The organism is Pseudomonas sp. HMSC066A08, assembly GCF_001813025.1.
GTDB lineage: Bacteria > Pseudomonadota > Gammaproteobacteria > Pseudomonadales > Pseudomonadaceae > Pseudomonas > Pseudomonas aeruginosa.
In genome coordinates this window covers 1-54,167 of the sequence record NZ_KV811298.1, presented here as the reverse complement: position 1 = coordinate 54,167, position 54,167 = coordinate 1, and the positions used below count along the sequence as shown (strand labels likewise).

General features: G+C 67.0%; 56 protein-coding genes and 1 pseudogene (1 of these 57 running past the window's edge). 15 read left to right on the top strand and 42 right to left on the bottom strand.

Annotated features, from left to right (window positions below):
- The 6 genes from HMPREF2886_RS13460 to HMPREF2886_RS13435 all read right to left on the bottom strand — a co-directional run.
- Positions 1 to 41: the 5' end (the start) of a TonB-dependent siderophore receptor gene (locus tag HMPREF2886_RS13460; RefSeq protein ID WP_070747577.1), read on the bottom strand. The gene continues 2,347 nt to the left of window position 1, outside the view; the window shows 41 of its 2,388 coding nt (coding positions 1–41); its start codon is at positions 39 to 41; its stop codon lies off the left edge, out of view.
- 147 nt (positions 42 to 188) lie between these two features.
- On the bottom strand, positions 189 to 1,184 hold the full coding sequence (locus HMPREF2886_RS13455) for a FecR family protein (protein ID WP_070747574.1): 996 nt from the start codon (positions 1,182 to 1,184) through the stop codon (positions 189 to 191).
- Entirely contained in the window at positions 1,181 to 1,726 is a 546-nt protein-coding gene (locus tag HMPREF2886_RS13450) for an RNA polymerase sigma factor (protein ID WP_003112642.1), read from the bottom strand. The genes HMPREF2886_RS13455 and HMPREF2886_RS13450 overlap by 4 nt, the downstream gene beginning before the upstream one ends.
- Before the next feature lie 197 nt (positions 1,727 to 1,923).
- Positions 1,924 to 2,874 (bottom strand): adenosine deaminase, encoded by a 951-nt coding sequence (locus HMPREF2886_RS13445; protein ID WP_003112641.1) that lies wholly within the window; start codon positions 2,872 to 2,874, stop codon positions 1,924 to 1,926.
- Positions 2,875 to 2,978: 104 nt separating this feature from the next.
- Positions 2,979 to 3,941: an isopenicillin N synthase family dioxygenase gene (locus HMPREF2886_RS13440; RefSeq protein ID WP_016561480.1), complete on the bottom strand. Its 963-nt coding sequence runs from the start codon at positions 3,939 to 3,941 to the stop codon at positions 2,979 to 2,981.
- A 72-nt stretch (positions 3,942 to 4,013) separates the two neighbouring features.
- Positions 4,014 to 5,111, bottom strand: coding sequence for a BMP family ABC transporter substrate-binding protein (locus HMPREF2886_RS13435; protein ID WP_070747571.1), 1,098 nt, complete (start codon positions 5,109 to 5,111; stop codon positions 4,014 to 4,016).
- Between the two features lie 238 nt (positions 5,112 to 5,349).
- Here HMPREF2886_RS13435 and HMPREF2886_RS13430 point away from each other — a divergent pair, with 238 nt between their 5' ends.
- Positions 5,350 to 5,865, top strand: coding sequence for a nucleoside 2-deoxyribosyltransferase (locus HMPREF2886_RS13430; RefSeq protein ID WP_033968697.1), 516 nt, complete (start codon positions 5,350 to 5,352; stop codon positions 5,863 to 5,865).
- 121 nt (positions 5,866 to 5,986) lie between these two features.
- Positions 5,987 to 6,613 (top strand): nucleoside 2-deoxyribosyltransferase, encoded by a 627-nt coding sequence (locus HMPREF2886_RS13425; protein ID WP_073649083.1) that lies wholly within the window; start codon positions 5,987 to 5,989, stop codon positions 6,611 to 6,613.
- A gap of 27 nt (positions 6,614 to 6,640) precedes the next feature.
- On the opposite strand, the gene HMPREF2886_RS13420 is transcribed toward HMPREF2886_RS13425, so the two are convergent.
- Positions 6,641 to 7,693: a nucleoside hydrolase gene (locus HMPREF2886_RS13420; protein WP_033968699.1), complete on the bottom strand. Its 1,053-nt coding sequence runs from the start codon at positions 7,691 to 7,693 to the stop codon at positions 6,641 to 6,643.
- A 107-nt stretch (positions 7,694 to 7,800) separates the two neighbouring features.
- Positions 7,801 to 9,150, bottom strand: coding sequence for an 8-oxoguanine deaminase (locus HMPREF2886_RS13415; protein WP_033968700.1), 1,350 nt, complete (start codon positions 9,148 to 9,150; stop codon positions 7,801 to 7,803).
- 280 nt (positions 9,151 to 9,430) lie between these two features.
- On the opposite strand from HMPREF2886_RS13415, the gene ppk2 reads away from it, so the two are divergent.
- On the top strand, positions 9,431 to 10,504 hold the full coding sequence (ppk2, locus tag HMPREF2886_RS13410) for a polyphosphate kinase 2 (RefSeq protein ID WP_033977363.1): 1,074 nt from the start codon (positions 9,431 to 9,433) through the stop codon (positions 10,502 to 10,504).
- 78 nt (positions 10,505 to 10,582) lie between these two features.
- Here the strand turns inward: ppk2 and ahpF are convergent, their stop codons facing one another.
- From ahpF to HMPREF2886_RS34730, 6 genes are all read right to left on the bottom strand, one after another.
- Complete coding sequence (gene ahpF, locus HMPREF2886_RS13405) at positions 10,583 to 12,148, bottom strand: alkyl hydroperoxide reductase subunit F (RefSeq protein ID WP_022580844.1); 1,566 nt, start codon at positions 12,146 to 12,148, stop codon at positions 10,583 to 10,585.
- 144 nt (positions 12,149 to 12,292) lie between these two features.
- Positions 12,293 to 12,856 (bottom strand): alkyl hydroperoxide reductase subunit C, encoded by a 564-nt coding sequence (ahpC, locus tag HMPREF2886_RS13400; protein WP_003083828.1) that lies wholly within the window; start codon positions 12,854 to 12,856, stop codon positions 12,293 to 12,295.
- A 164-nt stretch (positions 12,857 to 13,020) separates the two neighbouring features.
- The gene (locus tag HMPREF2886_RS13395) at positions 13,021 to 13,947 is read right to left on the bottom strand and encodes an ABC transporter permease (protein ID WP_070747568.1); all 927 of its coding nucleotides are present in this window, start codon (positions 13,945 to 13,947) and stop codon (positions 13,021 to 13,023) included.
- 21 nt (positions 13,948 to 13,968) lie between these two features.
- Positions 13,969 to 15,066, bottom strand: coding sequence for an ABC transporter permease (locus tag HMPREF2886_RS13390; RefSeq protein ID WP_003112631.1), 1,098 nt, complete (start codon positions 15,064 to 15,066; stop codon positions 13,969 to 13,971).
- The gene (locus tag HMPREF2886_RS13385) at positions 15,066 to 16,637 is read right to left on the bottom strand and encodes an ABC transporter ATP-binding protein (protein WP_070747567.1); all 1,572 of its coding nucleotides are present in this window, start codon (positions 16,635 to 16,637) and stop codon (positions 15,066 to 15,068) included. Before HMPREF2886_RS13385 ends, HMPREF2886_RS13390 begins: the two co-directional genes overlap by 1 nt.
- A 393-nt stretch (positions 16,638 to 17,030) precedes the next feature.
- Positions 17,031 to 17,474, bottom strand: a complete 444-nt coding sequence (locus HMPREF2886_RS34730; RefSeq protein WP_177344454.1) for a hypothetical protein — start codon at positions 17,472 to 17,474, stop codon at positions 17,031 to 17,033.
- Positions 17,475 to 17,747: 273 nt separating this feature from the next.
- Here HMPREF2886_RS34730 and guaD point away from each other — a divergent pair, with 273 nt between their 5' ends.
- Complete coding sequence (guaD, locus tag HMPREF2886_RS13375) at positions 17,748 to 19,118, top strand: guanine deaminase (protein ID WP_073648654.1); 1,371 nt, start codon at positions 17,748 to 17,750, stop codon at positions 19,116 to 19,118.
- Positions 19,119 to 19,231: 113 nt separating this feature from the next.
- On the opposite strand, the gene bauR is transcribed toward guaD, so the two are convergent.
- On the bottom strand, positions 19,232 to 20,149 hold the full coding sequence (gene bauR, locus HMPREF2886_RS13370; protein WP_003083805.1) for an HTH-type transcriptional activator BauR: 918 nt from the start codon (positions 20,147 to 20,149) through the stop codon (positions 19,232 to 19,234).
- Between the two features lie 134 nt (positions 20,150 to 20,283).
- On the opposite strand from bauR, the gene bauA reads away from it, so the two are divergent.
- From bauA to gabP, 4 genes are all read left to right on the top strand, one after another.
- On the top strand, positions 20,284 to 21,630 hold the full coding sequence (gene bauA, locus HMPREF2886_RS13365; protein ID WP_003083801.1) for a beta-alanine--pyruvate aminotransferase: 1,347 nt from the start codon (positions 20,284 to 20,286) through the stop codon (positions 21,628 to 21,630).
- Complete coding sequence (bauB, locus tag HMPREF2886_RS13360; protein WP_003083790.1) at positions 21,630 to 21,917, top strand: beta-alanine degradation protein BauB; 288 nt, start codon at positions 21,630 to 21,632, stop codon at positions 21,915 to 21,917. The genes bauA and bauB overlap by 1 nt, the downstream gene beginning before the upstream one ends.
- Before the next feature lie 83 nt (positions 21,918 to 22,000).
- Positions 22,001 to 23,494 carry a CoA-acylating methylmalonate-semialdehyde dehydrogenase gene (locus HMPREF2886_RS13355; RefSeq protein WP_023115963.1) on the top strand — a complete coding sequence of 498 codons (1,494 nt, stop codon included), beginning with the start codon at positions 22,001 to 22,003 and terminating at the stop codon, positions 23,492 to 23,494.
- 168 nt (positions 23,495 to 23,662) lie between these two features.
- Entirely contained in the window at positions 23,663 to 25,090 is a 1,428-nt protein-coding gene (gene gabP, locus HMPREF2886_RS13350) for a GABA permease (RefSeq protein ID WP_003083784.1), read from the top strand.
- A gap of 83 nt (positions 25,091 to 25,173) precedes the next feature.
- Here the strand turns inward: gabP and HMPREF2886_RS13345 are convergent, their stop codons facing one another.
- Both HMPREF2886_RS13345 and HMPREF2886_RS13340 read right to left on the bottom strand, forming a co-directional pair.
- On the bottom strand, positions 25,174 to 25,515 hold the full coding sequence (locus tag HMPREF2886_RS13345) for a zinc ribbon domain-containing protein YjdM (RefSeq protein ID WP_003101229.1): 342 nt from the start codon (positions 25,513 to 25,515) through the stop codon (positions 25,174 to 25,176).
- Positions 25,516 to 25,587: 72 nt separating this feature from the next.
- The gene (locus HMPREF2886_RS13340) at positions 25,588 to 26,088 is read right to left on the bottom strand and encodes an LEA/WHy family protein (protein WP_003101228.1); all 501 of its coding nucleotides are present in this window, start codon (positions 26,086 to 26,088) and stop codon (positions 25,588 to 25,590) included.
- Between the two features lie 100 nt (positions 26,089 to 26,188).
- Here HMPREF2886_RS13340 and HMPREF2886_RS13335 point away from each other — a divergent pair, with 100 nt between their 5' ends.
- From HMPREF2886_RS13335 to HMPREF2886_RS13320, 4 genes are all read left to right on the top strand, one after another.
- A complete protein-coding gene (locus tag HMPREF2886_RS13335; protein ID WP_033968139.1) occupies positions 26,189 to 26,809 on the top strand; it encodes a hypothetical protein in 621 nt (206 codons plus the stop codon).
- A gap of 175 nt (positions 26,810 to 26,984) precedes the next feature.
- Complete coding sequence (locus HMPREF2886_RS13330; protein ID WP_003083775.1) at positions 26,985 to 27,212, top strand: CopG family ribbon-helix-helix protein; 228 nt, start codon at positions 26,985 to 26,987, stop codon at positions 27,210 to 27,212.
- Positions 27,209 to 27,490, top strand: a complete 282-nt coding sequence (parE, locus tag HMPREF2886_RS13325; protein WP_033977365.1) for a type II toxin-antitoxin system toxin ParE — start codon at positions 27,209 to 27,211, stop codon at positions 27,488 to 27,490. The genes HMPREF2886_RS13330 and parE overlap by 4 nt, the downstream gene beginning before the upstream one ends.
- A 299-nt stretch (positions 27,491 to 27,789) precedes the next feature.
- Complete coding sequence (locus tag HMPREF2886_RS13320; RefSeq protein WP_057389394.1) at positions 27,790 to 28,698, top strand: LysR family transcriptional regulator; 909 nt, start codon at positions 27,790 to 27,792, stop codon at positions 28,696 to 28,698.
- A gap of 31 nt (positions 28,699 to 28,729) precedes the next feature.
- Here the strand turns inward: HMPREF2886_RS13320 and HMPREF2886_RS13315 are convergent, their stop codons facing one another.
- The 7 genes from HMPREF2886_RS13315 to HMPREF2886_RS13285 all read right to left on the bottom strand — a co-directional run bounded on the left by HMPREF2886_RS13315 (position 28,730) and on the right by HMPREF2886_RS13285 (position 34,538).
- A complete protein-coding gene (locus HMPREF2886_RS13315; protein ID WP_003110659.1) occupies positions 28,730 to 29,140 on the bottom strand; it encodes an aegerolysin family protein in 411 nt (136 codons plus the stop codon).
- 179 nt (positions 29,141 to 29,319) lie between these two features.
- The gene (locus tag HMPREF2886_RS13310) at positions 29,320 to 30,054 is read right to left on the bottom strand and encodes a GntR family transcriptional regulator (protein WP_003117208.1); all 735 of its coding nucleotides are present in this window, start codon (positions 30,052 to 30,054) and stop codon (positions 29,320 to 29,322) included.
- 100 nt (positions 30,055 to 30,154) lie between these two features.
- Positions 30,155 to 30,841: a FadR/GntR family transcriptional regulator gene (locus HMPREF2886_RS13305; RefSeq protein WP_033977367.1), complete on the bottom strand. Its 687-nt coding sequence runs from the start codon at positions 30,839 to 30,841 to the stop codon at positions 30,155 to 30,157.
- Positions 30,842 to 30,889: 48 nt separating this feature from the next.
- Positions 30,890 to 32,239, bottom strand: coding sequence for a C4-dicarboxylate transporter DctA (locus HMPREF2886_RS13300; protein ID WP_073648652.1), 1,350 nt, complete (start codon positions 32,237 to 32,239; stop codon positions 30,890 to 30,892).
- A gap of 229 nt (positions 32,240 to 32,468) precedes the next feature.
- Positions 32,469 to 33,056: a 2-hydroxychromene-2-carboxylate isomerase gene (locus HMPREF2886_RS13295; RefSeq protein WP_039027106.1), complete on the bottom strand. Its 588-nt coding sequence runs from the start codon at positions 33,054 to 33,056 to the stop codon at positions 32,469 to 32,471.
- A 24-nt stretch (positions 33,057 to 33,080) separates the two neighbouring features.
- On the bottom strand, positions 33,081 to 33,809 hold the full coding sequence (locus HMPREF2886_RS13290; protein ID WP_033968144.1) for an SDR family oxidoreductase: 729 nt from the start codon (positions 33,807 to 33,809) through the stop codon (positions 33,081 to 33,083).
- Between the two features lie 255 nt (positions 33,810 to 34,064).
- On the bottom strand, positions 34,065 to 34,538 hold the full coding sequence (locus HMPREF2886_RS13285) for a winged helix-turn-helix transcriptional regulator (protein ID WP_033968145.1): 474 nt from the start codon (positions 34,536 to 34,538) through the stop codon (positions 34,065 to 34,067).
- A 132-nt stretch (positions 34,539 to 34,670) separates the two neighbouring features.
- Between HMPREF2886_RS13285 and HMPREF2886_RS13280 the strand changes: the two genes are divergently transcribed.
- Positions 34,671 to 35,123, top strand: a complete 453-nt coding sequence (locus tag HMPREF2886_RS13280; protein ID WP_033968146.1) for a GNAT family N-acetyltransferase — start codon at positions 34,671 to 34,673, stop codon at positions 35,121 to 35,123.
- A gap of 39 nt (positions 35,124 to 35,162) precedes the next feature.
- Here HMPREF2886_RS13280 and senC read toward each other — a convergent pair whose 3' ends face one another.
- The 5 genes from senC to HMPREF2886_RS13255 form a co-directional block, all read right to left on the bottom strand.
- The gene (gene senC / locus HMPREF2886_RS13275; protein ID WP_003083748.1) at positions 35,163 to 35,798 is read right to left on the bottom strand and encodes a cytochrome c oxidase copper chaperone SenC; all 636 of its coding nucleotides are present in this window, start codon (positions 35,796 to 35,798) and stop codon (positions 35,163 to 35,165) included.
- 25 nt (positions 35,799 to 35,823) lie between these two features.
- Positions 35,824 to 36,738, bottom strand: coding sequence for a heme o synthase (cyoE, locus tag HMPREF2886_RS13270; RefSeq protein WP_003083746.1), 915 nt, complete (start codon positions 36,736 to 36,738; stop codon positions 35,824 to 35,826).
- A gap of 25 nt (positions 36,739 to 36,763) precedes the next feature.
- The gene (locus tag HMPREF2886_RS13265; protein WP_039027107.1) at positions 36,764 to 37,837 is read right to left on the bottom strand and encodes a COX15/CtaA family protein; all 1,074 of its coding nucleotides are present in this window, start codon (positions 37,835 to 37,837) and stop codon (positions 36,764 to 36,766) included.
- Between the two features lie 64 nt (positions 37,838 to 37,901).
- Complete coding sequence (locus HMPREF2886_RS13260) at positions 37,902 to 38,477, bottom strand: hypothetical protein (protein ID WP_070747566.1); 576 nt, start codon at positions 38,475 to 38,477, stop codon at positions 37,902 to 37,904.
- Positions 38,452 to 39,264: an SURF1 family protein gene (locus HMPREF2886_RS13255; RefSeq protein ID WP_079386394.1), complete on the bottom strand. Its 813-nt coding sequence runs from the start codon at positions 39,262 to 39,264 to the stop codon at positions 38,452 to 38,454. Before HMPREF2886_RS13255 ends, HMPREF2886_RS13260 begins: the two co-directional genes overlap by 26 nt.
- Between HMPREF2886_RS13255 and HMPREF2886_RS13250 the strand changes: the two genes are divergently transcribed.
- On the top strand, positions 39,263 to 39,472 hold the full coding sequence (locus HMPREF2886_RS13250) for a twin transmembrane helix small protein (protein WP_003110653.1): 210 nt from the start codon (positions 39,263 to 39,265) through the stop codon (positions 39,470 to 39,472). The genes HMPREF2886_RS13255 and HMPREF2886_RS13250 overlap by 2 nt on opposite strands.
- Before the next feature lie 15 nt (positions 39,473 to 39,487).
- Here the strand turns inward: HMPREF2886_RS13250 and HMPREF2886_RS13245 are convergent, their stop codons facing one another.
- Genes HMPREF2886_RS13245 through coxB form a run of 4 tightly spaced genes read right to left on the bottom strand, consistent with a single transcriptional unit; the run spans position 39,488 to position 43,677 of the window.
- Positions 39,488 to 40,375, bottom strand: coding sequence for a cytochrome c oxidase subunit 3 (locus tag HMPREF2886_RS13245; protein ID WP_003083728.1), 888 nt, complete (start codon positions 40,373 to 40,375; stop codon positions 39,488 to 39,490).
- 10 nt (positions 40,376 to 40,385) lie between these two features.
- Complete coding sequence (locus HMPREF2886_RS13240; protein WP_003083725.1) at positions 40,386 to 40,940, bottom strand: cytochrome c oxidase assembly protein; 555 nt, start codon at positions 40,938 to 40,940, stop codon at positions 40,386 to 40,388.
- A gap of 10 nt (positions 40,941 to 40,950) precedes the next feature.
- Positions 40,951 to 42,543: a cytochrome c oxidase subunit I gene (ctaD, locus tag HMPREF2886_RS13235; RefSeq protein WP_003083723.1), complete on the bottom strand. Its 1,593-nt coding sequence runs from the start codon at positions 42,541 to 42,543 to the stop codon at positions 40,951 to 40,953.
- A gap of 9 nt (positions 42,544 to 42,552) precedes the next feature.
- Positions 42,553 to 43,677, bottom strand: coding sequence for a cytochrome c oxidase subunit II (coxB, locus tag HMPREF2886_RS13230; protein WP_003101203.1), 1,125 nt, complete (start codon positions 43,675 to 43,677; stop codon positions 42,553 to 42,555).
- Between the two features lie 371 nt (positions 43,678 to 44,048).
- Here coxB and HMPREF2886_RS13225 point away from each other — a divergent pair, with 371 nt between their 5' ends.
- Entirely contained in the window at positions 44,049 to 44,687 is a 639-nt protein-coding gene (locus tag HMPREF2886_RS13225; protein WP_003083705.1) for a hypothetical protein, read from the top strand.
- On the opposite strand, the gene HMPREF2886_RS13220 is transcribed toward HMPREF2886_RS13225, so the two are convergent.
- The 9 genes and pseudogenes from HMPREF2886_RS13220 to vgrG1b all read right to left on the bottom strand — a co-directional run.
- Complete coding sequence (locus HMPREF2886_RS13220; RefSeq protein WP_003118132.1) at positions 44,674 to 46,245, bottom strand: SulP family inorganic anion transporter; 1,572 nt, start codon at positions 46,243 to 46,245, stop codon at positions 44,674 to 44,676. The two genes, HMPREF2886_RS13225 and HMPREF2886_RS13220, sit on opposite strands and share 14 nt — an antisense overlap.
- Positions 46,246 to 46,455: 210 nt before the next feature.
- On the bottom strand, positions 46,456 to 47,184 hold the full coding sequence (locus tag HMPREF2886_RS13215; RefSeq protein WP_003083701.1) for a carbonic anhydrase: 729 nt from the start codon (positions 47,182 to 47,184) through the stop codon (positions 46,456 to 46,458).
- Positions 47,185 to 47,541: 357 nt separating this feature from the next.
- Positions 47,542 to 48,792 (bottom strand): TIGR02270 family protein, encoded by a 1,251-nt coding sequence (locus HMPREF2886_RS13210; RefSeq protein WP_070747639.1) that lies wholly within the window; start codon positions 48,790 to 48,792, stop codon positions 47,542 to 47,544.
- An 11-nt stretch (positions 48,793 to 48,803) separates the two neighbouring features.
- On the bottom strand, positions 48,804 to 49,727 hold the full coding sequence (locus HMPREF2886_RS35010) for a hypothetical protein (RefSeq protein ID WP_070747565.1): 924 nt from the start codon (positions 49,725 to 49,727) through the stop codon (positions 48,804 to 48,806).
- A 13-nt stretch (positions 49,728 to 49,740) separates the two neighbouring features.
- Positions 49,741 to 50,904, bottom strand: a complete 1,164-nt coding sequence (locus HMPREF2886_RS13200; protein WP_070747564.1) for a PAAR-like domain-containing protein — start codon at positions 50,902 to 50,904, stop codon at positions 49,741 to 49,743.
- Positions 50,904 to 51,941: a 3-oxoacyl-ACP synthase gene (locus HMPREF2886_RS13195; RefSeq protein ID WP_033968152.1), complete on the bottom strand. Its 1,038-nt coding sequence runs from the start codon at positions 51,939 to 51,941 to the stop codon at positions 50,904 to 50,906. The genes HMPREF2886_RS13200 and HMPREF2886_RS13195 overlap by 1 nt, the downstream gene beginning before the upstream one ends.
- Positions 51,938 to 53,050: a DUF2169 family type VI secretion system accessory protein gene (locus HMPREF2886_RS13190; RefSeq protein ID WP_070747562.1), complete on the bottom strand. Its 1,113-nt coding sequence runs from the start codon at positions 53,048 to 53,050 to the stop codon at positions 51,938 to 51,940. Before HMPREF2886_RS13190 ends, HMPREF2886_RS13195 begins: the two co-directional genes overlap by 4 nt.
- Positions 53,051 to 53,066: 16 nt before the next feature.
- A complete protein-coding gene (locus tag HMPREF2886_RS13185; protein ID WP_042170502.1) occupies positions 53,067 to 53,528 on the bottom strand; it encodes a DUF6484 domain-containing protein in 462 nt (153 codons plus the stop codon).
- A gap of 27 nt (positions 53,529 to 53,555) precedes the next feature.
- A pseudogene (vgrG1b, locus tag HMPREF2886_RS13180) lies at positions 53,556 to 54,167 on the bottom strand (type VI secretion system spike protein VgrG1b); the annotation flags it as partial.

The window sequence follows — 54,167 nt, the reverse complement described above, 5'->3', positions numbered from 1 at the left end:
GCGGGGAGAGTACGCAGGGCGAAGCGCGGGAACGGGGTCATGGGTTGCTCGTGTCGGTCGCTTTTCTAATGCGAATCAATCGCGGTCATGAGCACTACACGAAGCGGCGCCGGATTTACCTCACCCCCCAGCGCAAAAAAATTCTTCGCCGGGAAAAATTCCTGCGCCCAAACGGACCGGGGCCACCATCAGCGGATCACCACCAGGCGTCCGAACAGGATCTGCTGGCGATAGCCGAGCACCGCCTGCAGCGACTTCAGCGCGGCTTCGGGATCGTCGCTGCGGAAGCTGCCGCTGACCGGCTGGCGACCGAGCGCGTCGTCGAGCAGGAGAATGCGTCCGGGGTAGTAGCGAGCGAGTTCGTCGAGCACTTCCGCCAGCGGCCGCCGGTAGAAGCTCAGCCAACCCTGGCGCCAGGCCAGCGCGGCGGCGGCGTCGATGGCCACGGGCCGGCCCAGCTTGCCGTCGGCGAAGCCGACCTGCTGGCCGGCGCCCAGCACTTCCTCGGCGGCGCCCGCACCCGTGCCGGCGCTGACCGCGACCCGCCCTTGCAGCACGGTGACGCGGGTCTCCCCGGCGCCGCGACGGACCTCGAACTCGGTGCCCAGCACCCGCGCCCGGCCTTCGCCGGCCTCGACCACGAATGGCAGCGCGTCGCGCTTCACCCGCAACGCCGCGGCGCCGCGCAGCAGTTCGACCCGCCGCTGGCCGCCGTCGATACGCACGCGCACCGCGCTGCCGGCGTCCAGGCTCAGGTAGGAGCCATCGGCCAGCTTCCATTCGGCGACCTGTCCCGGCGCGGCGACATAGTCGGCACGCCAGTCCTGCAGCCAGTCGCCGGGCTGCCACCAGCCGCCCAGCCAGAGCATCGCCAGCAGGCAGGCGACGCTGGCCAGCGGGTAGGCCCAGCGCTGCGGGTTGCGCGACGCTCGGCGCGGCCGTAGGTAGGCCTCCAGGGCATCGGCCTCTTCGATGGCCAGGCGGCTCGCCGGTATTTCCGTCAGGCGCCAGAGCGCCTCGGCGCGGGCAAAGGCCTCGGCATGTGCCGGCCGCTGCGCCAGCCAGTCCTCGAAGGCCCGCCGGATAGCCGCATCCGGCGTACCGCGCAGGCGCACCAGCCAGGCCTGGGCGGTCTGCTCGAGGACGGGATCGTAGGGCGCGGCGTCGCTATCGGTTCGGGTCATGGCTGGGCGCTCCTTGCCTGCTCGCCGGCCGGGCCGGCCAGGCTCGCCTTGCAGGCGTCGAGGGCGCGCATCATATGTTTTTCCACGGCGCTTTGGGAAAGCTGCATGGCCTGGGCGATCTCCGCGTAGGTGCGGCCGTGGATGCGATTGAGCAGGAAAATCCGCCGGGTCCGCTCGGGCAGGCCGCGCAAGGCGGCCTCGACCCGGCGCCACTGGTCGCCGGCCTCGAGCGCCTGCTCGGGACCGACCGGCTCGCCCTGGCGCTGCTCCGGCAGCCAATCGTCCAGTTGCCGCTGCCGCGATCCTTCGCCACGCAAGTGGTCGATGGCCAGGTTGCGCGCGCTGCGCAGGAGGTAGCTGCCAAGCTCCTCCACCGGGGCGGCCGGGCGCCGCCAGAAGCGCAGGAACAGTTCCTGGACCAGGTCGGCGGCGGTCGCCCGACAGCCGACCCAGCGGCTGACCAGGCTTTCCATGCGCTGGCGCTGGGCCAGGAAGGCCTTGAGCAGATCCGCGCGGCGCGCCGCCTCGCCGTCTGCCGGCAAGGCATCCGGGCGCGGGCCGGGAGGTAGGTCGCGGTCGGGCATCGGTGAAGGACGGCTGCACGAAAGCCGGCGCCGGGGCGGCGCCATGGGAATGCTGAGCAGGCCCGCAAATGATAATGCTTATCATCAATACCGAGAAGCCGGCGACGACGAAACGCCTTGCGGGTCGCGCGCCGGGCTGCCCGGCACGCCGCCCCTCACTTCACCAGGCGCGCATCCAGGCTGTTCTGCGCCAGGCGCCTGGCCTGCTCCTCGGTCATTCCCAGGCTCTGCTGCAAGGCATGGAAGTTCTCGGTGACATAGCCGCCGAAGTAGGCCGGGTCATCGGAGTTCACCGTCACCTTCACGCCGCGTTCGAGCATGTCGAGGATGGTGTGCTGGCTCATGTCGTCGAACACGCAGAGCTTGGTGTTGGACAGCGGGCAGACGGTCAGCGGGATCTGTTCGTCGATCAGTCGCCGCATCAGCCGCTCGTCCTCGAAGGCACGCACGCCGTGGTCGATGCGCTCGACCTTGAGCAGGTCGAGGGCTTCCCAGATGTACTCGGGCGGCCCCTCTTCGCCGGCATGGGCGACGGTGAGGAAGCCTTCGCTGCGGGCCCGGTCGAAGACCCGCTGGAACTTGCTCGGCGGATGCCCGACTTCCGAACTGTCGAGGCCGACGGCGATGAAGGCGTCGCGGAACGGCAGCGCCTGGTCGAGGGTTTTCTGCGCCTGCTCCTCGCTGAGGTGACGTAGGAAGCTGAGGATCAGCCCATGGCGGATGCCCAGCAGCTTCTCGCCGTCCCGTAGCGCGGCGCGGATGCCGGCGAGCACCACCTCGAAGGGAATGCCGCGATCGGTGTGGGTCTGCGGGTCGAAGAACGGCTCGACGTGGACGACGTTCTGCGCCTTGCACTTCTGCAGGTAGGCCCAGGTCAGGTCGTAGAAGTCCTGCTCGGTGCGCAGCACGTCGGCGCCGGCGTAGTAGAGGTCGAGGAATTCCTGCAGGTTGTTGAAGGCGTAGGCCTTGCGCAGGGTCTCGACGTCGTTCCAGGGCAGGGCGATGCGGTTGCGCTCGGCGAGGGCGAACAGCAGCTCCGGCTCCAGGGTACCTTCCAGGTGCAGGTGCAGTTCGGCCTTGGGCAAGGCGTTGAGCCATTCGTACATGGGGTGGGTTCTCGATCAGGCTGGTCTTGGCCGGCAAGTTTAACCTGTCCCGGGAGTCAGGCCCGCGGCAAACCCGCGAGCCGCTCCCGCGCGCGACGGGCGGCTCAGGCCGTTTCGCCGCGCCGATAGGCATAGGTCTGCGCGAAGCGCGAGGTCAGCCAATCGCCACAGGTGGTCGGCGGATACTTCGGCGGGTTGTCCGCGTCGAAGCAGCCCGGCAGGCAGCGGATCTCGGTGTCCATGTGCGGTTCGGCGAAGAACGGCATGGAGTAGCGGTGCACCCCGCGCGGGCTGATCACCCGGTGCGGGGTCGAGCGGTAACGGTCGTTGCTCCAGCGCGCCATCATGTCGCCGATGTTGACCACGAAGGTGCCGTCGATGGGCGGCGCGTCGATCCATTCGCCCTGGCGGTTCTGCACTTGCAGGCCACCGGCGGCGTCCTGGTAGAGCAGGGTCACGCAGCCATAGTCGGTGTGCGCGCCGGCGCCCGGCTGGTCGGCGCTCTGCCGGGCCGCGGCCGGCGGATAGTGGATCAGGCGGAACACGCTGACCGGCTGCTCGAAGCGGCGATCGAAGAAGTCCTCCTCGATCCCCAGGGCGATGGCCAGGGCGCGCAGCACGGTACGGGCCAGCGCCAGCATGTCGGCATAGTGCCCTTCCAGCAGGGCCTCCCAGCCGGGCAGGTCGGGGTGTCGGTTGGGCCCGTAGAAGGACTTGCCGGCGCGCACGTCGGGATGCTCCGCCGGCAGGTGCAGGGCCATGTCGAAGGTCTCCTTGAAGTCGCTGGGCAACGCCGGGTCGAGCTGCTCGGTGGCGATCGCGCCATAGCCGCGATGGTTGCGGCTACGGGTGATATCGATCTTCAGCTTCTCTTCGACGGGCAGCGCGAAGAACTCCCGCGCCGCCGCCAGCAGGGCTTCGAAGCGCGCGGCCGGCAACGGGTGTCCGGCGATGTAGAAGAAGCCCCACTCGCGGCAGGCCTGGTCGATCCGCCGCGCCACGTCGTTCCAGGCGCCACGGTCGGCGCCGTAGAGCGGGGCGATGTCGATGATGGGTAGACGGTCCAATCGCGCTCTCCTCGATGGGCCCTGTACGGAAAGTGCCTGCGCTCGGCGACTTTTTCCATACAAGGCCAGGGCTCACTTCGGCAGGTCGGCCTTGATGCCTTCCACGTAATAGTTCATCGACGCCAGGTCGGCATTGGTCGCGCTGACGCCGGCGGCGAAACGCTCCTTGCCGGACTGGTCGCGGATCGGCCCGGTGAAGGGGTGGAAGGCTCCGCTGCGGATCGACTCGATCAGCCTGCCCGCCTCTTCCCGCACCGGCGCCGGCAGCACCTCCCGGTTCAGCGGCAGGACCACCGTACTCTCGGCCAGGCCACCCCAGAAGTCCTCGGATTTCCAGGTGCCGTCCATCACCGCCTGGGCCGAGCGGATATAGTGCGGGCCCCAGTCGTTGACGATCGAGGTGAGCACGGTCTTCGGACCGAAGTGCTGCATGTCCGAGGCGTAGCCCACGGCGTACACCCCGCGACGCTCGGCGGCCTGGATCGGCGCCGGGCTATCGGTGTGCTGGAACACCACGTCGACGCCCTGGTCGATCAGCGCGTTGGCCGCGTCGGCCTCCTTGCCCGGATCGAACCAGGTGCTCACCCACATCACCTTGAGTTCGGCCTGCGGGTCGTATTTGTCCAGCGCCAGCTGGATCGCGTTGATGTCGCGGATCACCTCGGGAATCGGAAACGAGGCGATGTAGCCGATCTTGTGGCTGCGGGTCATCTTCGCCGCGAGGAAGCCGCCGACGTAGCGTCCCTCGTAGGAGCGCGACAGGTAGGTGCCGAGGTTCCTGTCGCGCTTGTAGCCGGTGGCGTGCTCGAAGGTCACCTTGGGAAACTGCCGGGCCACCTTGGCGGTGGGGTTCATGTAGCCGAAGGATGTGGTGAAGACCAGGCCGTAGCCGTCTTTCGCCAGGTTGCGGATGACCCGCTCGGCGTCGGCGCCCTCGGCGACGTTCTCGACGAAGCTGGTCTTCACCTTGTCGCCGAAGTGCTCCACCAGTTCGCGGCGGCCCAGTTCGTGCTGGTAGGTCCAGCCGTGGTCGCCGACCGGGCCGACATAGACGAAGCCGATCTTCAGTGGTTCGGCGGCCTCGGCGGCGAGAGCGCAGGCGCCGAGGCCGAGGACGGCGGCAAGGCGGCGCAGGACGGAGATGCGGGATTGCGTGCGACGGTGTTTCATGGATGGGCGTGCTCCGGTGAGTGCAGGGTTGGCCATCGGGCGTGGCTTCGCGTTCAGCCCGCCCGCCGATGCAATTACCTGACCACCCGGACAACTCCGCTCAAGCTCGCGCTTCTGCGTGCCGCGCCATGCCGGCGCGGCTGCAGGACGGTGCAGCGCGCCATCGCTTGGTGCATGCCGGCGCCGCCACGATGGCGCTACCATGGGCGCTGGCTTTCCGTAACAAGGCACGCACGCGATGACCGCGATCTACCTGGCCGGGCCGGACGTCTTCCGCCCCGACGCCGAGGCCCATGGCGAAACCCTCAAGGCGCTCTGCGCCGAGTTCGGCTTCGTCGGCCTCTACCCGCTCGACCACGCCCTGCCCGCCGACATCCGCGAGCCGGCCGCACAGGCCGCCTGGATCTACCGCGCCAATGTCGGCCTGATCGAGCGCGCCGACTGCGTGCTGGCCAACCTCGAACCGTTCCGCGGCAGCGAGCCGGACAGCGGAACCGCCTTCGAAGTGGGCTACGCCCTGGCCCTGGGCAAGCCGGTATATGCCTACCTCAGCGATGCCGGCGCCTACGCCGAGCGCCTCGCCCGGCTGGCCCCGGAATGGCTCGGCGAGCGCCCCGGCGAGGACCGCGACGGTTGGCAACTGGAGGGTTTCGGCCTGCCATTGAACCTGATGCTGGCGGTGCCTTCGCGGCTGGTCGCCGGCGGCCCGCGCGAGGCCCTGCGACGCCTCGCCGAGGAACTCGAGCGCGCCTGACATCGCGGGAAGGCCGTCGCCTAGCTGCTGGCAGATAGCCGCCGCCCGGCCCGTCGCTTGCCGGCCATAATCCTGGACAACCACGGCCCCATCCGGGAGGCCGGCCTGCAAGAGGCATCCGATGAACCGATCCAAGGGTTCCAGCAGCCGTCGTACCTTCCTGCGCCTGGCAGCCCTGCTGCTGCCCGCCGGCGCCCTGCTCGGCAGCCTGCCGGGCGTACGCGCCGCGGCCAGGCCGCGGAAACTCTATCTGGCCGGTCCCGATGTGTTCCGCGCCGACGCCGTCGCCCACGGCGAAGCGCTCAAGGCACTGTGCGCACGCTACGGTTTCGAGGGCCTCTACCCGCTGGACAACGCGCTGCCGAAACAGCTCGCCGAGCCGCGCGAACAGGCGGCCTGGATCTACCGCGCCAACATCGGCCTGATCGAACGCGCCGACGCGGTGCTGGCCAACCTGAACTTCTTCCGCGGCGCCGAGCCGGACAGCGGCACCGCCTTCGAGGTCGGCTATGCCACCGCCCTCGGCAAGCCGGTCTATGGCTACGTCGACGACGCCGGCAGCTACGCCGAGCGGATCCGCCGGCACGCCCCGGAGCTGGTCGGCGAGGATCCGACCCGCGACCGCGACGGCATGGCCCTGGAAGAGTTCGGCCTGCCGCTCAACCTGATGCTGGCGGTGCCCGGCAGGATCGTCGTCGGCGACGCCGAGCAGGCCCTGCGCCAACTCGCCGGGCGGCGCCACGGCTGACCCGGCGCCGGCCGTACGGCGAGAGACTCAGGGCAGGCGGGCGATACGCTCGGTGAGCAGGTCGAAGAACCCCTGGGCGTCGCCCTCGTTGATCCACTCGACGTTGGCCGGCTGCTTGAGGCCGCCGTACCAGTCGGCCACGGTCTGGCCGAAGGTGATGCCCTCGCGGCTGTCGACCTGCACGTTGATCCGCTTGCCCTTGAACAGCGAGGGCTTGAGCAGGTAGGCGACCACCGTGGCGTCGTGCACCGGGCCGCCCTCCAGGCCGTAGTACTTGATGTCGTACTGGACGTAGGCGTCGAGGATGTCGGCGACGGTCTTGCCGGCCCGGTTGCCGAGGTTGCGCAGCTTGGCGATACGCTCGGGGCTGGTGAGGATCTTGTGGGTCACGTCGAGCGGCAGCATGGTGATCGGCGCCCCGCTCTTGAGCACGATTTCCGCCGCGTGGGGGTCGGCGAAGATATTGAATTCGGCGGCCGGGGTGATGTTGCCGCCGTTGAAGTGGGCGCCGCCCATGATCACGATCTCGCGGATGCCCTTGACGATGTCCGGGGCCTGGGTCAGGGCCAGCGCGAGGTTGGTCTCCGGGCCGAGCATGGCCAGGGTCACGCTCTTCTCCGGCGCCGCGCGCAAGGTGCGGATCAGGTAGTCCACGGCGTTACCTTCGGCCAGCGGCTGCTTCGGCTCATGCACCTCGACGCCGCTGATGCCTTCGCTGCCGTGCACGTCGGCGGCGTAGATCGGCGTGCGCAGCAGCGGCCGCGGGGCGCCGGCGTAGACCGGGATATCCGGGCGCTTGCCCCACTCGCGGGCCAGCCGGGCGTTACGCGCGGTCTTTTCCAGCGGCACGTTGCCGGCGACGGTGGTCAGCGCCTGGATCTTCAGCTCCTTCGGCGAGGCCATGGCGAACAGCAGGGCGATCACATCGTCGGCGCCCGGATCGGTGTCGATGATCAGCGTCCGCGGCGATGGCGGCGCCACCGTTTCGGCAGCGGACAGAGGAAGGCTGGCGGGCATCAGCAGGGCGAGTCCTAGCAGAAGGCTGCAAAAGCGATTGCATGGGCGGGCGGCGCGTGACATGGGGCGGCTCCTGGTGGGGAATGCCACAGTCTAGCCAGTTGCGGGCCACGCGCCGACCTATGCGAACCGACAGAGGAAGCACGGCGCTTCCCCTATCGGAACCCGCATCAACCGGCGATCAGGGCACTCGCCGCAGCGCGGTGGCGGGCGATCAGGGCGGCCAGGTCGAGGCCCTCCACGGCACCGTCGACCACCCGCCAGACGCCGCCGACCATTACCCGGTCGGCGCGGTCGGCAGCGCACAGCAGCAGCGCCGAGAGCGGGTCGTGGCTGCCCGAGAAGCGCAGCTCGTCGAGCTTGAACATGGCCAGGTCGGCCTGCTTGCCGGGGGCCAGCTCGCCGATGTCGCTGCGCCCGAGCAGGCGTGCCGAGCCACGGGTGGCCCAGCCCAGGGCGAGTTCCGGGGTGATCCGCTCGGCGCCGTAGCGCAGGCGTTGCAGGTACAGGGCCTGGCGCGCCTCGAGGATCATGTTCGAGGCGTCGTTGGAGGCCGAGCCATCGACCCCCAGGCCGATCGGCGCGCCGGCCGCCTCCAGCTCCACGGTCGGGCAGATGCCCGAGGCCAGGCGCATGTTCGAGCTCGGGCAATGGCAGATACCGGTGCCCGCCTCGCCGAGCCGGCGGATCTCCTCGGCGTTGAAGTGGATGCCGTGGGCCAGCCAGGTGCGCGGGCCGAGCCAGCCGACGCTGTCCAGGTAGTCCACGGTGCGCAGGCCGAAGCGCTGCAGGCAGAAGTCTTCCTCGTCGAGGGTCTCCGCCAGGTGGGTGTGCAGGCGGACATCGTGGCGCGCCGCCAGTTCGGCGCTGGCGCGCATGATCTCCGGAGTCACCGAGAACGGCGAGCAGGGCGCCAGGGCGATCTGCACCCGGGCACCGTCGCCGCGCTGGTGGTAGCGGGCGATCAGTCGCTCGCTGTCGGCGAGGATGGTCTCGGCCTCCTGCACCGTCTGCTGCGGCGGCAAGCCGCCGTCCTTCTCGCCGAGGCTCATCGAGCCGCGGGTGAGCATGGCGCGCATGCCCAGTTCCTCGACCACCCCGGCCTGCACGTCGATCGCCTGTTCGAGGCCGCCGGGAAACAGGTAGTGGTGGTCGGCGGCAGTGGTACAGCCGGACAACAGCAGCTCGGCCAGCGCCACCTTGGTGGCCAGTTCGAGCTTCTCCGGGGTCAGCCGCGCCCAGACCGGGTAGAGGGTCTTCAGCCAGGGGAACAGCGGCTGGTTGACCACCGGCGCCCAGGCGCGGGTGAGGGTCTGGTAGAAGTGGTGATGAGTGTTGATCAGCCCCGGCAACACCACGTGCCGGCTGGCGTCGAACTGGCTGGCGCAAGGTTCTGCGGGCTGCTGGCCGGCGCCGAGCAGCTCGACGATGCGGCCGTCTTCGACGACCAGGCCGCCGGCGGCGTCGAGGCCGTTGGCGGTGAAGATGGCGAGGGGGTTGCGAATCCAGGTGCGGGACATGTGCGGACCTTCGTCGGATCGGCGGGCCGGCGCGAACGCTGCCGGCCCTCGGTTGATGAGAGCCAGCTCAGTGTTCACCCTGTCTGCTGATCCAGGTCCGCGGGGCGACGACGGGACGCCACGCGCGTGGCGATATCCTACAAGGGATTTCTGGAGAGGTGTAAGGCTTTCCTCCCGGTGGCGGCCGGGCGCGGTTTGATGGGGGTCAACGGACGCCTCCCGGCAGGGGCATAGAGTGGGGGACTGCATAGCTGAAAACGTAGAACGGAAGGAGTCCCGCATGAGCGAAGAACCCACTGTCAGTCCCCCCTCCCCCGAGCAACCCGCCGCGCAGCCGGCCAAGCCGGCCCGGCCAGCCGCCCGCCGCGCCCCGCGCAAGCCGGCGACCCGCCGCCCGCGAGTGGCCAGCCCGGCGCAGAAGGCCCGCGAGGAGATCCAGGCGATCAGCCAGAAGCCGGTCGCCCTGCAGGTCGCCAGTGCGCCCCACGGCAGCAGCGAGGACAGCACCTCGGCGAGCCTGCCGGCGAACTATCCCTATCACACGCGGATGCGCCGCAACGAGTACGAGAAGGCCAAGCACGACCTGCAGATCGAACTGCTCAAGGTGCAGAGCTGGGTGAAGGAGACCGGCCAGCGCGTGGTGGTCCTGTTCGAAGGCCGCGACGCCGCCGGCAAGGGCGGCACCATCAAACGCTTCATGGAACACCTGAACCCGCGCGGCGCGCGGATCGTAGCCCTGGAGAAACCGTCCTCCCAGGAGCAGGGCCAGTGGTATTTCCAGCGCTACATCCAACACCTGCCCACCGCCGGCGAGATGGTCTTCTTCGACCGCTCCTGGTACAACCGCGCCGGCGTCGAGCGGGTCATGGGCTTCTGTTCGCCGCTGCAATACCTGGAGTTCATGCGCCAGGCGCCGGAGCTGGAGCGCATGCTCACCAACAGCGGCATCCTGCTGTTCAAGTACTGGTTCTCGGTGAGCCGCGAGGAGCAACTGCGGCGCTTCATCTCGCGCCGCGACGATCCGCTCAAGCACTGGAAGCTGTCGCCCATCGACATCAAGTCTCTGGACAAGTGGGACGACTACACCGCCGCCAAGCAGGCGATGTTCTTCCATACCGACACCGCCGACGCGCCATGGACGGTCATCAAGTCCGACGACAAGAAGCGCGCGCGACTCAACTGCATCCGCCACTTCCTGCACGCGCTGGACTATCCGGGCAAGGACCGGCGCATCGCCCATGAGCCCGACCCGTTGCTGGTGGGGCCGGCCTCGCGGGTGATCGAGGAAGACGAGAAGGTCTACGCCGAGGCGGCCGCCGCGCCGGGCCACGCGAACCTGGATATCCCGGCCTGAGGCCGGCGGTCGCGCCAACGAAAACGCCCGGGGCGCTGTCGCGCTCCGGGCGTCTCTGGTTCGACGGTCGCTGGCCGGTCACTCCGGCGCGGAGGTCCGGATCAGGTGGTCGAAGGCGCTCAGCGAAGCCTTGGCGCCCTCGCCCACGGCGATCACGATCTGCTTGTACGGCACCGTGGTCACGTCACCGGCGGCGAAGATGCCGGGCAGCGAGGTCTCGCCTCGGGCGTCGACGATGATCTCGCCGCGCGGCGACAGCTCGACGCTGCCCTTGAGCCACTCGGTGTTGGGCAGCAGGCCGATCTGCACGAAGATGCCTTCCAGCTCGATCGACTTGAACTCCTCGGAGTTGCGGTCCTTGTACACCAGGCCGGTGACCTTCTGGCCGTCGCCCTTCACTTCGCTGGTCAGGGCACTGGTGATCACCTCGACGTTCGGCAGGCTGTAGAGCTTGCGTTGCAGCACGGCATCGGCGCGCAACTTGCTATCGAATTCCAGCAGGGTCACGTGGGCGACGATGCCGGCCAGGTCGATGGCCGCCTCGACGCCGGAGTTGCCGCCGCCGATCACCGCCACGCGCTTGCCCTTGAACAGCGGGCCATCGCAGTGCGGGCAGAAGCACACGCCCTTGGCCTTGTATTCCTGCTCGCCGGGCACGCCCATTTCGCGCCAGCGAGCGCCGGTGGCGAGGATCAGGGTCTTGGCCTTGAGGCTGCCGCCGCTCTCGAACCGCACCTCGTGCAACTCGCCGGCGTTCTTCGCCGGAACCAGCTTGCTGGCGCGCTGCAGGTTCATGATGTCGACCTCGTAGTGACGCACGTGCTCTTCCAGCGCCCGTGCCAGCTTCGGCCCTTCGGTCTCCTGCACCGAGATGAAGTTCTCGATGGCCATGGTGTCCAGCACCTGGCCGCCGAAGCGCTCGGCGGCGACGCCGGTGCGAATGCCCTTGCGCGCGGCGTAGATCGCCGCCGCGGCGCCGGCCGGGCCACCGCCGACCACCAGCACGTCGAAGGCTTCGCGAGCGGTCAGCTTCTCGGCGTCGCGGGCGGCGGCGCCGGTGTCGATCTTGGCGAGGATCTCTTCCACGCCCATGCGGCCCTGGCCGAAGACTTCGCCGTTGAGGTAGATGCTCGGCACCGACATGATCTGGCGCGCCTCGACCTCATCCTGGAACAGCGCGCCGTCGATGGCGACGTGACGGATGTTCGGGTTGAGCACGGCCATCAGGTTCAGCGCCTGGACCACGTCCGGGCAGTTCTGGCAGGACAGCGAGAAGTAGGTTTCGAACTCGAAGGTACCCTCGATTCCCTTGACTTGCTCGATCACGTCCGCGTCGAGCTTGGAGGGGTGGCCGCCTACCTGCAGCAGGGCCAGCACCAGCGAGGTGAATTCGTGGCCCATGGGGATACCGGCGAAGCGCAGGCCGATGTCCGCACCCGGGCGGTTCAGCGAGAACGACGGTTTGCGCGCATCGCTGCCGTCGGTCTTCAGGGTGATCTTGTCGGTCAGGCCGACGATGTCTTGCAGCAGGCCCAGCAGCTCGCGGGATTTGTCGCTGTCATCGAGGGACGCGACGATCTCGAACGGCTGGCTGACCTTTTCCAGGTAGGCCTTCAACTGGGTTTTAAGATTGGCGTCCAACATGGTTCAGCTCCTCGAAATTCGGGCAAACGTATCCCCGGCGGATGGGACATCCGCCCTGCACGGCGCGTTGGCTGGGTGAAGGGTGGACGATCCACGAGGGATCGTCCGCCGGAGAGGCTGGCGGCGAATGCCGCCGGCGCGGTCTTAGATCTTGCCGACCAGGTCCAGGGACGGAGCGAGGGTCTTCTCGCCTTCCTTCCACTTGGCCGGGCAGACTTCGCCCGGGTGGGCGGCGGTGTACTGGGCGGCCTTCAGCTTGCGAACGGTCTCGCCGACGTCACGGGCGATCTCGTTGGAATGGATCTCGACGGTCTTGATCACGCCTTCCGGGTTGATCACGAAGGTACCGCGCAGGGCCAGGCCTTCTTCCGGGATGTGCACGCCGAAGGCGTTGGTCAGTTGGTGGGTCGGGTCGCCGATCAGCGGGAACTGGGCCTTGCCGACTGCCGGGGAGGTTTCGTGCCAGACCTTGTGCGAGAAGTGGGTGTCGGTGGTCACGATGTAGACCTCGGCACCGGCTTTCTGGAACTCGCCGTAGTTGTTGGCGGCGTCTTCGATCTCGGTCGGGCAGTTGAAGGTGAAGGCAGCCGGCATGAAGATCAGGACCGACCACTTGCCCTTCAGGGATTCCTCGGTCACCTCGATGAACTTGCCGTTGTGGAAAGCGTTGACCTTGAACGGTTGGACTTGAGTGTTGATCAGGGACATCAGTCGTTCCTCTCTCAGTTGAATGGGGTGTTTCAAATCGACTGGGAGAATCTTAACGGGGTTCGGCAAAAATGCCCCATTGATTTAGGCCATCAGTGAAATTATCTAAATCTATCGAAGAATATATAAATAGTTAAAACAACTAATCGAAGAACCTGCCCTCGTCAGTGCCCGGCCTTCCACGGCTGGCCCAGGGAAACCGGGGCATACAGCCGGGTGCGCAGGGCATCGCGGGAGAGCAGGACCAGCACCAGGATGGTCGCCGCATAGGGCAGCATCGCCAGCAGGTTGGCCGGAATCGACAGCCCGATCCCCTGGGCCACCAGGTGCAGGATGCTGGCCAGGCCGAACAACCAGGCACCGAGCAGCACGCGGAACACCCGCCAACTGGCGAAGACCACCAGCGCCAGGGCGATCCAGCCGCGTCCGGCGGTCATGTTCTCCGCCCACATCGGCGTGTAGGCCAGCGACAGGTAGGCACCGGCCAGGCCGGCCATGGCGCCGCCGAAGAGCACCGCCAGGGTGCGCACGCGCAGCACCGGCAGGCCCATCGCGCTGGCCGCGTCGGGGTTCTCGCCGACCGCCTGGAGAACCAGCCCGGCGCGGGTGCGCAGGAGCATCCAGGCGACCGCGGCGAACAGCGCCAGGCTCAGGTAGACCAGCGCGTCCTGGGCGAACAGCATGCGCCCGAGCAGCGGCAACTCGCCCAGCACCGGCAGCGCCAGCGGGGCGAACCCTTGCAGCGGCTTGCCGACCCAGGCGGCGCCGACGAACGACGACAGGCCGACGCCGAAGATGGTCAGCGCCAGGCCGCAGGCCACCTGGTTGGCGTTCAGGTACAGGGCGACCCCGGCGAACAGCGCCGCCAGCAGCATGCCGGCGAGCACCGCGAGGAGCACGCCGAGCCACAGGCTGCCGCTGGAGAAGGCGACCATGAAGCCGATCACCGCGCCGAACAGCATCATCCCCTCCTGGCCCAGGTTGAGCACCCCGCTTCTCTCGCAGACCAGTTCGCCGAGGGCCACCAGCAGCAGCGGAGTACCGGTGCGGACCATGGCGAACAGCAGGTTGTCGAGCAGATCGATATCCATCGTGGTTCCTCGGCGGTTCGGTCAGGCCAGGGCGTCGCGCAGCGCCGGGCGCTTGCGCCAGCGTCCGTGCAAACGTGGGCGGTAGAGGATCAGCACGTCGCAGGCGAGGAGGAAGAACAGCATCATCCCCTGGAACAGCCCGGACAGCGCCAATGGCAGGTTGAGGCTCATCTGCGCGGCCTCGCCGCCGAGGTAGAGCAACGCCATCAGCAGGCTGGCGCAGAGGATGCCGAACGGATTGAGACGGCCAAGGAAGGCCACGGTGATCGCCGCATAGCCGTAGCCCGGCGAGACCTGCGGCACCAGTTGGCCGATCGGCCCGGCGACCTCGCAGACGCCGGCCAGGCCTGCCAGCGCGCCGGAGAACAGCAGCACGAACCAGACCAGGCGCTTCTCGCGGAAACCGACGAAACCGGCGGCGCGGCGGTCGAGGCCGAGCACGCGGACCTGGAAACCGAGGAAGCTGCGCTGCGCCAGCACCCAGACCGCCGCCAGCGCCAGCAGGCCGAACAATGCGCCAAGGTGCACCCGGCTGTCCTCGAACAGCGCTGGCAGGCGGCTGGCCTCGCCGAACAGCGCCGACTGCGGGAAGTTGAAGCCATCCGGGTCCTTCAACGGCCCGTGCACGCCGTACAGCAGCAGGTTCAGCGCGATGTAGTTGAGCATGATGGTGGTCAGGATCTCGTTGGCGTTGAAGCGCGTTCGCAGCCAGGCGGCGAACCCGGCCCAGAGCGCCCCGGCAGCGGTGCCGGCGAGCAGCACCCAGGCCAGCGCCCAGCGGCTCTGCCAGTCGAGCAACTGGATCGCCACCGCGCTGCCGGCCAGGGCGCCGACCAGCAACTGGCCCTCCGCGCCGATGTTCCACACGCGCGCCTGGTAGGCCAGTGCCAGGCCGAGGGCACAGAGCAGGATCGGCATGGCCTTGACCAGCAGCTCGCCGAGCCCATAGAGGTCGCTGAGCGGCTGTACCAGCACGGTATGCAGGGTCTGCCAGGGATCGTGGCCGAGACAGGCGAACAGTAGCGCACCGCAGACCAGGGTCAGCAGCCCCGCCAGCAGCGGAGAGGCCAGCAGCATCCAGCGTGACTGTCGGCCGCGCGGTTCCAGGGACAACAGCATCACAGGCTCCCTTGGGCAACGGCGCCGGCGACTGCCGCCGGCGCCTCGAATTGACCGGCCATCCAGCCGCCGACCTGCTGCGGCGAAGCGCTCGCGGTGGCGACCGCCGGGCACAGCCGACCCGAACACAGCGCGGCGATGCGGTCGCTGAGCAGGAACAGCTCGTCGAGGTCCTCGGAGACCACCAGGATCGCCGTACCGGCATCGCGCAAGGCGATCAGCGCGCGGTGGATCAGCGCCGCCGCGCCGACGTCCACGCCCCAGGTGGGATGCGCCGCCACCAGCAGGCGCGGGGCCTGGAGGATCTCGCGGCCGAGGATGAACTTCTGCAGGTTGCCGCCGGAAAGGCTGCGTGCCGGCGCCCCGGCACCCGGGGCCTTCACGGCGAAACGGCGGATGATCTCCTCGGCCAGCGCCAGCACCTTGCGCCGCCGGATCAACCCGCGCTTCACCAGGCCCTGCTGGAAGGCGGTGAGCAGCGCATTGTCCGCCAGGCTCATCTCCGGCACCGCGCCGTGCCCCAGCCGCTCGGCGGGCACGAAGGCCTGGCCGGCGCGCCGCCGCGCATCCGGCGCCAGGTGCGCGCCGGCGCAGCCGCCCAGGCGGATGCGCTCGGCCTGGGCGCGCGGCAGGCGCACTTCGCCGCTGAGCAGGGCAAGCAACTCGTCCTGGCCGTTGCCGGCGACCCCGGCGATACCGAGGATCTCGCCGCTGCGCACCTCCAGGTCGAGGCCGGCGAAGGACACGCCGAAGGGGTCCGGGTTGCGCCAGTGCAGGTCGCGCACCTGGAGGAAAGGCGCGCCGCCGGTAACCTTCGGATACTCCGCCGCCAGGCCCTCGGCCTCGCCCACCATCAGCCGCGCCAGTTCGAGATCGGAACATTGCGCCGGCACGCACTGTCCGGCCACCCGTCCGCCGCGCAGCACCGTGGCGCGCTGGCAGAGCGCACGGACCTCGGCCAGCTTGTGGCTGATGAAGAGGACACTGCAACCCTCCTCCGCAAGACGGCGCAGGGTGACGAAGAGATCCTCGGCCTCGCGCGGGGTCAGCACCGAGGTCGGCTCGTCGAGGATCAGCAGGCGGATGTCCTGCATCAGGCAGCGCACGATCTCCACCCGCTGGCGCTCGCCGATGGACAGCCCATGGACCAGCCGGCGAGGCTCCAGCGGCATGCCGTAGCGCTGCGACACCTCGCGGATGCGCGCCTCCAACCGGCGCGGGCTGCCCGCCTCGGCGCCGAGGGCGAGCGCGATGTTCTCCGCCACGCTGAGCGTCTCGAACAGGGAGAAATGCTGGAACACCATGCCGATCCCCAGCGCCCGGGCGCGAGCCGGGTCGCGCACCTGCACCGGCTCGCCCTGCCAGCGGATCTCGCCGGCATCGGGACGGGTCACGCCGTAGATGATCTTCATCAGCGTGCTCTTGCCGGCGCCGTTCTCGCCGAGCAGGGCGTGGATCTCGCCGGCGTCGATGCACAGGTCGATGCGGTCGTTGGCCAGGCAACCCGGATAGCGCTTGCTGATCCCGCGCAGTTCGAGGCGCGGCGGCGCGAAGGAGGAAGGTGCGGACATGACGGACCCGGTCGGTTGCTCGACGATGCCGCGGCCGGTGCAAATACCTGGCCAGGAGGTCAGGAAAGCCCTGGCACGCGGCTTGCGCCGGGAGCCACGAGCCAGGCCGCCGCGCCGAGCGGCACCATGCCGGGGCACGCCTGGGACGCCGCGGCACATTTGCGGGCAACCCTGCGGCGCACCCGCGTGAGCATTTGTCGCAAAACAGTCATCACCACCTTGCCCACAGAGTTATCCACAGCATGCGGAGAGCCCATGCGGGACCTTGGGAAGCCTCCCGCGCCGACCGTCCCGGCGATTTTCGCAACATCGGCGATGGATAGAAAACAGCCAACCCGGCAGGCCATGGGCGCGACCTGGCAAGGCATTTTCTCCAACACTTTGCCAACAGCTTTATCCACAAGATATCGACAGCCGTTCGGAGGAGCACGGCAGGACGATCTCTCCCGGCCGAGCCACGGTTCGGCCGAATCCCTGGGGCAGCCCCGGCGGCGCGCTTCCGGCACGGTTTGCCAACAGCTTTTCCACAGGAAATCCGCGGAACGGGATTGCCCGTGAAAATGTCTCCAGGACTTCCCCTTTCGACGCCATGATGCCCATGAATACTGGGTTTTCCGGCTTTCCAGGAAAGTCCGCGGCGATCGGCGGAAGCATGCTCGGCGGCGCCATGGGTGGATCCACTGTCCACAGTTTCGCGACGCACCGTCGTGGCGCATTCCACAGCGCCTTTTCCCTGGCTCTTTCGCCAATCGGGAGAAATCCTGCGACCCCGTCCAATGCCTTTCCCCCGATCGCCGAAGGCTTTTTTTCAACGGGGAATGCGAACAGCTTTTCCACAGACAAACCCACAGAAGCGCCAGTTGCCGACCGGGCATTTCGCAAGGCGGATTCAAGGCGCCGGAACGCTTTCCGCGGATCGCCTGCCGGAAGCCAGATGGGCGCATCCCGCACTGGCTCGTGCAATCTCTCCGCAGACGCGCTACACACAGACTTATCCACAGCATGCACACAGTGCATAATGGCGGAAGCGGGATCACGCGGCGAAGACGGGATATTTCCGTCGATTTCCCGGACTAAAGAGGCGAAAGCGCCGTTCCGGCAGCAGAGGAGATGAACGATGCAGTACCTGCTGGCAACTTCGTCCCCCCACTTATCCTGCACTCCGACCACGGCGGGAGCGCGATGAGCAGTTCGGCCCATCGCGGGCGGATCCTGCATTTCATCGGCGACCCGGCGAAGCTCGGCGACAAGGCCTGGGAGTATTTCGAGGACGGCCTGCTGTGGATCGAACACGGCCACGTGCGCGCGCTCGATCACGCAGCCTACCTGCTGCCGCAACTGCCCGCCGACCTACCGCTGGAGGAGCATCCGCAGCGCCTGCTGCTGCCCGGCTTCGTCGATTGCCATGTGCATTACCCGCAACTCGGAGTGATCGCCTCCTACGGCACCCAACTGCTGGACTGGCTGGAAACCCACACCTTTCCCGCCGAGCAGCGCTTTGCCGATGCCGGCTACGCCGCCGCCCAGGCCGAGCTGTTCCTCGACGAACTGCTGCGCCACGGCACCACTACCGCACTGGTGTTCGGCACGGTCCATGCGGTATCCGCCGAGGCATTCTTCCAGGCCGCGCAGAAGCGCCGCCTGCGGATGATCGCCGGCAAGGTGCTGATGGACCGCAACGCGCCGCCGGCGCTGTGCGATACCGCGGCCAGCGGCTACGCCGAGAGCCGCGCGCTGATCGAGCGCTGGCACGGCAACGGGCGCCTGCAATACGCGGTCACCCCGCGCTTCGCGCCGACCTCCTCGCCCGAGCAACTGGCCGCGGCGGCGCGCCTGCTGGACGAGTATCCCGGCGTCTACCTGCACACCCATCTTTCGGAGAACCTCAAGGAAGTCGCCTGGGTCGGCGAGCTGTTTCCCCAGGCGCAGGACTACCTGGACGTCTATCATCGCGCCGGCCTGGTCGGCGAACGCAGCGTGTTCGCCCATGGCATCCATCTCTCCGAACGCGAATGCCGCTGCCTGGCGCACAAGAACGCGGCGCTGGCGCACTGTCCCAGTTCCAACCTGTTCATCGGCTCCGGCCTGTTCGATCTTGGCCGCGCCCAGCAATACGGCATCCGCGTCGGCATCGGCAGCGACGTCGGCGGCGGCACCAGCCTGTCGCTGCTGGCCAACCTCGCCGACGCCTACAAGATCCAGCAATTGCGCGGCACCAGCCTCGATCCGTTCCAGGCTCTCTACCTGGCCACCCTCGGCGGCGCCAGGGCGCTCGACCTGGACGGCCTGGTCGGTAACTTCCTGCCCGGCCGCGAAGCCGACTTCGTCGCCCTCGACCTGGCCGCCACGCCGATGATCGCCCAGCGCATGGAGCATGCGCGCGGCCTGGCCGATACCCTGTTCGTACTGAACACCCTGGGCGACGACCGCGCGGTGGCGGAGACCTGGGTGATGGGAGAACGGCGCCATGCTAAGGGGTGAGAGTCTCTTTCCCGCGTTGGCTCGGCCCGTCGCTGCATGCCACCTCCTCGCGCTGTTAGAGAAAAGGCGCCGTTCGGCGGATGGCCGAAGCTCACGTCACTCCATCCGCACCCTCACGACACCGCCACCGCCTCCAGGAAGCGCTCCAGCACCAGGTTCGGCCGACGTCCCTTGCGGGTCACGATGGTCAGCGCGATGGCATAGTGGAAACGCTCCGGCAGCAGGGGCCGCAGCATCCCGGCGGCGACCCAGTCGGCAGCGTAGTGCGACGGCAGGTAGCCGATGAAGTTGCCGGTCAGGATCAGGAATGCCATGCCCTCACGGTCCGAGGCGCTGGCGCTGTTGTTCAGCTCCTGGTGGCGCGCCTGGGCTTCGGCGGGCAGGCGGTAGCTGGGCGCCACGGCGTCCGCGGCGAGCACCTCGTCCACCGCGATATCGCCGTCGGCGCGCTCGAACAGTGCGTGGCCGCGGCTGCAATAGAGCTGCGCGTGCTCGTCATACAGCGGCAGGTACTCGAGCCCCGACAGCGGACTGATCAACGGCACCACGCCGACATGCAGGTGACCGTCGAGCACGCCCAGTTCGATCTCGTTGGGGGTGGTCATGCCGATGTTGATCCGCACCTGCGGTCCCTGCCCCTTGAGCGCGCTGAGGGCGTGGGTGATGCGCATCTGCGGCAGGGTCACCAGGTTGTTGATGATGCCGATGTTGAGTTCGCCGCGCAGGTGCTGGTGCAGGTCGTTGACCTCGGCGCGGAACCCCTCCAGTGCCGCCAGCAGGGTCTGGGTCGCGCGGTAGACTTCGCGGCCCTCGTCGGTCAGGGCGAAGCCGGCGCGGCCGCGCTGGCACAGGCGCATGCCGAGGCGCTTCTCCAGGTCGCCCATGTGCAGGCTGATCGCCGAGCGGCTGAGACCCAGGGTGCTTTCGGCGGCGGAAAAACTGCCGCACTCGACGATGGTCTTGAAGATGCGCAGCAGGCGGATATCGAAATCGCTGACCTGGCCGAGCGACGGGTTGCGGGATTTGGCCATTATTGTTTTACCCAGACGAAACTAAACGTGAGAAGAATAAGCTTTATCTAACCTTTCGTCAGGGCCAAGCTTGATCCCAACGCTCCGCCGCCGCGTGCGCGGAACCTTCCAACAAGAAAGCCGAGGATCGAACGATGAACCAGCCGCTCAACGTGGCCCCGCCGGTTTCCAGCGAACTCAACCTGCGCGCCCACTGGATGCCCTTCTCCGCCAACCGCAACTTCCAGAAGGACCCGCGGATCATCGTCGCCGCCGAAGGCAGTTGGCTGACCGACGACAAGGGCCGCAAGGTCTACGACAGCCTGTCCGGCCTGTGGACCTGCGGCGCCGGCCACTCGCGCAAGGAAATCCAGGAGGCGGTGGCTCGCCAGCTCGGTACCCTCGACTACTCGCCGGGCTTCCAGTACGGCCATCCGCTGTCCTTCCAGTTGGCCGAGAAGATCGCCGGGTTGCTGCCTGGCGAACTGAACCACGTGTTCTTCACCGGTTCCGGCTCCGAGTGCGCCGACACCTCGATCAAGATGGCCCGCGCCTACTGGCGCCTGAAAGGCCAGCCGCAGAAGACCAAGCTGATCGGCCGCGCCCGTGGCTACCACGGGGTCAACGTCGCCGGCACCAGCCTCGGCGGGATCGGCGGCAACCGCAAGATGTTCGGCCAGTTGATGGACGTCGACCACCTGCCGCACACCCTGCAACCGGGCATGGCGTTCACCCGCGGGATGGCCCAGACCGGCGGCGTCGAGCTGGCCAACGAGCTGCTCAAGCTGATCGAACTGCACGACGCCTCGAACATCGCCGCGGTGATCGTCGAGCCGATGTCCGGCTCCGCCGGCGTACTGGTGCCGCCGGTCGGCTACCTGCAGCGCCTGCGCGAGATCTGCGACCAGCACAACATCCTGCTGATCTTCGACGAGGTGATCACCGCCTTCGGCCGCCTGGGCACCTACAGCGGCGCCGAGTACTTCGGCGTCACCCCGGACCTGATGAACGTCGCCAAGCAGGTCACCAACGGCGCCGTGCCGATGGGCGCGGTGATCGCCAGCAGCGAGATCTACGACACCTTCATGAACCAGGCGCTGCCCGAGCACGCGGTGGAGTTCAGCCACGGCTACACCTACTCCGCGCACCCGGTTGCCTGCGCCGCCGGCCTCGCCGCACTGGACATCCTGGCCAGGGACAACCTGGTGCAGCAGTCCGCCGAACTGGCACCACACTTCGAGAAGGGCCTGCACGGCCTGCAAGGCGCGAAGAACGTCATCGACATCCGCAACTGCGGCCTGGCCGGCGCGATCCAGATCGCCCCGCGCGACGGCGATCCGACCGTGCGGCCGTTCGAGGCCGGCATGAAGCTCTGGCAACAGGGTTTCTACGTGCGCTTCGGCGGCGATACCCTGCAATTCGGCCCGACCTTCAACGCCAGGCCGGAAGAGCTGGACCGCCTGTTCGACGCGGTCGGCGAAGCGCTCAACGGCATCGCCTGATGAGCGGCCGCCCGCAAGCCGTACCCACCGTGCAGGTGGACAACGCCGAGGTGATCGTGACCGAATGGCGCTTCGCCCCCGGCGCGGAAACCGGGCGCCACCGCCACGGACACGACTATGTGGTGGTACCGCTGACCGACGGCACGCTGCTGCTGGAAACCCCCGAGGGCGACCGTCACGCGCCGCTGGTCGCCGGACAGGCCTACTTCCGCAAGGCCGGCGTCGAGCACAACGTGATCAACGCCAGCGCACACGAAGTGGTCTTCGTCGAGACCGAGATCAAGTAATCCGCACCCGCTCCCCAGGGAGCGGGTAAAGGGAAAGGGCCACGGCCCTTTCGTCACCCCTAGCGAAGAGAGAACAAGACAAGATGGGCACCCTCCACCACCTGATCGACGGCGAAATGGTCGCCGACAACGGCCGCAGCGCCGACGTCTTCAACCCCTCCACCGGCGAAGCCATCCACAAGGTCCCGCTGGCCGACGGCAAGACCTTGCAGAAAGCCATCGATGCCGCCAAGGCAGCCTTCCCGGCCTGGCGCAACACCCCGCCGGCCAAGCGCGCACAGGTGCTGTACCGCTTCAAGCAACTGCTGGAGCAGAACGAGGCGCGGATTTCCAAGCTGATCAGCGAAGAGCACGGCAAGACCCTGGAAGACGCCGCCGGCGAACTCAAGCGCGGCATCGAGAACGTCGAGTACGCCTGCGCCGCCCCGGAAATCCTCAAGGGCGAGTACAGCCGCAACGTCGGCCCGAACATCGACGCCTGGAGCGACTTCCAGCCGATCGGCGTGGTCGCCGGGATCACCCCGTTCAACTTCCCGGCGATGGTGCCGCTGTGGATGTACCCGCTGGCCATCGCCTGCGGCAACACCTTCATCCTCAAGCCCTCCGAGCGCGACCCCAGCTCCACCCTGCTGATCGCCGAGCTGTTCCACGAAGCCGGCCTGCCGAAGGGCGTGCTGAACGTGGTGCACGGCGACAAGGAAGCCGTGGACGGCCTGCTCCAGGCGCCGGAAGTGAAGGCCATCAGCTTCGTCGGCTCGACCCCCATCGCCGAATACATCTATGCCGAGGGCACCAAGCGCGGCAAGCGCGTGCAGGCCCTGGGCGGCGCGAAGAACCATGCGGTACTGATGCCCGACGCCGACCTCGACAACGCCGTCAGCGCGCTGATGGGTGCCGCCTACGGCTCCTGCGGCGAGCGCTGCATGGCGATCTCGGTGGCGGTATGCGTCGGCGACCAGGTGGCCGACGCGCTGATCGCCAAGCTGGTTCCGCAGATCAAGGCGCTGAAGATCGGCGCCGGTACTTCCTGCGGCCTCGACATGGGCCCGCTGGTCACTGCCGCCGCGCAGGCCAAGGTCACCGGCTACATCGACAGCGGCGTGGCCCAGGGCGCGGAGCTGGTGGTGGACGGCCGCGGCTACCAGGTCGCCGGCCACGAGAACGGCTTCTTCCTCGGCGGCAGCCTGTTCGACCGGGTGACCCCGGAAATGACCATCTACAAGGAAGAGATCTTCGGCCCGGTGCTGTGCGTGGTTCGCGTCAACAGCCTGGAAGAGGCCATGCAGTTGATCAACGACCACGAATACGGCAACGGCACCTGCATCTTCACCCGCGACGGCGAGGCCGCCCGCCTGTTCTGCGACGAGATCGAGGTCGGCATGGTCGGCGTCAACGTCCCGCTGCCGGTGCCGGTGGCCTACCACAGCTTCGGCGGCTGGAAGCGCTCGCTGTTCGGCGACCTCCACGCCTACGGCCCGGACGGCGTGCGCTTCTACACCCGGCGCAAGGCCATCACCCAGCGCTGGCCGCAGCGGGCCAGCCACGAGGCCTCGCAATTCGCCTTCCCCAGCCTCTGAAGGCTGACGACGACAGGCATGGTCGGTAACGACCATGCCTTTTTTCTTTTTCCGCAATCAGGAGTCCGCAACGTTACACCGCCGTGAAACCTCACCCACGGCCGCACCCATGGCGTCGCCCACAAGGTGGCCCAGACCTTGCCCAAGAACAATTAAAGGGTCTCAACGATGTCCAAAGTCGTACTGGCTTCACAACTGCCGAACAAGCGCAACGCCTCGCTCGCGCCCGGCCTGAAACAACGCCACGTCACCATGCTGTCGATCGCCGGGGTGATCGGCGCCGGCCTGTTCGTCGGCTCCGGCCATGCCATCGCCGCCGCCGGCCCGGCCGCCCTGCTCGCCTACCTGATCGCCGGCACCCTGGTGGTGCTGGTCATGCGCATGCTCGGGGAAATGGCGGTCGCCTCCCCCGATACCGGCTCCTTCTCCACCTACGCCGACCGCTCCATCGGCCGCTGGGCCGGTTTCACCATCGGCTGGCTCTACTGGTGGTTCTGGGTGCTGGTGATCCCCCTCGAAGCGATCGCCGCCGCGGCCATCCTCAACGCCTGGTTCCCGGCCATCGACACCTGGATCTTCGCCCTCGCGGTGACCTTCCTGCTCACCGTCACCAACCTCTTCAGCGTGGCCCGCTACGGCGAGTTCGAGTTCTGGTTCGCGCTGCTCAAGGTGATCGCCATCATCGCCTTCATCGTGCTCGGCGCGGTGGCCATCGTCGGCGGCCTGCCGGAGCGCGAGGTCAGCGGCCTGTCCAGCCTGATGGCGAGCCACGGCGGCTTCGTGCCGAACGGCTACGGCGCGGTGCTAGGCGCCCTGCTGACGACCATGTTCAGCTTCATGGGCACCGAGATCGTCACCATCGCCGCCGCCGAGTCCAAGGACCCGGCGAAGCAGATCACCCGCGCCACCAACTCGGTGATCTGGCGGATCGGCCTGTTCTACCTGGTGTCGATCTTCATCGTGATCTCCATCGTGCCGTGGAACGACCCGCTGCTGATCCAGGTCGGCTCCTACCAGCGCGCCCTGGAGCTGCTGGACATCCCGCACGCCAAGCTGATCGTCGACCTGGTGGTACTGGTCGCCGTGGCCAGTTGCCTGAACTCGGCGATCTACACCTCGTCGCGGATGGTCTTCTCCCTGGCCAAGCGCGGCGACGCCCCGAGCGTGCTCAAGCTGACCAACACCGCCCACGTGCCGCGCCCGGCGGTGCTGGCCAGCACCGCGGTGGGCTTCCTCACCACCATCGTCAACTACTTCGCGCCGGAGAAGGTCTTCACCTTCCTCCTCGCCAGCTCCGGCGCCGTGGCGCTACTGGTGTACCTGGTGATCGCCGTGGCCCAGCTGCGCATGCGCAAGCAATTGCAGGCCAGCGGCCAGCCCATCGAGTTCCGCATGTGGCTGTATCCCTGGCTGACCTGGGCGGTGATCCTGTTCATCGTCGCCGCGCTGAGCATCATGCTGATCATGCCGGAGCACCGTCACGAGGTGTTCGCCACCGCTCTGCTGACGATCTTCACCGTCTGCCTCGGGCTGCTCAACGCGCGACGCAAGCCACGCCTCGGCGAGGACTACGCCGGGAAGACGGCGCGGGTCTGAGCCCACCACCGGCGGAAGAACCCAGACAGCCCTCCAAAGAAAAGCCCGGCCAATGGCCGGGCTTCTTCAGGCAAGAGGTCGTCTCAGACCTTCCTGACGAACTCCGATTTCAGCTTCATCGCGCCAATGCCGTCGATCTTGCAATCGATGTCGTGGTCGCCGTCCACCAGGCGGATGTTCTTCACCTTGGTGCCGACCTTCACCACCAGCGAGGAGCCTTTCACCTTCAGGTCCTTGATCACGGTGATGGTGTCACCGTCCTGGAGAACGTTGCCCACCGAGTCCTTGATCACCTTGCCATCGTCGGACGCCGTAGCGGCCTCGTTCGGCGACCATTCATGGGCGCACTCCGGACAGACCAGCAGCGCACCATCCTCGTAGGTGTATTCGGAGTTGCATTGGGGACAGGGCGGCAGCGTGCTCACGGCATTCTCTCTTCAGCAGGGGGACGAAAGCCTCAGATTATATAGGGTTTCTCGCTCCCCTGCCGAACCGCCTCAGAGTCCCTTGGTCTTCGGCGCGCCGACGGCCGGCCCGGAGAAGTCGAGGGTGCCCTTTTCGCTGAAGCGCACGGTGCCGAACAGGCCTCCGGCGAGCTTGCCCTTCACCACGTAGGGCATGCCCCGGGTCGGCGCGTTGTTGCTCAGGCCCCAGGCCTGGCGGAAGGCGGAAAAGGCGGAGACGGTCAGCGGCACGCTCACCACCCGCTCGCCGAAGCGCGGCACCTCGCCGGTCTGGTCGCTGACGCCGCTGGCCAGGGGCTGGCCGTTGACGTCGAGGTCGAGAGCGATGCCGTTGTATTCGATCGGCTCGTCGTTGGGGTTCTGCACCCGCAGCTTGACCATGAAGCGCATCTCCATGCCTTGCCCCGGCAGGGGTTCCAGGCCGACCAGGTCGATACGCAACGGATCGCGCTGGCCGAAGGTGCTACAGGCGCTCAACAGGACGCCCAGGCACAGGGCCGGCAGCAGGCGGCCGAGGTTCGCAGGCAGGCGCATGGATTCTCCTCCTTGGGTCGAATGTGCGCCCATGGTGCCACAGCCGCTAGAATTCGCCGCGCAGCCGGCCCGGCTGCGCCAATGGACAAAGGACATGCCCATGCCTACACGCATTCTGCGCGGCCTCGTCGCCGCCCTCCCACTGTTCCTCGCCGCCTGCTCGGATTCCGCTCCGTCCAGCGAGGAGATCGCCCGCCTGCTCGCCGAGCGCGGCTTCGACAAACCCGCCTGCGCCAGCTCCACCCTGTTCAAGACGTTCCCGGTGACGCTCTCCGACAGCATCTCCGGCCCCGGCCCGGCGAAAGGCAACGCCGGGGTCTACGACGCGCTGGTCGGCGTCGGCCTGCTGCGCCGCGACGGCGATTCCTACGACCTCACGCCAGCCGGCCGCGAAGACTACAAGCCCGAGTCGAAGGCCTTCTGCTACAGCAGCGGCTTCGACGTCAGCGTCCGTTCGGTAGACCCCGGCAAGCCCGACGACTATGGCCCGGCCGTGGAAAAGGGCTGGTTGGTCACCGTCGAGGTCAAGCCACGCGAAGTGAAGGACTGGGCGAAGAACCCCGAGGTGCTCAAGCAGGCCAGCCTGACCACCCTGCAACAGATCACCCAACCGCAGGTCGGCCAGGTCTCGCTGGTCAAGCCACGCGGCGAGGAAGGCTACAAGCTCGTCAACACCCGCTTCTCGCCCAGGCAGGGCTTCCACTTCAACCAGGCCTGGTAATCCCGCGCCGCCCTTCCGCCCGCCCCGCTCGGGGCGGGCTCCTCATTCAACCCACTGATCGATAAAGGTTTTTTCGTCTGACGAAACAGCCGGACGATTGCTCGCCCGAAAGCTTTCGTATACATTCGTTTTCACTGTAAACACCGTATACATCGAAAACGAACCTGATCAGAAAATGAGCACCGTAGTCTCGTTCCGCGCCGATGACGCCCTGGTCGCGGCCCTCGACGAACTGGCCCGCGCCACCCACCGCGACCGCCCCTACCACCTGCGGCAGGCGCTCGCGCAGTACCTGGAAAGGCAGCAGTGGCAGGTCGCTGCCATCGATGAAGGCTTGGCCGATGCCAATGCCGGCCGCCTGCTGGAACACACCGAGATCGAGAAGCGCTGGGGGCTGCAATGAGCCTGAAATGGACCCGCAAGGCGGCCGCCGACCTGGACGCCATCTATGACCATTACGTCGTGCTGATCGGCCCGGAGAAAGCGCTGAAAGCCGTGCAGGACATCGTCGAGCAGGTGAAGCCGCTGCAGGAGGTAGCCAACCAGGGGGCAGGGCGACCCAGCGAGGTACCAGGCGTACGCACCCTGCCCCTGGAGCGCTGGCCGTTCAGCGCCCCGTTTCGGGTAAAAGGCAAGGAAATCCAGATTTTGCGCATCGACAGGGTGGAAATTACCCCCTGAAAGTGGCCACACGGTTACAAGATATTTCAAAACGAATATTTATCTTGACTTGTACAAAGATATTTATTTCGTCCAAAACATCCATAAATTATAAAGAGTGGACATTTTTCGACCGAACCAATGCAAACGACCGACTTGCGACCATGGCTACCTAGTTAGTTCTTTAATCGACTTATGCTTCGTTCCTATACGCGTCCGCATTTTTCCGAAAGTCGACGACCTCGCCTGCTGGGTAGGCTTTCTCGCACTTTCCCCGGTGATTTTTCCCCAGGCGTGGTCTCCCGCAAGGAGGAACCGGCATGGATTCGCTAAAAGGCATGGCGATCTTCGCCACTGTGGTGGACAAGGGCTCGATGGCGGCCGCCGCGGAGAGCCTGGGCCTGACCCCTTCGGCAGTCAGCCAGCAGATCCGCAAGCTGGAGAGCCGAGCCCAGGTCACTTTGCTGCATCGCACCACCCGCCGGCTGACCCTGACCGAGGCCGGCGAGGCGTTCTATCGCAGTTGCGCGCAGATGCTGGCGATCGCCGAGGAAGCCGAGCGGCGGCTTGGCGAATGGCGCGATGCGCCGGTGGGCGAGTTGCGCCTGGCGGCGCCGGTGGGGTTCTCCGGCACGCTGATCACCCAGGCGCTGAAACCATTGCTGGAGAACCACCGCCAGTTGCGCCTGCAACTGTTCTTCCAGGACGAGCGCATCGATCTGGTCGCCGAGCGCATCGACCTGGCGATCCGCATCGGCAATCTCGCCGACTCCAGCCTGGTGGCGCGCCACCTGGGCGACTGGAGCAGCGTGCTCTGCGCGGCGCCGGCCTATTTGCGCCAACGGGCGCCCATCAACCGTCCGGAGCAGTTGACCGAGGTCGACTGGATTTCCCTGAACACTTCGAACCACCTCAACCACCTGACGCTCAGCGGGCCGGGCGGGGAAGTCTGCAAACTGCGCCTGGAGCCACGGGTGGCCGCCAACGGGATGCTCGCGGTGCGTCAGTTCACCCTCGACGGACTCGGCGTGTCCTACCAGCCGCTGCCGGAGGTGCGCGACGCGCTGAACGACGGGCGCCTGCAACAGCTATTGCCGGAGTGGAGGATACCCGGGCTCGGCATCTATGCGGTGACGCCACGGCGAGAGGCCCAGCCGGCCAAGGTGAAGGTCGCCATCGAGGCGCTGCGGCGAGCATTCGCCACGGACGGGGATGAGCGCTGGAGCTGACCGACGGATTGCCGGCCAGCTCCAGGCACCGTCAGGAGAAGCGGCCAAGGGTCAGGGTGACCTCGCCGATGTCCGTGCCCGTGGCGTTGCCGCCACTAGTGATGCCGGCATAGTCCGCCGACGCCGGCGTGAAGCCCCAGGTGTTGGTGGCGCCGGATTTCCACGGGTCATCCCAACTGAAGGTGCCCATCTTGGTGTTGCCGTCGTAGCAGTCGAAGCTGCCCTGGGTGCCGGACGAAGCGTTCTCCCGTCCGCAGGAGGCGATCCATTGCGGGCTGCCGGCCTGCACGTTCATGCTGCTGACTTCCTCGGTGGAAATCTCATCGTCCTTGTTGGTGTAGCGGTAGAACTTGCCCCATTGCAAGGTGGCGTTGCGGATGCCCACCGTGCCGATGGATTTGGATACCACGACCTTCACTGCGATCCATTCTGCGTATGCCATGTCGATCTCCGTTAACCATGCGTTCACAGCTTCCTGTAGGACGTCACGGACAGGACCGGGCGCTCACAACGGACCCTTGGCTACTTCGACCAGCACGGCGCCATCCCTGACCCGCTTCACTATAGGATGGCCACCAGCCACCACCGCCTGCCAGATCTGGTAGGCGGTGGCCGGGGAAGTCAGGCCCTCCGGCGTTTTTCCCCGCGAGGGGCCTTCATGCCGAATGCCTCGCGCAGGTCGGTGGTGGGTGGCGGCAGGAAGCGCATGCGGGCGAACAGGCCTCGCAGGTAAGCGTCCATGAGCGCGGCCGCCGCCGCGCTGTCGCCGTCCTCCAGGGCATCGAGCAGGGCGCGCTGCGCGGCGCAGGCCTCGGCGGTATAGACCGCCCCCTTGTTCAGCGCGATGTCCAGCGAGGCACGTGCCACCAGGCCGCGGACGAAGCCCTGCAGCAAGGGATTCTCGGTCAGTTCGGCCAGACGCAGGTGGAAGCGCCCGGCGAGACGGATCAGCCCGGCGCTGTCGCGGGCCGCGAGGCAAGCCTGCTCCTCGTCGACCAGCGCCCGCAGCTCGGCAAGGGCGGCGGGATCCAGCCCCGCGGGCAGTTGCCGCACCACTTCGCTTTCCACCAGCAGGCGCGCGTCCAGCACCTGCCGCGCCTGGCGCTCGTCCGGGCGGGCGACGCTGGCGACCTCCTTCGGCGGCATCACCACCGCGCCGTCCTCGGCGAGACGGGTGAGGGCACGCTGGATGGTGCCGTTGCTGACCCGGAAGATCTGCCCGAGGGTTTCCTTGCTCAGCTTGGCGGCCGGCGCCAGGCGCTTTTCCAGGATTGCCGTGTAGATGCTTTCGTAGACGAAATGGCTGGTGGGGCGCAGCGCGGCGCCCTGCTGGGTACGTGCTTCGAATCCGACCATGTTCACACCTGTCGAGTCGTGCTTGTGGGCCTTCGCAGGCCGCGGACGAAAGCCGTCCGGGCTCCGCGACGGACCCGGGTTGGAACCCTGGCGCGGGCGATCAGACCTGCGGCAAGCGCAGGTCGATGTTCAGGCGCGCGCCTTCGTTGAGAATGTGCTGGCGCATCGCCTGGCTCGCCCGCTCGCTGTCGTGCTGGCGGATCGCGCGAAGGATGGCGTCGTGTTCCTGGAGGATCTCCTCGGCGTATTCCGGCTGGCGGCGCACCAGGTTGTCGCTGCGTTCCAGGGCGCTGCCGATCTGTTCGGAAACGCTGAGGAAGATCGGGTTCGAGGTGAGCTTCACCAGGCGCCGGTGGAAGGCCGTGTAGGCCTCCACCAGAGCCTGCGGGTCGCCATCCTCGACCGCTTCGCGCAGGTCCAGCAGCAACAGCCGCAGTTCGCTGATCTCCGCCGCCCCGGCGCTCTGCGCGACGATGCCGACGATGAACGGCTCAAGCGCATAGCGCAGTTGCAGGACGTCTTCCATGGTCGCCTCGCCGGGCGCCGCGACCTCGCGCAGCGGCTCGCTGCGTTCGAGGACCATCACGCCCTTGCCCGGCAGCGAACGGACCACGCCCAGGGTCTCCAGGACCATGATCGCCTCGCGCAGGCTCGGCCGGCTGATTTCCATCTGCTCAGCCAGCTCGCGCTGGCCGGGCAACATCTGGCCGGCGACCCAGCGACCCTGCTCGATGGTGTCGAGCAGGCGCTGGGCAACCGTGTTGACCAGCTTGGACGAAGAAAACATGTCGCCTCCCTTTACTTGCCAATCGGACGTGCAACGCGCCTCGGCGCGTCAGCCATGCAGCTTGCCTTCCCCGGCCACCGCGCTGCGCTTGAGCGGCTCGCCGTCGGCCTTGGCCGGCGCCTCCAGGCGCCCGTCGAGTATGGCCTGCGCACGCGGCATATCGATGTCGTTTTCCCAGCGGGCGATGGTTACGGTGGCCACGCAGTTGCCGATCAGGTTGGTCAGCGCGCGGCCGATGCCCATGAACCAGTCCACCGAAAGCACCAGCACCAGGCCAGCCACCGGGATCGCCGGCACCGCGGTGAGGGTGGCGGCGAGGATCACCAGGGCCGAGCCGGGAATGCCGTGGGCGCCCTTGGAGGTCACCAGCGAAACCAGCAGGATGGTGACCAGGTCGGTCATCGCCAGCGGCGTGCCGGTGACGTGGGCGATGAACACCACTGCCAGGGTCAGGTAGATCGAGAATCCGTCGAGGTTGAACGAGTAGCCGGTGGGAATCACCAGGCCTACCGTGGAGCTGCGGATGCCCATGTGCTCGAGCTTGCGCATCACCTGCGGCAGCACCGCGTCGGAGGAGGCGGTGCCCATCACGATCAGCAGCTCTTCGCGGAAATAGCGCAGGAACGGCAGCATGCGCACCCCGGAGAGACGCAGGACGCTGCCGAGCACGGCCATGACGAAGACCAGGCAGGTGGCGTAGAACACCAGCACCAGCGCGCCCAGGTGGCTGAGCGAGTCGACGCCGTAGCGGGCGGTGGTGAAGGCCACCGCGCCGAACACGCCGAGCGGTGCCAGGCGCACGATCATGCCCATGATGCGGAACACGATGTGGCTGAATTCGTTGATCAGGCGGGCCACGCCACTGGCCTGCTCGCCGACCAGGTTCAGGGCGCTGCCGAACAGCACGGAGAACAGCAGGACCTGGAGGATGTCGTTCTCGGCGAAGGCGCTGAACACAGAGGTCGGGATCAGGCCCATGAGGAATGCCACGGGGCCATGGATTTCCTGGGTGCGCCCGGTATACAGGGCGACGTCGCCGGCGGGCAGTTCGTTGAGATGGATGTTGGCGCCGCTGCCCAGGCTCAGGCTGTAGGCGACCACCAGGCCGAGGACCAGGGCGATGGTGGTGAGGATCTCGAAGTAGATCACCGACTTCAGGCCGATGCGGCCGACCTTCTTCAGGTCGCCGGCGCCGGAGATGCCGTTGACCACCACGCAGAAGACGATCAGTGCGATGAGCATCTTGATCAGCTTGATGAAGCCATCGCCCAGCGGCTTCATCTGCACGGCCAGGTCGGGAATGCCGACCCCGCAGATGACGCCTATCACCAGGCCAATCACGACTTGCAGGAATATCGAGCGGGAACAGCGCTTGATGAACATCGCAGGAGTCTCCATTCGGCGCTTCCATCGGGCCTCGCGGAGGCGGGCGATGAACGCATTTTTATTGTGGTATTACCGGTCTGACCAGTTCAGCCTATACGCAAATAAGTCAGCCTGACAAGCCGCTATCGGTGGGCGCGACGAATGGCCAGGAACCACGGCACGCGCGGGCCGCAGCCGGGAGAAGGGCGCTCGGACGGCGCAAGGCGGCGGGCCAGAGCGGCTCGCCGCGGGGAAGGGGAGGTCAGCCGGCGAGGGCTTCGGCGACGAAATCGAGGCGATCCTGGCCGAAGAACAACTGGTCGCCGACGAAGAAGCTTGGCGCGCCGAAGACGCCGCGCCGCACCGCCTCTTCGGTGGTCGCCTTGAGCCCCTCCTTGACCTGCTCGTCGCCAACCAGGCGGAGGAACTCATCCGGATCGAACCCGGCCTCCGCCAGCACCTGGGCGACCACCTCGGGCTTGCCGAGGTTCTGCTGGCGTACCCACAACGCTTCGAACACCGCTTTCAGGTAGGGATGGAACCCTTCGCCGCCGAGGTAGCCCTGGGCGCCGCGCATCAGCGTCAGGGTGTTGATCGGGAAAGCCGGGTTGAAGGCCAGTGGCACACCGTAGCGTTTCGCATGGCGCGCCAGGTCGTGGAGGGTGTAGCGCCCCTTGGCCGGCACCTCGATCGGCGAATGGTTACCGGTGGCCTTGAACACGCCGCCCAGCAGCATCGGCCGCCAGGCGATGCTCGCGCCATGGGCGGCGGCGATGCGCGGCAGTTGGGTCCAGGCCAGGTAGGTGGTGGGACTGCCGAAGTCGAAGAAGAACTCGATTTGCTTGCTCATGCGTGGCTCTTTCCGTGGCGGGGATCAGAAGGTTTCCATCCAGGGGCGCAGGTCCAGTTCGTGCACCCAGCAGTCGCGCGGCTGGCAGTGGATCTGCCAGTAGGTCTCGGCGATGTGCTCGGGATCGAGGATGCCGTCCTGCTCCTTGCGCTTGTACAGCTCGGGCAGGGTTTCGCGGATGAAGTCGGTGTCGATGGCGCCGTCTATGATCGGGTGGGCGACGTGGATGCCCTTTGGCCCCAGCTCGCGCGCCATGCTCTGGGCCAGGGCACGCAGGGCGAACTTGGCGCCGGAGAACGCGGCGAAATGCGCGCGGCCGCGCAACGAGGCGGTGGCGCCAGTGAAGATAATCGTTCCGCGCTGCCGCGGCAGCATCACCCGCGCCGCTTCGCGGCCGGTGAGGAAGCCGCCGAAGGCGGCCATCTCCCAGACCTTGCGATAGACCCGTTCGGTGGTTTCGGTGATCGGGAACCAGACGTTGGCGCCGACGTTGAAGATCACCGCCTCCAGCGCACCGACCTCACCTTCGATGCGGGCGAAGAGGTCGATCACCTGCTGCTCCTGGCGTGCGTCGCAGCCGCAGGCCAGGGCCTCGCCGCCTTGGTCGCGGATGGCCTGCACCAGCGCCTCCAGCTTCTCCGCGTTGCGCCGGGCGACGCACGCCACGTAGCCCTCGCGGGCGAACCGCCGGGCGATGGCGCCACCGGTGGCGTCGCCGGCGCCCATTACCAGAACCGCTTTGCGCTGGGTCATTGCAGAGGCCTCTCTTGTTAGTTCTTTTTTAGAACCCATTAGAGGCGATAGTTAGTTCTTAAAAGGAACTTGTCAACAGGGAAGGGCTCGAGTGATATCCGCGCACCAATTACTCTGCCTGTCGCGGCCTGCCCGGCACGCCCTCTCCCTGAAGAGAGGGGACCGGTCGGCGGAGCCTGGTACGACAGCGTCCTTCCTGCCGTAACGCCATCGGCGTTATCCGCCGATTCGCGGCGGCGGCCGGGCCTGGAACGCTCAGCCGCGCCGCAGCAGGCGCCCCTTCCAGAACAGCCCCTCGCGTACCGTCACGTCCCGCGCGTGCAGCGGCTCGCCGCATTCGGAACAGACCAGCACGCCATGCATGTGCTGGCCGCAATGCTTGTGCACATGCTCGAGTGGCGGCCCCTCGACGCCGGCGAGGTGGCGGTCGCCCCAGTTCACCAGGGAAAGGATGGCCGGGTACAGTTCCATCCCTTTCTCGGTAAGCCGGTATTCCTCGCGCAGCGGCCTTTCCTGGTAGGGGATCTTGGCCAGTATCTCCGCTTCGACAAGGCGCTTGAGGCGGTCGGCGAGGACGTGGCGGGTCACGCCGAGGCTGCGCTCGAAGTCGTCGAAACGGCGCACGCCGAGAAAGCAGTCGCGCAATACCAGCAGGGTCCAGCGATCGCCGACGATCGCCAGCACCCGCGCCAGCGAACAGGGTTGTTCGCTCAGTTCTTCCCAACGCATGAGACACCTCCAGCCGTTCGGCAAAGGATAGCCGCGTGGGTTCTGAAACGAAACCGACCGGCCACGCCTTTCCAGCTGCCCGCCGCCCATGGCATAACCGCGTTCCTGTCCCCCTGTCCCGGAATCCCGACCATGTCGCTCGACTGGACCTGCAAGCACCACGCCGACCTCACCCTGAAGGAACTCTACGCGCTGCTGCAATTGCGCACCGAGGTCTTCGTGGTGGAACAGAAATGCCCCTATCAGGAAGTCGACGGCCTCGATCTGGTCGGCGATACCCATCACCTGATGGCCTGGCGCGACGGCCAGTTGCTCGCCTACCTGCGCCTGCTGGACCCGGTTCGCCACGAGGGCCAGGTGGTGATCGGCCGGGTGGTCAGTTCCTCAGCCGCGCGCGGCCAGGGGCTCGGTCACCAGTTGATGGAACGCGCGCTGCAGGCGGCGGAGCGACTCTGGCTGGATACCCCGGTGTACCTCTCGGCCCAGGCCCACCTGCAGGCCTACTACGGCCGCTATGGCTTCGTCGCGGTCACCGAGGTCTACCTGGAAGACGACATCCCGCACATCGGCATGCGCCGGACCTGAGGCCCGGAACGCCGCGGACGGTGGGGGAAGGAAAGGGAGTCAGGCCTGCGGCTTGAGTACACCAGGCAGTTGGGCTTCCAGCTTGGCGTTGTTCAACGGTGCGCGGATGAAGCCGTGCTGCTCGCCGTCCGGACCGATGATCACCAGGTTGCCGCTGTGGTCGACGGTGTAGTTGGGCTTGCTGGTGTCGGCGGGGATGTAGGGGATGCTCATGGCGTTGGCCAGCTTCTGGATGTTCTCCGGAGTGCCGGTGAGCCCCTGGAAGCCGGCGTTGAAGTAGCCCAGGTATTGCTTGATCTGCTGCGGCGTGTCGCGGTTCGGATCGACGCTGACGAATACCACCTGCAGGTCGTCGCGCACCTCCTGCGGCAGCTTGCCCTGCAATTCGCGGAGCTGGGCGAGGGTGGTCGGGCAGACATCGGGGCAGAAGGTGTAGCCGAAGAACAGCAGGTGCCAGCGACCCTTGAGGCTGGCGGTGCTGACCGCCTGGCCGTCCTGGTTGGTGAACTCCAGCGCCGGCACCTTGCGCGTCTGCGGCAGGATCACGATGCCGGCGTCGAGCAGCACGGTGGGATCGGCCTGGCGCTGGGCGGTGAGCACCTTGTGCACGGTGAGGCCGAGGACCAGGGCGACCAGGGCGACGAGGACGAGGACGGTCTTGTTGACTCGAGTCATGGGTGGGCAAGGCTCTAGAGTGGGATCAGAGAAGCAGCTTCAGCGGCAGATAGTGGTCCACCAGCAGCGCCATGAACAGCAGGAACAGGTAGACGATAGAGTACTTGAAGGTCTTTATCGCCGCATGTGGCCGGCTGTCACAGTAGAGCGCCCAGGCCCAGTCGAGGAAGCGCGCGCCCAGGGCCAGGGCGCAGAGCAGGTAGACCAGCCCGCTCATGTGGATGACGAACGGCATCAGGCTCACCGCGAACAGCACCAGGGTATAGAGCAGGATGTGCAGCTTGGTGTAGCGCTCGCCGTGGGTCACCGGCAGCATCGGGATGTCGGCCTTGGCGTATTCGTCCTTGCGGTGGATGCATAGCGCCCAGAAGTGCGGCGGGGTCCAGGCGAAAATGATCAGTACCAGCAACAGCGGCTCGGCGCTCAGGTGGCCGGTGATGGCGACCCAGCCGAGCAGCGGCGGCGCCGCCCCGGCGAGCCCGCCGATGACGATGTTCTGCGGCGTGGCGCGCTTCAGGAAGCCGGTGTAGAGCGCCGCGTAGCCGAGCAGCGAGGCGAGGGTCAGCCAGGCCGTCAGCGGATTGGTGAAGGCCAGCAGCACGGCCATTCCGGCCAGCGCCAGGAGCAGCGCGAAGCCCAGCGCCATGCTCGGCGACACCCGGCCCTCGGCCAGCGGGCGCTTGTGGGTGCGCGCCATGATCGAGTCGATGCGCCGGTCCACCACATGGTTGACCGCCGCCGCCGCGCCGGCACAAAGACCGATGCCGAGGTTGCCGAAGATCAGCACCTGCCAGGGCACGAAGCCGTCCAGCGGCGCCTTGGTGGCGAGCAGCATGCCGATCAGCGAGGTGATCAGCATCAGCACCACGACCTTGGGCTTGGTCAGTTCGAGGAAGTCGCGCCAGGTCGGCTGGCTGTGGCGATCGATGACGGTGGCCATATCCTTACCTCCATCCTTCTGTCTGTCAGGCGGCCTTCAGCCGCGAACCTTGCGCCGGCGGCAGCGTGCGGCGCACGCGCAGCGGCGACGGGGCCGGCGCGCGGACGCTGGCCGGCGCGCGCAGGCGATAGTTGACCAGCACCAGGCTGAGCAGCAGCAGGGCGCCGCCGCCGTTGTGCGCCACCGCCACCGGCAGCGGCAGGTGCAGCAGCACGTTGCTGATGCCCAGGCCGATCTGCAGCGACAGGCCGAGCAGCATCAGCGCGGTCGGCCAGACCAGGCCGCTGCGCTGCAGGCGCCAGGCGAGCAGCAGGAGGACCAGGGTCACGCACAGCGCGCCGATCCGGTGGGTCATGTGGATCGCCGTGCGCGCGTCGCTGTCGAGCTGGCCGCCGAGGTAGTTGGGGCCGATGTGCTGGGTCAGGTGGAAGCCGTTGGCGAAGTCCATCCGGGGCCACCACTCGCCATGGCAGGTGGGCAGGTCGATGCAGGCCACCGCCGCGTAGTTGCTGCTGACCCAGCCGCCGAGGGCGATCTGGCCGATCACCAGGAGCAGGGCCAGCCCCGCCAGGCCGCGGGTCGCCGCCGGGTAGCGCCGCGCCGCGAAGCGTCCGGAGAGGCGCAGGGCGAGGAGAAAGAGCAGCGCCAGGGTGGTGAAGCCGCCGAGCAGATGGGCCGTGACCACCTGCGGCCAGAGCTTGAGGGTCACCGTCCACATGCCGAAGGCGGCCTGGGCGATCACCACCGCGAGCAGCAGCAGCGGCAGCTTCAGCGGTTGGCCGTCGCGCCCGCGGCGGACCAGCGCATGCAACGCCAGGCCAAGGATGAGCAGGCCGAGGGCGCCGGCGAAATAGCGGTGGATCATCTCGTTCCAGCCCTTCTGCGCCTCCACCGGAGCGTCGGGGAAGTGCAGTTCGGCGTGGGCCAGTTGCGCCTCGCTCAGCGGCACGTGGACGAAGCCGTAGCAGCCTGGCCAGTCCGGACAGCCGAGGCCGGCGTGGGTCAGCCGGGTATAGGCGCCGAGCAGGACCACCACGGCGGCCAGCAGGGTCGCCAGCACGGCGACGGTGAAACCGGGTTTGCGGGTTGCGCCTGTCATTCGCGGGCCCCTTTTTCTTGTCGTTCTGTCCTCATCGGGCCGGGAACCGCGCCGGCCACGCCGATCAACCGATATGCGAGAGCCTGAGCAGCAGTTGCACGTCCTTCAGCAGCTTCTTGCCGTTGGCCTTGGCGTCGTAGCGCAGCACCAGGTTGCCGTGCGGGTCGACCACCCACAGCAGCGGCCGCTCGCCGCCGGCCTTGTCGTACAGGGCCGGGTCCAGGCCGTAGCGCTGCAGGCGCGGGTAGTCCTGCCTCACCAGGTTGGCGAAGTCCGCCGGCAGCTCGCCGCTGGCGGCCAGGGCGTGGCCGGCGCGTGAGGCTTCGCGGCCGAGGGCGATGTTGACCTGGCGGGCCAGGTAGACCAGTTGCTGGCAGTCCTCGCCGCAACTGCCCGGCGCGGTCACCAGCAGTTGCCACTGCTCGCCCTGGCGGCGTCCCTGCACGCCGAGGTCGGCGGGGGTCTGGCCGTTGCCGATCAGCGCGCCGCTGTAGCTGCGCCCCTGCGGTACCCAGAAATTCCATTTGTACATGGCGCTGGCGAGCAGCATCGGCCCCACCACCAGGCCGATGATCGCCAGCAGTTGCAGGCGGCCACGGGCGCGGCGCGGACGTTCAGGCATCGGAATCGCGAGACTCATGGTTTTTCTCCCGTGCGCGGCGCACACCGAGGTAGAGGTAGAGGGCGAGCAGGGCCGTCGCCAGGGCGAACCACTGCACGGCGTAGCCGGTGTGCCGCTCCGGCGGCATCGAGACCAGGGGCCAGTCGGTGTCGAAGCTGGCGTCGCCCGGTTCCAGGCGGATTTCCCAGGGCAGCCCGGCGCGACCGAAGGCCTGCCACAGCGCCGGGATGTCGAGCTGGGTCACCAGGCGCGGCCAGCCGCCGGCCGGCGCGTCGGCCAGGTGCAGGCCGCCGGGTGGCGGCAGGTAGGTCCAGGCGTCGAGCAGGAGGACGCGGTCGGGGGTTTCCAGCGTCGGCGGCGAGCGTCGGTCAGTCCATGCGACCCAGCCGCGGTTGACCAGCAGCCAGAGGCCGCTGGCCTGGTCGTAGAAGGGTTGCAGCACCTCGACCCCGGCTTGTCCGTTGCGCAGCCGGTTATCCAGCAGCAGCGTATGCCGCTGGTCGAAGCGGCCGTGCAGGCGCACGCGGACGTACGCCGGGTCGCGCAGTCCCTCTAGCTGCCCGGGCGACACCGGCTCGGCGCCGCGCCGGGCCTCGTAGCTGGCCAGCAAGGCGCGCTTCTCGTCGGCCCGCTGCAACTGCCAGGTGCCCAGCCAGAGCAGCACCGGCAGCAGGCCGAGGACCACCAGGGTCGGCAGCAGGCCGGGGCGGAACGCGCCACGCATGCTGCGCCTGTCATTGCGTCCGGCCTCCCCGAGGCGCTGGCTATACTGCATGAATCCCCCCCATCGCCGGAGTCCCACCATGTTGAAAGTGGCGATCGTCCTGCTACTGCTGGCTACCCTGGTGAGCCTGTTCAGCGGCCTGTTCTTCCTGGTCAAGGACCAGGGCCATGGTTCCCGCGTGGTCAATTCGCTGACCGTCCGCGTGGTGCTCGCCGCGGCGACCCTGGCGCTGGTCGCCTGGGGCTTCTACAGCGGCGAGCTGAACAGCCACGCGCCCTGGCATTTCTGATTCCCCCGGTGGCGGTCAGATCACGTAGACGAAGATGAACAGGCCGATCCAGACCACGTCGACGAAGTGCCAGTACCAGCTGGCGGCTTCGAAGCCGAAGTGGTGCTCGGCATCGAAGTGACCGCGCAGGATGCGGATCAGCATGATGCTGAGGATCAGCGCGCCGAGGGTCACGTGGGCGCCGTGGAAGCCGGTGAGCATGAAGAAGGTCGAGCCGTAGATGCCGGCGCCGAGGGTCAGGCCCAGCTCGTTGTAGGCGTGCACGTACTCCTCGGCCTGCAGGATCAGGAAGGCGATCCCCAGCAGCACGGTCAACGCCAGCCAGGCCTTGAGCGGGCCGCGCTTGTTCTTCTTCAGGGCATGGTGGGCGAAGGTCACGGTGAAGCTGGAGGTGACCAGCAGGATGGTGTTGATCAGCGGCAGTTTCCACGGCTCGATCACCGCGCTCGGCGGCGGGAACAGCTTCGGGTCCGGGGTCTGCAGCAGCGGCCAGCTGTACTGGAAGTTCGGCCAGAGCATGTGCGCCACGCCCTTGGCACCCTCGCCGCCGAGCCAGGGGCCGGCGAAGTGGCGGACGTAGAACAGCGCGCCGAAGAAGGCGGCGAAGAACATCACCTCGGAGAAGATGAACCAGCTCATGCCCCAGCGGAACGAGCGGTCCATCTGCGCGCTGTAGAGTCCGGCGCGGCTCTCGCGGATGACGTTGCCGAACCAGCCGAACAGCATGTAGGCGATGATCAGCCCGCCGACGAAGAAGATCCACGGGCCATGGGACTCCTTGTGGCCGGCGGTGAGGTCGTTGAACCAGGTACCCAGGCCGAACACCGTCACCAGCAGGCCGATGCTGGCGATGATCGGCCACTTGCTCTGGGCGGGGACGTAATAGTGTTCGTGGCTTGCCATGTTGTTCTCCTTATCGTCCCGCAACCGGTACGGGCGGCTTCCGCGCAGTGATATCGAAGAGGGTGTAGGCCAGCGTCACGTGCCGCACATCCTTGGGCAGATCGCGGTCGACGATGAAGCGTACCGGCATCTCGATGCTCTCGCCGGGTTGCAGCACCTGCTGGGTGAAACAGAAGCATTCGGTCTTGTGGAAGTAGGCGGCGGCCTCGGCCGGGGCGATGCTCGGGATGGCCTGCGCGGTCATTGGCTTGTCGCTCGGGTTGCGCGCGTAGAACACCATCTGGTTCACCGCGCCGGGATGCACCACCAACTGGTCGCCGGCGGAGCGGAACTCCCAGACCATGTCGATATTGTTCGAGGTCATGAACTGCACCTTCACCTCGCGCCCGACATCCACCTGCTGCTCGCCGCTGTAGGCGCTGCCGGCGGTCTTGCCGTTGATCCCCAGGGCGCGGCACATCACGTCGTAGAGCGGCACCAGGGCGAAGCCGAAGGCGAACATCAGCACGGTCACCAGCAGCAGGCGGCCGACCAGGCGGCGGGTATCGACCTTGGCATCGCTCATGGCGCGCTCCTCACTTGACCTCGGGCGGGGTGCTGAAGGTGTGGTAGGGCGCCGGCGAGGGGATGCTCCACTCCAGGCCCTCGGCGCCGTCCCAGGGCTTGGCAGGGGCCGGCTTGCCGCCGCGGATGCACTTGATGACGATGAACAGGAACAGCAGCTGGGTGGTGCCGAACATGAAGGCGCCGATCGACGAGACCATGTTGAAGTCGGCGAACTGCAGGTTGTAGTCGGGGATCCGTCGCGGCATGCCGGCGAGACCGACGAAGTGCATCGGGAAGAACGCCAGGTTCATGCCGATGAAGCTCATCCAGAAGTGCAGCTTGCCGAGGGTCTCGTCGTACATGTGGCCGGTCCACTTCGGCAGCCAGTAGTAGGCCGAGGCGAAGATGCCGAAGATCGCGCCGGGCACCAGCACGTAGTGGAAGTGGGCGACCACGAAGTAGGTGTCGTGGTACTGGAAGTCCGCCGGGGCGATCGCCAGCATCAGTCCGGAGAAGCCGCCGATGGTGAACAGGATGACGAAGGCCACGGCGAACAGCATCGGCGTCTCGAAGGTCAGCGAACCCTCCCACATGGTGGTCACCCAGTTGAACACCTTCACCCCGGTGGGCACCGCGATCAGCATGGTGGCGTACATGAAGAACAGCTCGCCGGTGACCGGGATGCCGACCACGAACATGTGGTGCGCCCAGACCACGAAGGAGAGGAAGGCGATGCTGGCGGTGGCGTAGACCATCGAGGTGTAGCCGAACAGCGGCTTGCGCGCGAAGGTCGGGATGATCGCACTGACCGCACCGAAGGCGGGCAGGATCATGATGTACACCTCGGGGTGGCCGAAGAACCAGAACACGTGCTGGAACAGCACCGGGTCGCCGCCGCCGGCGGCGCTGAAGAAGCTGGTGCCGAAGTGGATGTCCATCAGCATCATGGTCACCACGCCGGCCAGCACCGGCATCACCGCGATCAACAGGAACGCGGTGATCAGCCAGGTCCAGACGAACAGTGGCATCTTCATCAGGGTCATGCCCGGGGCGCGCAGGTTGAGGATGGTGGCGATCACGTTGATCGCGCCCATGATCGAGCTGATCCCGGCCAGGTGGATGGCGAAGATGAAGAAGGTCACGCTGTGCGGGGCGAAGGTGGTCGACAGCGGCGCGTAGAAGGTCCAGCCGAAGTTGGGACCGCCGCCGGGCATGAACAGGGTGCTGACCAGCAGGCCGAAGGCCGCCGGCAGCAGCCAGAAGCTGAAGTTGTTCATCCGCGGCAGGGCCATGTCCGGCGCGCCGATCATCAGCGGGATCATCCAGTTGGCCAGGCCGACGAAGGCCGGCATCACCGCGCCGAAGACCATGATCAGGCCGTGCATGGTGGTCATCTGGTTGAAGAACGCCGGCTCGACGATCTGCAGGCCGGGCTGGAACAGCTCGGCGCGGATCACCATGGCCATCGAGCCGCCGAGCAGGAACATCATGAAGCTGAACCACAGGTAGAGGGTGCCGATGTCCTTGTGGTTGGTCGTCAGCACCCAGCGCATCAGGCCCTTGGCTGGTCCGTGGTGGTGGTCGCCGGCATGGTGGTCGGGCGTATCGATCACAGCACTCATGGCGGTCTCCTATTGTTGTTTCTGCTTGTAGGCGACGACGTCTTTCGGGGTGACCATGTCGCCATCGTCGTTGCCCCAGGCGTTGCGCTCGTAGGTGATCACCGCGGCCAGGTCGACCTCGTTGAGCTGCTTGCCGAAGGCCGCCATGGCGGTGCCGGGCACGCCGTTGAAGACCACTTCCAGGTGGTGCTCCTTGGGCCCGGTGACGATCTTCGAACCCTTCAGCGCCGGGAACATCGGCGGCATGCCCTGGCCTTCGGCCTGGTGGCAGGCGGCGCAGATGGTGTGGTAGACCTTGTCGCCGCGCGCGACCAGTTCTTCCTTGGTCCACTCCTTGCTGGTCAGTTCCTTGACCTTCGCCGCCTCTTCCTTGCGCTTGGCCAGCCACTGGTCGAACTCGGCCTTGGGCTTGACGTCGACCACGATCGGCATGAAGCCGTGGTCCTTGCCGCACAGCTCGGCGCACTGGCCGCGGTAGATGCCGGGCTCGTCGACCTTGGTCCAGGCCTCGTTGACGAAGCCGGGGATGGCGTCGCGCTTGACCGCGAAGGCCGGCACCCACCAGGAATGGATCACGTCGCTGGAGGTGATCAGGAAGCGCACCTTGGTGCCCACCGGCAGCACCAGCGGCTCGTCCACCTCCAGCAGGTAATGCTCGTCCTTCGCCTGCCGGTTGTGGATCTGGTCCTGCGGGGTGGCCAGGTTGCTGAAGTACTCGACGTCCTGGCCCAGGTACTTGTACTGCCACTTCCACTGGTAGCCGGTGACCTGCACGTCCAGCTCCGGCTCGGAAGTGTCGTAGATGTGGATCAGGGTGCGGGTGGCGGGCACCGCCATCACCACCAGGATCACGAACGGCACCACCGTCCAGAGGATTTCCACCGTGGTGCTCTCGTGGAAATGCGCCGGCTGCTGGCCGGTGGAGCGGCGGTGGACGATCATCGACCAGAACATCGCGCCGAAGACCAGCACGCCGATCACCACGCAGATCCAGAAGATGGTCATGTGCAGGTCGAAGACGGACCGGCTCACCTCGGTAGCGCCCGGGGCCATGTTAACCGTCCAGGCGGCATTCGCCTGGCTGATCGCCGAGAGCAAAAGGAAGCCCATCCAGACTCGTGGATGTCGCAGCATTCGGGTTCCCCTTATCGTTGTTTTTATCCCGCCGGCAGACGCCAACGGCCAAGGGGTGGACCGCCAAGACAACGAACTTTGACCGTCGCACCTCGGCACACAGCAAGGCAGGCCGGGTTCATCAGGTTCAGCATTCGAGTGGGAGTATAGACAGCGACTGCGACATAACAACGCAGCGTAAAAACGTCGCTGGAAAGTGCCGATTCTTCTCTAAAAGCCGCGAGCGGCGTGGCTTTGCAGGCGAATGGTGGCCGCCTGATATATCATCCTCGCATAACCACGAAGCGATTATGACAATCGCGTCTTAGCCGGCGCGCGCCGCCGGCTATGTTTCACCTCTTCTTCACCATCCCCGTTGTATGGGAGACCCCATGAACACCGCTGCCCTCCGTGAACTCATCCAGCAGGCGCACCTCAGCGAAGCCCGCCACGGTCACCTGGCTGATCTGATAGCCAGCCGCCTGCCCCGCCTGCATCGCACCATCCAGCCGCAAGGCGAGAACACGGAAGACATACTCACCCGCTTCGTCCACGCCTACGTCGAACAGGTACCGGACCTGCTCGACGCCGCCAACAGCGTGGCCCGCGAAGCCGGCATCGAGGAACGGATCAAGCCGGTGCTGAAGGTCGCCGAGCAATTCTTCCTCACCCCGCCGGCGTTGCTCGCCGGCCACGACGGCCTCGACGCCCTGCTCGACGAAGCCTATCTGGCGCACCGCCTGGTGGAAGAAGTGAACGACCGCTATATCGCCCACTTCGGCCAGGCGCTGATTCCGCTGGACACCACCGTGGCCAACCTGGTGGCCCACCAGTTGATCGGCGAGCCCTTCGCCAACCGGCTGGACGAAGCCGTCCACCACGCGGTGGAGAACATGCTCGACGCCACTACCTTCGACGCCGACTCGGCCCGCGCCTACCGCGAGAACCTGAAGAACCCGCGGGTGGTCGCCGCCTGGCAGCAGTGGCCGTGCCTGTCGAAGCAGCTCGGGGTGGAACTCAGCCTGGGCTGACCGCCCCGCCATTGCGCGCGCCGCCCAACCCGACGCTGCCGCGCAGGCGCCCTTCCAGGCGACGCTTCAAGGCGCGCGGCTCGATCACCAGGCGCGAGCCCTGCACCGGTGCCATCCGCCCCCAATCCTCGAGCAGCTCCATGCAGGCATGGTCGACATAGCTGAGGTTATCCATCGGTACGTGCAGGGTGGTGCCCGGCTTGACCTCGTCGAGCACCCGCGACAGCGCCGGCACCTTGAGGAAAGTCGCGGCGCCGCTCAGGCGCAGCTCCGCTTCGTGCTCGCCGGTGTAGCGCAGGGCGATCTTCAGCCGCGCCGCCTTCAGCACCAGCTTCAGCAGGGTCAGGGCGAAGCCCACCAGCACGCCGGTCAGCAAGTCGGTGAAGACGATCGCCAGGGCGGTGGCCGCGTACACCAGCATCGGCATCCGGCCGTAGCGAGAGAGGTTGCCGAGAGCCTTGAAATCGACCAGCTTGACCCCGGTATAGACCAGCACCCCGGCCAGGCTCGCCACCGGAATCTGCCGCAACAGGCTGCCGAGCAGGAGGACGAAGGCAAGCAGCCAGAGGCCGTGGAAGATCGCCGAGGCGCGGGTGCGCGCACCGGCGTTGACGTTGGCCGAGCTGCGTACGATCACCCCGGTCATCGGCAGCGCGCCGAGCAGGCCGCAGAGCATGTTGCCGACCCCCTGGGCGGACAACTCGCGATCCATGTCCGAGCGCGGGCCGTCGTGCAGGCGATCCACCGCCGCCGCCGAGAGCAGGGTCTCCGCACTGGCGATGAAGGCCACCACCACCGCCGCCAGCAGCAGGGAGGGATCGGCCAGGGCCAGCAGGTCGGCCGGGCGTAGCCAGTCGATGGCCTCGCCGAGGTTGGCCGGTACCTCGACCCGCCGCACGTCCAGCGCCAGCCAGAGGCTGGCCAGGGTCGCCAGGCTCACGCCGAGCAGCGCGCCGGGTAGGAAGCGCAGGCGTTGCGGACGCAGCTTATCCCAGCCCCACATCACCGCGATGGTGCCCAGCCCGAGCAGCGCCGCGTCGAGGCCGCTGTCCATGCCCAGCGAACCGAGCGCGGCGAACGCCGCCCGGGGGAATGCCAGCAGGTTGTCGAGGCCGGACGCCTTGGGCGCCAGGTCGAGCATCACGTGCAATTGCGAAAGGACGATGAGGATGCCGATGCCGGCGAGCATCCCGTATACCACCGCCGGCGAAGTGACCCGGAACCAGCAGCCCAGGCGCAGCCGCCCGGCGAGCAGCTGGATGGCGCCGGCGAGCAGCAGGATCGGCCCGAGCATGGCCACCCCGTAGGTACGCACCAGTTCGAAGACCAGCACCGCGAGGCCGGCCGCCGGGCCGCTGACCTGTAGCGGCGAGCCGGCCAGGAAGCCGACCACCAGGCCACCGACGATGCCGGTGAGCAGGCCCTTGGCCGGCGGCATCCCGGAGGCGATGGCGATGCCCATGCACAGCGGCAGGGCGACGAGGAACACCACCACGGAGGCCATCAGGTCCCGCGGCAACGTGTCCCGGAGGGACGGAAACACCTTTGAAACATGCATGGCACAGTTCTCCTGCGAATTTTTTCCACGACGAGGGAGCGACGCCAGGGCCAGGCCCGGTGCCGGTTGTGTGTGCGCAGTGTGTTTTTTCTTGTAATAGCGACCCGTTCAGCCCCGGAACGGGGCTTCCCAGAGGTCGTCCATGGCAGGAACGGCGAAAGGTGACGCGAAAACGCTGTTGTTATCCGGCGGCCCGCACGGCCGCCGCTATCACGAGTTCAGGTAGCGCGGCGCGGGCGTAGCCATCGGCACCGGATGCTCGCCGTCGAGGGGCAGGAAGCGACCCTGCTTGGCGTCGTAGGCGCGGATCTGCGCACTCTCGATGTCGTACACCCAGCCGTGGATGAACAGTTGCCCGCTGGCCAGGCGCGAGGCCACCGAGGGGTGGGTGCGCAGGTGATCGAGCTGGGCCACCACATTCTCCTCGGTGAGCACCCCGAGGGTGTCGTGGCTGGCGCCGCAGTCGCAGTTGTCCGCCACCACCGTGCGTGCCACCTCGGCGTGCCGCAGCCAGGCCTTGACCGTCGGCATGCGTTCCAGGGTCTGCGGGTCGAGCACGGCGCGCATCGCCCCGCAGTCGGAGTGGCCGCAGACGATGATGTGGTGCACGCCCAGCGCCAGCACGGCGTATTCGATGGCGGTGGAGACGCCGCCGTTCATCTGCCCGTAGGGCGGCACCACGTTGCCGACGTTGCGGGTAACGAACAGGTCGCCGGGGGAACTCTGGGTGATCAGTTCGGGAACGATGCGCGAATCCGCGCAGGTGATGAACATCGCCCGCGGCCGCTGGCTATTGGCGAGCTTCTTGAACAGCGCCTGCTGCTCGGGAAAGACCTCCCGGCGGAAATGCTGGAATCCATCGACAATCCTTTTCAATGCGTCGTCAGCGCTTTCCTGCTCTGGAGAATCGGACTTAACGCCCCGCATACGGTCTGGCATGGTTCGGAACCTCGATGAATGGATCGATTGAATTTTCCCACGTCTGCCGACGCTTTCCCCATAGGAAAAAGACACAACAAACGCAGAGCGACCTGCATGACCGGCCGGTCACTTCTAGTGCTCAACGCTAATGCCCGAAGCTTAACCATAAATTAAAAAATCCCTCTATCTCGCACGTTGTCAGCTTTTTTCACGATATTTCCAGAGGATGTCGACAGGCTATCATGGCGAACGAGTGGCATTTCCATTCGCCCCGCATAAGTGGTGAAAGGTTTCAGTCAACCGGCTGGCTACGTGCGGGGAAATTCGTCGAATGGGAAAAGCGACGCGAACGGAAACCCGCGCGCCGGCAGCCCGCTAGCGGAGCAGGGCCCGTTGCCGGCGTACCGGAGCGCTGGTGGGGAACAGCGGCAGGTTAGGCACGAAACGCGCGAGCAGACACGCTGCGGCCATCCGCTGGCGTTGCTGGCCGTCGCGCAGGACCTGGCGGCAGCGCGCCTCACCGAGCGGTTCGCCGAGCAGGTAGGCGCGCCCGCCGACGAAACGCGCGCCGTGGTCCCGCCACCAGGCGGAGACTCGCTCCGCCTGCGGCCAGGTAAGGTTCTCGTCGTCGTCGAGGGCGACGTTCTCGTCGTCGGGATCGTCGTTGGGGCCAGGGTCGTAGTCGGGCAAGGCCTCCAGCTCCAGGTCGAGCAACGCCAGGTCGGCGCCGGTGATCAGGCTGAAGGCCTCGCCGGCGACCCGCGCCAGGCTCTCGTCGCGCATCTGCTGGATCAGCCAGGGCACCGCCACCGGATCGCCGAACAGACCGGTGGCCTGGATGCCGATCCGCCGCGTCTCCGCCGTCTGCATCAACTGGCGGATCCAGGCCATGCTGATATCGCGCGGCTGCCAGGCGAGCAGCACCATGGTCGCCGGCAGCTGGAACGGGCCGGGCTGCCCGGCGAACGCACGCAATGGCCCCAACGCCTCCTCGTCACCCATCTGCGCGGTGGCCCAGTTGGCCCAGAAGCGCAGGCTCGGGTCGTCGTGGGCGCGGTAGGCGCGGATATTCGCCATCAGGTCGCGTCGACGCAGTTCGCCGGCGGTGCGCGCGGCGCGCGCCAGCACCGCCGGGTCGGCGTGGCCAAGGGCGGACAGCAGCGCCGGCCCCGGGTCATGCCGGTGCATGCCGCAGGCGGCCAGGCCAATGGCGCGGAACAGCGGCTCGGGCGAGGCCAGCAGGCGCTCCACCCAGGGCCGCGCCTGGTCCCAGTCGAGCCAGCCGAGGGCTGCGGCGAAACCGCGCCGGGCTTCCGGAGACGCCGCAAGACAGGCGCGCATCCGTCCGATCACCGCCTCGTCGCCAGCCTGCATGGCCAGCGCCGCGAGGGCGAACGCCTCGCCCTGGGCATGCGCATCGAGTTGCTCGAACAGCGCTTCGTATCCGGCCTGGCCGGCGATGGACAGGCCATCCAGGTGTGCCTCGATGCGCTGGTCGAGTTCGGCGAGTTCTTCCAGGTCGTAGTGCGGCGCGCGCACGGCGTAGTCGCGGAGCAGGACGAGGAAGGTGGCTTCCTCGGCGTGCTGATCGAGCATAGAGACGATTGGCAGGCTCATTCTCGGCATCGCTTCGTTGATCACTGAATCTCGAGAATCCGCTTCCAGGATTGTCCGTCGAACTCCATGACATCTTTCGGTCCGACCGACCACATGATTCCGTCTGCCGCGCTCAGGTGATAGCAGGAGGCTGGGACATCATCGCCAAAGTCCACTCGCTCCAAGCGTCCTTTCACCAGGCGATAAACGAAGTGCGTCGAGGAAACGTAAAGGTGGCCGTCGAAGTATTCCATGCCCCAGAGGTCCTCCCGAGTGGACTCATGCTCGATGATTTCCCACTTGTCGCCGCGACCACGCAACAAGGTGCCCAGTTGTCCACAGGCATAAGCGTAACCGTCACCGGCGCAACGCACCTTGTACAAGGCGAGGTTGGTAGGGCTGCTTACCTGAGTGAAAACAGAACCATCGTAACTCCAGATTTCTCCCTCCCAGCCAACCGTATAGATTTCCTGTTCGCTGAAGCCATCGATGGATTCGAAGCTGGTGTCGGTTAGCGCCACATCTCCACCCTGGGCAGTCTGATCGATGCAACGCCATACCCCTTCATCTTCACGAACATAAGCCTGACGACAAGTGCCCACGGCATAAGCGCGCCCCCTGGCGACGCCTCTCACTTCCCTCAACGGTCCTCTCGAACGAGGGTCCATACCGCTGTTCGAAATCGACTCATCGCTCTGGGAGCCACCTCCCATCACCCGCACCTGGCCCTGGACGCCCAGCGCAACATAACGCTCACTCGGAAGATGGCAGACCGTACCCGAACAGGCCAGCCAGTCCAGGCTCGCAGCTCCCGGCGTACCACGGTCAATGGTGAACAGGAGGGTGCCAACCAAGCCCTCTTGGATATCCTCATCGCTGGTAGCCAGCAGATAGGCCAAATCTGAGTACCGAAGTACGCCGGTACTCAGACTGAACCCACTGAAGCGGCGGTCGTTCGCATCCATGAATTGCTCCTCATTATCTGAGAGTTACTTGTTCGAACATCTCGGCACGGGCAGCGGCCCTCTCACCGACATCACTCGTCATTGAGGCGTTCGCCTTGATGGGCTTTTCCGCCCCGTCATCCTTTGCGGTGTCGTGATACTTGTTCAGTTGCGCCTCCAAGCACTCCTGCGAGCAGTTGGAGTCCGGAAAAGTCTTTCGCGCCGCTTTTGCCCCTACCTGGGTAGCTCGCCCTCTCGGCCATTCTCCCTTGTCATCTTGCTCATGCAGTGCAACCACACCTCTCCGTGTATGCAATTGTCCATGCGTCGCCGTCGTCTGGTTCGGCCCCTCGGCGCAGATACAGGGCGCCTTGTTGGTCTGGTACTTGCTCCAGCCGGTTATTTTCTTCCCTTTGCGCGGGCCGAACGAGGCAGCGTCAACCAAGTGGTCGCCGGTCTGCCCAGGGCAGCATCGGTTCGGCCTATAAGGGGCCAGGAAACAGCGCAAGGCCTTCTGGCAGGGGTCGTTATTGATCTTTTCGGCCAAGGCGGAAAATTCGCGTTGCACCTCCTGATGCCGACTCTGGTAATCGGCATTGTCCTTGAACTTGTCACCGGCTTTTTTCTTGGCGGCGGCACGAGCAGCGGATGCCTTTTTCAAGGCGGAGATATCCGGGCAGACCACCTTCTTGCTGGTGTCTCCACAAGCATCCTTGGCGCGCGTCCTCTCATCGTCGCACTGACTCAGGCCCTTGGCGTAGGCCATGCGGTCGGCATAGGTCCAGGTCATCGTATTTCCCGGTTGGGAACCGTGATTGTGAGTCATCAGATCCATGTGTCGGACAACGTTCTTGCTCTCGAACTTCACGTTCATCGACCAGGAGGTGAAGTACACCTTGCCCTTGATCTTGCTGGTAATGACCCCCTTCTTCGGCGCCCGCCCGGCTTCATCGCCATAGCTGGTCTTGAAGTAGCTCTTGTTCTTCAGCATCACCTCCTTGCGGCTGATGCGAATGGTCCGGGTGCCTTTGGTGGTGTCCTTGGACAGGCCGGTATTGGGGTAGGGGATCGGTACCCCCAACGGCGTCGGCGGCGCCTGCGGCGGGGTGAAGCAGACATCCGGGAAGGCCGCGATGGACTTGCCGCTCGCCGCCTTGCAGGAGATCTCCATGTTGTTGGCGTACACCTCGTTGGCCATCAGGCAGCCCTCACCCGTCGATAGCTGAGCAGCGCGGCGGCGCGTTCGCCGGCGTCGTTGCCCAGGTGGCAGAACACGTTCGGCCCGTCGCCGTAGCCCTTGCGCGAAGCGGCCAGGGCCACGGCGAGCAACGCCGGGCCGATGGCGGCGCCGCATTCGCCGATGCAGTCGGCGGGGTGCCAGAGGTCGAACTTCGGCTTGAGCACGCGCAGGTTGCGACTCAGGGTCAGCGAGGCCTCCTTGAAGTAGTACTGCTCGCCGGAAATGTCGGTGAGCCGGTAGTCCATCTGCTCCAGGCCGCAGCCAGCCTCGGCGAGGGCGGCGCGCACGGCCTGGGTCAGGCCGTCGGCGCGCAGCGGCAGGTCCTCGCTCTCCACCGTGGCCTTTTCGACGCCGAAGCCGAGGCCGATGCAGAGCAACTGCGGCGCCTCCTCGTGGAGCGGCGCGGCGACCAGCACGGCGGCGGCGCCCTCGCCGGGAATGAAGCCGTTGGAGTTCTGGCTGCTCAGCAGCCGCTCGCGGGCCTCGTAGGCGGCCAGGGTCGGGCCGCTGACGAAGGAGTCGACGCCGGCCACCAGGACCTGCCGGCAGCCGCCCTGGATCAGCTTGCGCGCGTTGAGCAGCGCCACCGCGCCACCGACCCGGCCACGGGCGATGAGTGCCGAGGAGGGATGGAAGCGTCGTCCCAGCTCGCCTTCCAGGTCGCGCAGGAAAGACTCGTCGAGCCCCGCGCAGCGTCCGGGACGGTCGCCCTCGGCGACGCAGAGCAGCAGCGGCAGCTCCGCGCAATCGAGATCGGGCTGGCCGCGCAAGGCCTCGTCGATGGCTCGCGCAGCCATCTTCAGCAGCTTGGCGCGGCCGCGCCAGGGCTGTTCCAGCGCCACGCTGGCGGCAAGCAACCATTCGCCGCCCTGGTCGATGAAACGCGTCTCCTGGAAGTTGTCCAGGGCGCAGCGGATCGCCGCGCAGCTGGCCGGCGCGCTGAGGCCGACCGCGCTGACCATGCCGGAGGCGACGATGCTCAGGACCTGGCTCATGCCTCGTCCTCCTCGGCCTGGCGGCCGCGTACCAGTGCGGCAAGCGAGGGGTAGTAGTCCTTGCCCAGCTCACGGGCGCGCCACCAGGCGGCCGACTTGCTGCCGACCAGCACCTGGGCGATCTCGAACAGGTTGCGCTTCAACGGCCGGTGGATGCGCCAGGTGACTTCCACCCGACGGGCGTCGCAGTCCACCAGCAGGGTATCGATCCGTGCCTGCGCGGTTTCGCGGCCACCCTTTTTCAGGAAGAAGGTCACCGGGACATCCCTGCACGGCACGCGGAAGGCCGCGCGTTCCTCGCCGGTGAGGTTGAGCAGCAGGACCTCCTCGCCACCGCGCAGATGGTCGGTCCACTGGTCGGCCGGTGCGGACTGGAAGTAGCGCTCGTCGAAGTCGGCGGGCAGGAACGGGAACCGGTCGGCCAACCAGGCGTCGTCGTAGCGACCGGCGAAGCCGACCCGGGCCTGCCAATGGCGACCGAGCGGGCCGAGCGCCATCGGCGTGAAGCGTCCATGGGGGCTGTCCACCGGCTCGCCGGGCTTTTCCGTGGCCGGCATCGGCGTGCCGACGATCGCGGCGGTGTCGGCGCTGCGCGGAAACCAGCCACATCCAGCCGGATTGGCCATGTAGCACTCCATGAAACCAGGGTTGTCCGGCGAGGCATGGCTGCCGCCGAAGGCACTGGCGTAGGAAATGTCCTGGCGCTGGAACGGCTGGGCGACGCCCGCGCCGGCACCGAGCAATCCCGGTTCCCACTGGCGCGGCCCATGCACCGTCAGCGCCTTGCTGACCCGGCCGACGCGGATGCCCGCGGTCAACTGCTGTACCGGCCGCCCGCCGGGCGCCTGGGCGCTGCCGAGCACCAGCACATCGCAGAACGGCTTGAAGGGAACGAACTCGCACTCCCGGCGCGGCGCGGAAAGCCCCGGCTCGCCATAGAACTCATCGACCATCAGCAGCGCCTGCTGCTCGTCCAGCAGGCGCGCCTCGCGACCGTCCAGCGGCAGGTCGAAACTGCCCTTGGCGATCACCACCAGCGATTCCCGGCCTTCGGCGTCGAGCCCCTGGTTGTAGGCGGCGGCCAGCGGGGTGGCGTTCAACAGTTCCATGTCGGGCCCGCCGCGCTCAGTTGATCTGCACCGAACCGCCCTTGATCCGGTTGACCCCGGTGGAGCGGCTGGAAAGATAGGCGCCACGGATGATCACCTTGCCGGCGCGGGTCAGGGTGATGCTGGCCTTGCCGCAACGCAGGACGATCTCGCGTTCGGCACTGAACTCCAGGCGCTCGCCGTCCAGTTGCGCCAGCGGCGCCGCCAGCGCTTCCTGCGGCAGGCGCTGGATGCGGCCGATCAGCAGCGGCTGGCGCGGATCGCCGGCGACGAACATCAGCGCTACCTGGGCGCCGATGTCGGCGCGACCGAGCTGGGTGGTAGTGGCCGCCGCCAGGCCGTGCTCGCTCGGGCAACCGGGATAGGCGACCACCGGAGCGGCGGCGTCCGGCACGTCGAGGAGGACGCCGATGACCACGCCGTCCAGGCGCGCGGGAAGGGCCGTCGCGGCCCCGGGTAGATGGATCTCGACACTCATGCGCTGACTCCCTGGCTCTGCGCCGCTTCAGTTCTGGAGGATCTTGCGTCCCTTCACCACCACGTTCTTGTCGGCCTTGACGTTGATCGCCCCGGAACCGTCGATGGTGATGTTCTTGCCGCTGATGACGATGCTGCCGTCCTTCTTCATGCGGATGCTGGCGGCGCCGGTGACCAGGGTGATCGAGTCGCCGGCGTTGAGCGTGAAGCTCTTGCCCACGTCCAGGCTATCGTCCTTGCCCACCGAGGTATCGCGGCCCTGGCCGACGCTGCGCGACTCGTTCTTGCCGATGCTGGTGCTCTGGTTGCCGCCTATGTCGATGGTCTCGTTGGCGCCCACCGACTCGCTGCGGTCGGCGCCGATGCTGATCGTCTCGTTGTTGCCCACCGACTCGCTACGGTTCGCGCCGATGCTGATGGTCTCGTCGTTGCCGACGTCCTCGGTGCGATTGGCACCGATGCTGATCTTCTCGTTGCTGCCGACCTTCTCGGTGCGGTCGACGCCGATGCTGATGGTCTCGTTGCTGCCGACGTCCTCGGTGCGGTTCGCGCCGATACTGATCTTCTCGTTGTTGCCGACCTTCTCGGTGCGGTCGACGCCGATGCTGATGGTCTCGTTGTTGTCCACGGTCTCGGTGCG

Bases quoted from the DNA above. Each gene is read 5' to 3' on its own strand.
- HMPREF2886_RS13355 (WP_023115963.1), top strand. From the start codon at position 22,001: ATGGGCACCCTCCACCACCTGATCGACGGCGAAATGGTCGCCGACAAC.
- HMPREF2886_RS13220 (WP_003118132.1), bottom strand. From the start codon at position 46,245: ATGCATGTTTCAAAGGTGTTTCCGTCCCTCCGGGACACGTTGCCGCGG.
- HMPREF2886_RS35010 (WP_070747565.1), bottom strand. From the start codon at position 49,727: ATGGATGCGAACGACCGCCGCTTCAGTGGGTTCAGTCTGAGTACCGGC.
- HMPREF2886_RS13425 (WP_073649083.1), top strand. From the start codon at position 5,987: ATGAACCGATCCAAGGGTTCCAGCAGCCGTCGTACCTTCCTGCGCCTG.
- ahpC (WP_003083828.1), bottom strand. From the start codon at position 12,856: ATGTCCCTGATCAACACTCAAGTCCAACCGTTCAAGGTCAACGCTTTC.
- HMPREF2886_RS13300 (WP_073648652.1), bottom strand. From the start codon at position 32,239: ATGGAGACTCCTGCGATGTTCATCAAGCGCTGTTCCCGCTCGATATTC.
- HMPREF2886_RS13385 (WP_070747567.1), bottom strand. From the start codon at position 16,637: ATGTCCGCACCTTCCTCCTTCGCGCCGCCGCGCCTCGAACTGCGCGGG.
- HMPREF2886_RS13210 (WP_070747639.1), bottom strand. From the start codon at position 48,792: ATGCCGAGAATGAGCCTGCCAATCGTCTCTATGCTCGATCAGCACGCC.
- senC (WP_003083748.1), bottom strand. From the start codon at position 35,798: ATGACTCGAGTCAACAAGACCGTCCTCGTCCTCGTCGCCCTGGTCGCC.
- HMPREF2886_RS13250 (WP_003110653.1), top strand. From the start codon at position 39,263: ATGTTGAAAGTGGCGATCGTCCTGCTACTGCTGGCTACCCTGGTGAGC.
- HMPREF2886_RS13295 (WP_039027106.1), bottom strand. From the start codon at position 33,056: ATGAGCAAGCAAATCGAGTTCTTCTTCGACTTCGGCAGTCCCACCACC.
- HMPREF2886_RS13435 (WP_070747571.1), bottom strand. From the start codon at position 5,111: ATGAAACACCGTCGCACGCAATCCCGCATCTCCGTCCTGCGCCGCCTT.
- HMPREF2886_RS13335 (WP_033968139.1), top strand. From the start codon at position 26,189: ATGCCTACACGCATTCTGCGCGGCCTCGTCGCCGCCCTCCCACTGTTC.
- HMPREF2886_RS13430 (WP_033968697.1), top strand. From the start codon at position 5,350: ATGACCGCGATCTACCTGGCCGGGCCGGACGTCTTCCGCCCCGACGCC.
- HMPREF2886_RS13200 (WP_070747564.1), bottom strand. From the start codon at position 50,904: ATGGCCAACGAGGTGTACGCCAACAACATGGAGATCTCCTGCAAGGCG.
- HMPREF2886_RS13445 (WP_003112641.1), bottom strand. From the start codon at position 2,874: ATGTACGAATGGCTCAACGCCTTGCCCAAGGCCGAACTGCACCTGCAC.
- bauR (WP_003083805.1), bottom strand. From the start codon at position 20,149: ATGGCCAAATCCCGCAACCCGTCGCTCGGCCAGGTCAGCGATTTCGAT.
- bauA (WP_003083801.1), top strand. From the start codon at position 20,284: ATGAACCAGCCGCTCAACGTGGCCCCGCCGGTTTCCAGCGAACTCAAC.
- coxB (WP_003101203.1), bottom strand. From the start codon at position 43,677: ATGCTGCGACATCCACGAGTCTGGATGGGCTTCCTTTTGCTCTCGGCG.
- HMPREF2886_RS13265 (WP_039027107.1), bottom strand. From the start codon at position 37,837: ATGACAGGCGCAACCCGCAAACCCGGTTTCACCGTCGCCGTGCTGGCG.
- HMPREF2886_RS13330 (WP_003083775.1), top strand. From the start codon at position 26,985: ATGAGCACCGTAGTCTCGTTCCGCGCCGATGACGCCCTGGTCGCGGCC.
- gabP (WP_003083784.1), top strand. From the start codon at position 23,663: ATGTCCAAAGTCGTACTGGCTTCACAACTGCCGAACAAGCGCAACGCC.
- HMPREF2886_RS13455 (WP_070747574.1), bottom strand. From the start codon at position 1,184: ATGACCCGAACCGATAGCGACGCCGCGCCCTACGATCCCGTCCTCGAG.
- HMPREF2886_RS13185 (WP_042170502.1), bottom strand. From the start codon at position 53,528: ATGAGTGTCGAGATCCATCTACCCGGGGCCGCGACGGCCCTTCCCGCG.
- HMPREF2886_RS13190 (WP_070747562.1), bottom strand. From the start codon at position 53,050: ATGGAACTGTTGAACGCCACCCCGCTGGCCGCCGCCTACAACCAGGGG.
- HMPREF2886_RS13310 (WP_003117208.1), bottom strand. From the start codon at position 30,054: ATGGTCGGATTCGAAGCACGTACCCAGCAGGGCGCCGCGCTGCGCCCC.
- HMPREF2886_RS13420 (WP_033968699.1), bottom strand. From the start codon at position 7,693: ATGTCACGCGCCGCCCGCCCATGCAATCGCTTTTGCAGCCTTCTGCTA.
- HMPREF2886_RS13285 (WP_033968145.1), bottom strand. From the start codon at position 34,538: ATGCGTTGGGAAGAACTGAGCGAACAACCCTGTTCGCTGGCGCGGGTG.
- HMPREF2886_RS13260 (WP_070747566.1), bottom strand. From the start codon at position 38,477: ATGAGTCTCGCGATTCCGATGCCTGAACGTCCGCGCCGCGCCCGTGGC.
- HMPREF2886_RS13245 (WP_003083728.1), bottom strand. From the start codon at position 40,375: ATGGCAAGCCACGAACACTATTACGTCCCCGCCCAGAGCAAGTGGCCG.
- HMPREF2886_RS13215 (WP_003083701.1), bottom strand. From the start codon at position 47,184: ATGCCAGACCGTATGCGGGGCGTTAAGTCCGATTCTCCAGAGCAGGAA.
- HMPREF2886_RS13280 (WP_033968146.1), top strand. From the start codon at position 34,671: ATGTCGCTCGACTGGACCTGCAAGCACCACGCCGACCTCACCCTGAAG.
- guaD (WP_073648654.1), top strand. From the start codon at position 17,748: ATGAACGATGCAGTACCTGCTGGCAACTTCGTCCCCCCACTTATCCTG.
- HMPREF2886_RS13395 (WP_070747568.1), bottom strand. From the start codon at position 13,947: ATGGATATCGATCTGCTCGACAACCTGCTGTTCGCCATGGTCCGCACC.
- parE (WP_033977365.1), top strand. From the start codon at position 27,209: ATGAGCCTGAAATGGACCCGCAAGGCGGCCGCCGACCTGGACGCCATC.
- cyoE (WP_003083746.1), bottom strand. From the start codon at position 36,738: ATGGCCACCGTCATCGATCGCCACAGCCAGCCGACCTGGCGCGACTTC.
- HMPREF2886_RS13305 (WP_033977367.1), bottom strand. From the start codon at position 30,841: ATGTTTTCTTCGTCCAAGCTGGTCAACACGGTTGCCCAGCGCCTGCTC.
- HMPREF2886_RS13240 (WP_003083725.1), bottom strand. From the start codon at position 40,940: ATGAGCGATGCCAAGGTCGATACCCGCCGCCTGGTCGGCCGCCTGCTG.
- ppk2 (WP_033977363.1), top strand. From the start codon at position 9,431: ATGAGCGAAGAACCCACTGTCAGTCCCCCCTCCCCCGAGCAACCCGCC.
- HMPREF2886_RS13340 (WP_003101228.1), bottom strand. From the start codon at position 26,088: ATGCGCCTGCCTGCGAACCTCGGCCGCCTGCTGCCGGCCCTGTGCCTG.
- HMPREF2886_RS13255 (WP_079386394.1), bottom strand. From the start codon at position 39,264: ATGGTGGGACTCCGGCGATGGGGGGGATTCATGCAGTATAGCCAGCGC.
- HMPREF2886_RS13225 (WP_003083705.1), top strand. From the start codon at position 44,049: ATGAACACCGCTGCCCTCCGTGAACTCATCCAGCAGGCGCACCTCAGC.
- bauB (WP_003083790.1), top strand. From the start codon at position 21,630: ATGAGCGGCCGCCCGCAAGCCGTACCCACCGTGCAGGTGGACAACGCC.
- ahpF (WP_022580844.1), bottom strand. From the start codon at position 12,148: ATGTTGGACGCCAATCTTAAAACCCAGTTGAAGGCCTACCTGGAAAAG.
- HMPREF2886_RS13195 (WP_033968152.1), bottom strand. From the start codon at position 51,941: ATGAGCCAGGTCCTGAGCATCGTCGCCTCCGGCATGGTCAGCGCGGTC.
- HMPREF2886_RS13320 (WP_057389394.1), top strand. From the start codon at position 27,790: ATGGATTCGCTAAAAGGCATGGCGATCTTCGCCACTGTGGTGGACAAG.
- ctaD (WP_003083723.1), bottom strand. From the start codon at position 42,543: ATGAGTGCTGTGATCGATACGCCCGACCACCATGCCGGCGACCACCAC.
- HMPREF2886_RS13390 (WP_003112631.1), bottom strand. From the start codon at position 15,066: ATGCTGTTGTCCCTGGAACCGCGCGGCCGACAGTCACGCTGGATGCTG.
- HMPREF2886_RS13315 (WP_003110659.1), bottom strand. From the start codon at position 29,140: ATGGCATACGCAGAATGGATCGCAGTGAAGGTCGTGGTATCCAAATCC.
- HMPREF2886_RS13290 (WP_033968144.1), bottom strand. From the start codon at position 33,809: ATGACCCAGCGCAAAGCGGTTCTGGTAATGGGCGCCGGCGACGCCACC.
- HMPREF2886_RS13415 (WP_033968700.1), bottom strand. From the start codon at position 9,150: ATGTCCCGCACCTGGATTCGCAACCCCCTCGCCATCTTCACCGCCAAC.